A 57671-nucleotide genomic window follows, 5' to 3' on the forward strand; every position below is an offset into this window, starting at 1 on the left:
CTGGCGATCCTGACCCTCCAACGCCGGCTGCCAGGCGCGCCCCAGCCGAACCACGACCCGGTCGGGAAGCCAGTCAGCCCTGCGTGCGTAGAGATTGCGCAACACCTCCATTGCCTCGATCACCGGGTGGGCCGACTGTGCGGCGAAAGGTAGGCGAACCAGCCTGCCCAACATGGCCCGGGCTTGCCGGTGCCGTGACAGCAATTGTGCACGGATCAGGCTGGCACGGCTTCGCTGAGTCTGGCCAGTCGCCGCATCGGCCAGGGTCTCTAGCTGTTGGCAGAGTGCTTCCCGTGTCAGCGTTGAGTCGGCAACGAGCGCTTTGACGGCTGCAGCGAATTCCCGCAGCTTGACGCCAGGGTCCGGTCGGCCCGCATCGATCAGGCGTCCGGCGTCATTGACGGATTTCTGAATCCAATGCCGCAGCATGGACGACAGCTGGTCCGTGGCCGAACATAAGGCATAACGCAGGAAGCACGCGGCTTCCAGGCGGCGAGACTGCTGCGCGATTCGCTTGCTGACCGAGGCCGGGCGATTGGCGCAGCGCCGCGCATAGTGGCGCACGACTGCCTCATTGCAGGTCGCCGGCCAGCCGTTGTGGATGCCCAGTTTGTACAGCCGCTCGATCTTGTCGAACAACTCGCCCATCTGATGCGTCGAGTTGCGCAGCGGGACAGCCCAAAGCCATTGCTGGAGGCTCGCGCGGTCGCCTTCGGGCCGCGGTAGTAGCGTACCCCACGCATCCAGGGAGGCCTCACCATAGGCCTGTACCAACGCGTCAGCCAGTGCCGCCTCGGAGGCCTCCACAGCCTGGCTGATCAGCCGCTTCAGCGCCCGGTCATGCGGAATCAGAATGCGATGCTCGTACAGCCAGCGCTTCAACTCGTGTAACAGATCACTGCGGCTTGGCTGCCCCGCCAGCCGTTCCTTGAGCCAGCGCGTCACGTAACGCCGCTGATGCTCGGCCATCGGGCTGAACCCGAGGGCCTTGTAGGCCAGCATCTGGTGGTCCACTAGGGTATCGGTGCGTCCGTCATAGAGCGCCCCGAGCGTGCCCATATCCGGCGGGGTGATGCCAAGTTACGCGCCAACAAAGGCCCAGAGAAATTTAGGCACCTGCTTGTAGGCATCGAGCGTGCGGCCTGTCATGCGGACAAAGCCGATGTGAACGGCGCAGGCCAGGCGGTACAGGTGGCTGCGCCGCGCGTCGATTAGGGCCCGCTCCTTGGCGGAGAAGGTGAAGAACGTGGCAAGCTCGAACTCGCTGAGTTCGCGCGGAATCTGCCGCAAGCCGAGATACGCCAGTTGCCAGTGATCCATCGCGCTTTCTCCCAAGCGTAAGACGGACGGCAGAGATTAGCGGCAATGCGACGGGGACGCAACGCACGCGTCAAGAAAGTGCACTAGGAGGCAATTCTTCTGGCTGGAAAATAGTAGACAGCAACTAATTGATTTATATGGCTATTTCCCCGGCCATCCCTCGGAAACCCGCATGGATGCTAGGGAGCGCTATCTCGGTAAACTGCACCGGAATCAAAGAGACCCCAACAACCAGGACGAAGGCAACGACAGCAGTGACGGCAGCGATGACAGCAAAAACTGAGCGGGCGGACGCGATCCGCTGGATCCAGGCCGAGATGGCCGACTACGGGCTGACTATGGAGGAGCTGGAAGCGGCGGGGTGTTTTGATCCTCCGCCTCCTCCGCCGCCGCCGCCACCACCCGCCCCAGCGCCGGCGCCGGTGGTCTGCTACCGCAACGCCGCGGGGCAGAGTTGGGACGGGCAGGGCGACATGCCCGACTGGCTGCGGCGGGCGGTCAATGCCGGGCAGAGTGTGGAGTTTTTCCGGGTGGGATAGGCCCGCCGATGCATTCGGCCCGCTGTCCAACGGCGACGTGACCAGGGCTCACCGACACAACCAACGACGACCCATTTATGAAAGTACGCGTTTTTCCCCTGTTGTGGCTCGCCGCCATGGCGAGCGGCGGCATGCTGCCTCCCACGCCAGCACACGCCGGCGTGTTCGACGATGAGCAGGCGCGCAAAACGGTCATCAACCTGCGCGACCAGTTCAACAGCTTCCAGGCGACGGCGACCCAGCGCATTGAGCAGAACAGCCGCACCACACTCGACCTACAGAACCAGCTCGAAGGCCTACGCCAGGAGGTCGCGCGACTACGCGGCCAGAACGAAGTGCTGCAGAACACGGTGGCGACGCTGCAGAAGCAGCAGAAGGACTATTACGCCGACCTGGATGCGCGCCTGAAGAAGTTCGAGCCGCAGCACGCTTCGGTCGAAGACCACCAGGGCACATCGCAGCCGGGCGAGAAGCCCGAATACGACGCCGCGCTCAAGCATTTCCAGACGGGCGATTTCAAGAGCGCCGGGAATTCGTTCTCGTCGTTTATCAAGAAATATCCGCAGAGCCCCTACCTGCCGCTGGCGCAGTACTGGCTCGGCAACTCGCTCTACGCGCAGCGCGACTATAAGGGGTCCACCTGGGTGCTGCAGAAAATGATCCATGCCAACCCGACGCATCCCAAGGTGCCGGACGCCATGATGGCCTCTGACCAAGATAAGGCCGAATTGCTATCATAAGCCTTGGGGTTATGAAAACACTTCGCCTTATTCGGGTTAAGAATAAGCAGTTCGGGTGAACGCCTGCCCACCCAACTGCCTTGCCCGCTTGACGTCGTCGCTGTGGAGTCAGATCGACGTGGTCGAAATCGACGCATGGCGCAGGTTATCGCTCACGGCGCTCAGTTCGACGCCCTTGGCCCAGCGCGTGCGTTGCATGGGGATGCCGGCTATCTCGTCAACGATATAGGCGGCACCATATGCCCTTCCTGACTCGAGGGTATATCGGGTAATCAGGATAGCTTCGTGAGGATAGCTTCCGTGATCGTTTGATGTTTGATGCACACTTGTTGTGGAGCCATCACGCCTGTCATTACCCGACATAGTTTCGTGACCCTATAGTCCATTCAGGAAACCCAGAAGCTCGACTGCCCGCCGGTAGCGTCTTCGCTTGCGGTGAGCCACGGATGTCTTCGCGAGAGCCTGCTCCTTCATCGCAAATGTTGCTTGGAGAGAGATCTGCGTGGTTTCCACAGATTCATGCCCGAGCCACTGCGCAATCATATTAAGGGCCGCTCTCATCTGAACTACGCAAATCAGATTTTCTGGTATCCCATAGTCCGAGCCAGTTTCGTAATTCCGATGCGGGCATTGGCTTTGCGACAAAGAACCCTTGTGCAACGTCGCATCCTATTTCAGCGACATAATCCCAGTCCGCCCGATTCTCTACTCCTTCTGCAACAATGCGCAAGCCGAGACGGTGAGCAAGAGATACTGTGGACTCTACAATGGCTTGTGAAACGGCCTTGCCTTCATGGCCAGCGCCGTGTACGAAACTCCGATCCAGCTTCATTTCAGAGAAAGGGATATCTCTTAGCTTGGTCAGCGTCGAATGACCCGTGCCGAAATCGTCTATGGAAAGGTTTACCCCCATGAGTCTGAGTCTGGCGAGTATCTCCAGCGATATAACAGGACTCGCCATGATCTGGGATTCGGTAAGTTCGATGGTCAGGCAGGAAATGTCGACTCCCGACACCGCAGTTGCATGCTCCAGCTCGTCCAGAAATCCGAACGTGCCAAGGCTTTCCATTTGGACGTTGAGCGCAATGGGCAGGTCGAAATCCGCGTCCTGCCAGCATTTTGCCTGCAGCAGTACCTGGTTGAGCATGGATTTGTCTAGCAGGCGAGCATGCCCATGGATCTCGACCGCATTGATAAACTGCGACGCGGGTAATATACCGCCGTGCGGGTGTCGCCACCGTGCTAGCGCTTCGACACCAACCAACGCGCCATCGGCAAGAGCAATCTTTGGCTGGTAATAGGCAACGATCTCGGATTCGTCGATTGCAGCTTCCAGATCGGCTGCCGCAAATTGCGGCGCGGCCATCTTTGGCGGACGCCAGATCGGTCCGAGCTTTCGATCTCTCAGTGTCTTCTCCAGTGACGCTTTGGTAACCGGTTTCGGCAAACAACCGATCACTTGCAGCCCATGCAGGTTGGCAAGTTGTTCCGCAGTCTGCAGTATCCTCTGGCCCTCACCGCTAATCAGCAATACGGCACCGGTATAACCTGTCACGGAAAGGTGGCGGAGGAATTCAATGCCGTCCATTTCCGGCATCTGCAGGTCCGCGATGACCAGCCGGAATTTACGCGGCGCGTTCTGGATCAAAGCAAGGGCATCATTGGCCCGCTCAAACGCGGTAACCCTGTCGTATCCAATCTGCTCAAGCTGTCGACTCAGCAGTTTAAGGCTGAATACATCATCGTCAATCAGAACCACTTCCGCGGCAGGCGTGCTTGTCATTGTACTTTCCCTTCTTTGGCCGGCACCGTGCCAACTGGAGTTCCATGCTGCAATGCCGACAGCGAAGCCGTTACACGTAATACCTCTGTCTCGAACGATGCGAGGAGCGGCCTCAACTCGCTGTCATCTTTGCAGGCGCTCTCGATCTGTGCGCAAAGTTTGCCCAATGCCGCAGCGCCTACTGATCGTGAGGACGACTTTAGCCGATGGGCGAGGTATCCAGCATTGTCTCGGTCGCCTTCGGAGAGAGCCCGGCGCAGATCAAGGTGGATCGATTGCAGTTGCTCGGCATAGGCAGACAGCAATTCGGAAATGATCCCAGGATCGTCTCCGATCATCTTATGAAGCATAGACGCATCTAGGGCGGCTTCGACCACCTTTTTCTCATCCTGAGCCATCATTCCATGGGCCGACGCAGGTCCGAGCCAGCGTCCGAGTACGGCTTTCAAACTATCAAGGTGCAAAGGCTTGGTGAGGTAATCGTCCATGCCAGCCGCCAAGGCTCGTTGTTTCTCGCCAAGCATGGCGTCGGCGCTCAGCGCCACAATCGGAGTGACCACGCCACCTTCTTCCGCGTCCCGGATAGCACGAACCAACGCATAGCCATCCATGACCGGCATATGAATATCGGTCAGGATCATTCCGTAGTGTGACCGGCGCCACTCCGCTATCGCTTCCGTGCCGTTGTTAGCCAATGTGAATGAGTAACCGAGAAGCTCCAGTTGGGCACCTATCACTTTCTGGTTGAGGGGATCGTCCTCAACAACAAGGATCTTGCTGGATTCGTGGGGCGAAGTCCGCGGTTGCTTGGGGACTAACTCGTCGCGTTCGATGGAAGCAGGCACTAGCGGGAAGGAGAGGATCGCTGAAAATACCGAGCCGATTCCTACTTCGCTTGTTACTGCAATCTGTCCACCCATGGCACTTACTAGGCGTTTGCAGATGGCCAGCCCCAGGCCAGTACCGCCGTAGCGTCGCGTTGTCGACACCTCAGCCTGGGTAAACGGCTCGAACAGGCTAGGGATCGCATCGCTAGCGATGCCGATACCGTTATCTGCCACAGAGAACGTAATGGTTTGCGTGGCAGGTTTGTCTCCTTGGGCGCCGTTAGCGCTAACGCTGATCTGTACTGAACCCGCCAATTCGGGCCGACCGGCAGAAAATTTGATGGCATTGCCAACTAGGTTATACAGCACCTGACGCAGGCGTGTTTCATCCGCGAGTATGCAATCTGCGACGTCTGCGGAGACGATACAACGAAGATTGACATCAGCGGCGCTGGCTATCGGCAGGAGCGCTGAATATACGCCATCGACGACCTGACGCGGTGAGACCGGGCGGCGCTCAATTTCCATGTGGCCAGCCTCAATCTTAGAAAAATCCAGAATGTCATCGATGATTCGAAGCAGTGTAGCAGCCGACTGGCGGATCGTTGAAGCGATATCGGACTGGTTCTCGCTAAGCTCGCTGCGGCTTAACACTTCGATCATGCCAACCACGCCGTTCATGGGGGTACGGATTTCATGACTCATGGCGGCAAGGAATGCGCTTTTCGCTCGCGATACAGACTCCGCTTCGCCTTTGGCACGCAACAACTGGTCGCGCGCGGCGCGAATTTCGGTGACATCCCGTGCGATTGCATAGATGTTACCGTCTGGCTCCCGTACCGCATTCCAGGCAAGCCAACAATAGGTGCCGTTCTTGCAGGCATAACGGTTCTCGAAATGCTCCGCCAGCACGCCAGCGTCGCGTGAGGCAGCAATCTCTAAAGTGCTTGGCCGGTCTTCCGGATGCACGAAATCGATATAGGGACGGAGCGCAAGTTCCTCTGAAGTCCACCCCAAGACCTCAGTAAAGGCTTGATTCACGCGTATGAAATAACCGTCGGCACTAGCGATGCACTGTAAGTCTACTGACAGCTCGAAGAACCGATCCCGCTGCGTTTCGGCGAGCCGGCGGGCACTAATATCCTGCAAAAGCACTAGTGCGGAAGGCTCGCCATCCCAGTCGTATGGCACCGCGGTAACCTCGCATTCCAGTATGGAACCGTCAAGGCGCGTCCAACGCTCAGCTATAGTCGGCACTCCGATTCGTTGCTCACGCAGCAAATCAATCCGTGATTTGACTAGGGCTCGATCATTGCAATGAACTAAGTCAAGGACATTTCGATCCAGCAATGCATCAGCCGAAGGTGCCCTAAGCATGTTGACGGCCATGGGATTGGCGTAGCAAATCACGTCGTTGCGCTGTACAACGACCGCATAAGGCAAAAACTCGATTAGCTTGCGATAACGCTCCTCGCTTGCTTGGAGTGCCTTCGCCGCTGCACGCTCAACGCTAACATCGCGCATCACCAGGACAGTGCCTTGGAAATCGCCAGCATCATTGTGCAGGGGCGCTGCACTCAGCGTTATGTCTACCGGCATCATGGTTGCCGGGCTGCGCAGCAACAAGCCAGATCGGTGAACCTGCTGGCCGGTACGCAATACTTCGCGAACTGGATCCACGGAAACCTCACCATCAGTTGCACTCGTCAAACGCAATACATCGGTGACCTGCTTGCCAACCGCATCGCACCATTCCAAGCCAATGAGGCGGCTCGCCATTCCGTTAATGCGTTTAACGTTTCCTTCAGCGTCAGTGGAAATCACTGCATCACTGATCGCGTGCAATGTGATATCCAGATTCCGTTCACTCTCCTGCAGATCGGCTTGGGTCGTGATGTCGCGGAAGAGCACAATTGTTCCGCCATCGCGGCGCGAATCGACTTGGATCTCGTACACCGTGGCAGTTACTGAGACGATACGGAACACCAGCGTTTGTTTTGCCTCTCCGCGCAGCGCCTCACAAAACGCCTGCACCTTAAATTGTCGGTCACTGCTGAGGTCGTTCCGGAAAAAAATCTCGCCAATGCACGTTAGCGAAGTCCCCATCAGTTCGGGGCGGGTCGCGTGCAAAAGCTCCAGCATGTGGCTGTTGAAGCCGTCCACTTCACCTGCTTTTCCTAAACCCATTGCCGGATAAGGGATCGCCTGGAACAGCGCATCAATTCGCTCTGCCTTAGCGATCTCGCGTTCTCTCGCGGAGTTAGCGGCAAGCGTGGCCCCCAGCATGCTGTCCATTAGCGCGGCCTGTTTTGCGCGCGCATAGAAAATCAGCATCGTCATCATGATCCCTACGACGAATAGGAAGTTGCGTCGTGATCGATAACCGGTAAGGTATTCCGCTTCAGACAAGCCAACGGCCACGGCGAGTGGGTAATCTTGAAGCGAACGATAGGCGACCACCTGCGTCGTGTTGTCGACGAAGCTGGGACCGCGATAACGTCCCATGCCTGGCGATATGGAAAAGGTCCGGGCAAAGGCGCTCGTCGAAGGTATTTGCTCACCAAGATGCGCATCCGGATACGAACGACCAGCGCGAATGATGAAATCTTTCGCACCGAACACCAACACCTCTCCGCGCTCACCCACTCTGAGTCGATCGAACAACTGCATTAGATGGGCAGGATCCAGGGAAACCACTGCCACACCGACAAAGCCTTCATCGCCGTCTATTCGCCTTGATAGCTGAATAGACGGCTTGCCGCTTGCCCGGCCAACGAGGGGTTCGCTGATATAGAGACCAGATACCGGAGCATCGATGTGCACTCGGAAATGCGGCCTGTCACTGAGATCGACTGGCTTGAAACCCGACATGGTTGACGCTCGTAGGACACCATGCCGATCGATGACGGCGACTTGTAAGAACAAGCCTAGCTGAACCGCCTTTGCCTGAACGTAGGGAACTAGGGGGATTCCGGGCCCCGATTTCTGTACTTCTCGTGAAACCATCCAAGCCAACTGATCGGCTTGCCGCAGTACTCGAGTCGTGTGCTCTGCAAGTAGATCGCATAAGGCACCAGCGCGCCCCTCGGCTGCACGCTGCTCAGCCCTCCGATCCCACATCATGGCCGACGCCAGAGCGACCCACAAGGCAAGTATAAGTGCTGCCCCTTGTGCGAGGCCCTTAAAGTGCTTTTTATCTAACAAGTTTCACTATCCCGCACCCACCCGACTGAGCTATGGTGCTTTCTCGGCTCATCTTTTCATGAATTTTCATGAAGCAGTTAAATTATAGTGAACTTGTACGGTGTTCTCACAGCCCCTTGGTGATGAAAACACGCCACGTTATTCTTGGTTGGAATAAGCAGTTCAGGCCGTGAACGCCTGCCCAAACTGCCTTGCCCGCTTGACGTCGTCGCTGTGGAGATAGATCGACGTGGTCGAAATCGACGCATGGCGCAGGTTATCGCGCACGGCGCTGAGCTCAACGCCCTTGGCCAGCGCGTGCGTGGCATGGGTATGCCGCATCCAATGCGGCGTGGCACGGCGGAGCTTCTCGGTCAGCGGTGGGTGGTCGCTGGCCAAGCTGTCTGCGGCCAACCGGAAAAATCGGCGCATGACCTCCCAAAGCCGTAGCGCCGTGATGCCGGTCTCGCTTCCGTCCACGCTACCGACCAGTGGCGTGGCCGGCTCCCAGCGGGCGCGGCTGATCGGTAAGCCGCGCTCCTGCAGATAGCGATCGAGCGCGACGCGCGCCAGCGGCGTCAGGGTAACCTTGGCTGGCTTGCCGCCCTTGCCAACGACATGCAGCCAGTGATCGCCGGCGGCATCCACCTCGACATTGCGCAACATCGCCTGGGTCAGTTCGCTGATCCGCAGTCCTGTGGCATAGCCGAAGTCCAGCAGGAAGCGCAACCGTTGCGCCGCCGTTGCTTCCCATCCGTACAACCATTCGAGCCCGCTCGCGATGGTCCGCACCAGCAGCCATTCCCCTTCGGTGAAGGCGTGGGTCGTGGCCACCGCCTTTGCGTGCTGGCTGCCTCGCACTTTGATGCCGGCAAAGGGATTGGCCATGACATAGCGCTGCTCGACGAGCCAGCGGAACATGGCGCTGAGCACGGCGAGCGCCTGCGCCACCGAACGGGCCGACAGATTACCCGCAAACGGCCGCCAGTCCGGCGCCGTGCGCGGCCGCGGCGGCCCGACCCAGCGTTCACGTGGCGACGGCTTGCGCAGGAAGGCGCGGTAGTCCGTCGCATCCTTGGTGGTCAGCGAGGACAGTGCCTTGCCTCGCGCGACAATGGCCCACAGGATCAGCCGTTCCGCCTCCTTGCGGTAGGCGCGCTGGGTAGCCGGGGTTTCGTGCAGGGCGAGCCAGGCCTGGATGGCATCGTAATCGTTGTCCGCGCCCAGGATGCAACTGGCCACGGGCGCGCGGAATGCCCCGGCGGAACCATCAACGTCGTGGGGCACGCGCAGCACCTCCCACGGCGCGACCTCCGAGCGCTGCCCGGCAACGATCAGGGCACGGGCCCGCTCGGTGAGCGCCGGGTGCGCGGCAAAGAAGGCCTCGATGCGCCGGGCACTGGCGGGCCCGAGCCCCGGGATCGCGGTCCACCATTGCCGCCGGCGCGGGATGCGCACGGTGAGATCGGCCAGCGTACCTATTTCTGCGGCGCGCAGCACGCGTACCGCGCGTGGCGGCAGCCATCGCGCAATGTCGTCGCTAATTTGCGGCATGGGAAGGGGCAGCGTGCGCAGCTGCTCGACCGCCTGCGCCGCGGCCCTGGCATGGCGCCGGCGTCGATCGGCCGGGCCTTCGAACAGCGCGGCCAGATCGGGACGCAGGCGTTGCTGGGCGTACTGCGTGAGTTGCCGCCGGATCGGCCCGATGAGGCTGCGGGCCGACTGGCCTGCAGCGAGGTGATCACCGAGACGATCGGCAAGAAAGTGGGCGGCGGCCTGCCGCGATGATGCGCCTTCGTACCAGGCGCGCAGCGCGGCCAGCGCCGCGGTATCCGGGAAGCCGCCGGGAGTGGGCGGGTGTCGGGGCATTTCGACCGAAGCGAGTTTCGTACCGAAATGATAGTACAAGGATAATAACCCTTATCTCTGTATCAACGACGAAAACCATTCTCATAGACTTGCGCCGATACACCGGTTGGTCAGAGGGCCTGCAAGACCTTGCTGACGAAGTCGGTCTGCGGAGAAATCCCGGTAGCCAACCGACGGATCTGATCCCGAACGGCTTCGGGATCGACGCCGGCATGGCCGGCGGCCTGCAGGGTCGCTCGGCTGGCATCGAGCACATCAATTCCCGTGATTTCGTAGCCGTAGCCCTGCGAGATCCAGTGCAACGCCGCCATCCCAGCGGCCATGGCGAACGCTGGCTGCTTTTGCGCAAAATCCCTGGCCGCGCGCGTCAGCGTGCGTGGATCGGTCGGACTGGTGTTGGCCAGCTCGATGGCAAGTTCGAAGAAGCCAGCATCCTTGGCCGCGGCAAACCACTTGCCCGGCGCTTCGGGCGACTGGGCGATCAGATCACGCAGGATTGTTTCTTGCCCCTTGTTCGGATACTTCCTGGCGATCGCGCGGAAGGTCGCCAGGTAGGTTGTGCCCCGGTTGGCTTCGTGCGCATAGCGCTGGTAGGCATCATCAGCAAGACCCGATGACAGCAGAATCTCTTCACAGGCCTGCGCTATCAGCCCATCCGGGCTGTTGAGACCGCGTGAGGCTTCCGCGTAGGCGATGGCTTCGGCTTTCCTACCCATCGCAATTAGCGCCTTCACGGCCCACTGCCGGTCATGCCACCACTTGAAGGGGGCGCTGTCCACCAGCGCGATCAACTGCGCATGCCGACCTGCTGCATACAGCGAAGCCAGGCAGATCGGGGTTCCCGCGAAATAGCCGCCGGCGCGCTCGCCCCAGATATGCTCCACCAGAGGCAGAAACCGGTCCGCCCACGTGTTCGCGATCTCTGGGGTCACGCAAAGCCGGTCCCAGTCTTCGCCCAATGCCTCGATATAGGGAACGCCTTGATCCTGGATCGCTTCCCAGAGACGCTCGAGCCAATGCTCACGGTTTTTGGTATCGACTGGCGCGTCGGCAATGATCGGTACCAGTACCTCAATCGCCCGGTTCACTGCGGTGCCGAGCGCACCGGAAGAACTATCGACGTGTTCCAGCGCGGGCGAAACCTTCTCCAGGAACTTGACGGCCCCTTCGGCCGCGAGCACCGCATCGGTACGGGCGACCTGCTTGATTTCAGCGAGCGCTTCCTTGATGCGCTGGATGGGTGCATCCGAGCGCCAGCCGAACGCATGGCGGCGGAAACGCTGGGCAAACTGCCACTTGTAACTGGCTTGCTTCATATTGAATCGTCGTAATCGTCGTCCGTTTTGGATCGCAAATCCTGCAGGGGACGCAGCGCGACGATCATCCGGTCGAGCATCATCACCCAGTCTTCCAGTTCCTCGATGACACAATCGGCTTGTTCCACCAGTGTCAGATCGTCGGTCGAATACGACAGGCTCGCGCCATTGATCACGGCATGCGCCATGCCATGCAAGCGCAGCAGATCGTCGCGCAGCCCATCCGGTCCGCAGCGAGCTCGAAGCGCGTCGAATTGATCCACCGCTTGTTGGATGACCAGGGTATCGTAGCGCTGCTGCAACGACTGCAACGCGTCGGCATCGACGGCGCCGTAGGGGGTCTCGATATCAGGCATGGCGTTTGGGCCTCCGGATAGAATGGGCTGGCCCCGCGAACAGGCTGTCGCGAATCCAGCTCTCGATACGTTCGAAGTCAAGCTCGTATTTGCCAAAGCGCTTCAGGTTGCTGGTGAGATAGGGGCTCAGGAAGGCGATATCGGCCGGATTGACCGGGATGCCTTCCTTCACCATCGCCCGCAATGCCTGCATCATGTCGACCGTGTTCTGCAGGATCGCGGCCGAGGCCATCAGGTCGTTGTAGCGCAGGCGCTTCTGTTGTTCGTCCGGATCGTTAACCGGCAGCACGTCACCGCCAAACGAGAACCACTTGGCAAAACCATTGTAGGACTCGACCTTGTTGGTGGTGGCGGTAATCTCCTGACGAAGTTCACCGCTGCCGATCCACTCGAGCAGGAAGATGGTGCGTATGACCTTGCCCAGTTCCTCTGCAGCCAAAGACAGCCGATTCTTCGGGCTGGCCGCACCGAACCGGCGCAGCAGCAAGGGCGACGACAGTGCGCCAGTCTGGATCGACAGCGTCAGTTGCATCAGGTCCTGCCAATGCCGCTCGATGAGATCCCAGTCGACCGTTTCGGTGAACAGGGCGTCGATGTGCTGGTATTTCGTCTCGGCATCCGCCCGGTACAGCTTGAGATCCTGCCAGTTTCGGATGCGCGGCATCAACTTGATGCCCAGCAGGTGTGTGAAGGCGAAGACCGCCGCCGACTGGCCCTGGGTGTCGGCATGAACGGTATCTGCCTCGACGCTCAGGCCTGCCTTGAGAAGGCCCTCGATGACGTAGATCGCCTCCCAGATGCCTGGCGGGATGAAATGCCGAAAAACCGCAATGTAGTTGTCGGCCACATGCCGGTATGCCACCGCGCCCATCTTGCGGTACCGGAAGTGGTAACCGGCCAGCAGATTGTTGTCGTAGAAATCGTACTGGGTGCCGTCGGCCGCCACTGTCTTGCCGTCGCCCCAATGCTTGGGCAGATCCAATCGCAAATAAAGCTCGATCAGCTCGCGCTGCGCGGTTTCCAGCCGCTCCAGGCTCAGGTGCCGCCGGTTGACGAACGACATCATGTGCGGCGTGATCTTGTCGCCCATGTGACGGGCCGCCTGGGTGGGCCCCAGATTACAGCCCATCGCGAAGATGGTCAGCAGGTACCGCTCGGCAGCATTACGGATCTTGGGATCACTGCCGCTGAGCGGGCCGAAGTGCCGGGTGAATTGCGTCCAGTGCTCGATATTGGCCAGCACATCCAGCAGGTTCCGGACCGGCATGCGTTTCATCAGCGCTTTTTGCAGGGCGACCGCGCTTTCTGGGACGGCTGTAGCCGCAGTACGACGCACTACCAACTCGCCCGCCCTGTTGATGATCACATGCTCGGACTTCTCGGGGAAGCGTTCGTCCAGTTGGCGGGCCGTGTCCGTCAGCCACTGACGCAGTTGGGCCACGAAGCCGGCGCCGCTGTCGGGCATGCTGAACTTCTCGCAGTAGCTTGGCAGACGCTGTTCACACTCGCGCCAGGGCAGCAGGTGAGCCCGGTAGTCGGCGAAGGCGTCCGATCCAGCTACACAAAGATCGCCGCTGCGCAGTTCCTTGGCCATATAGGACAGCACGCAGAGCTCCAGATAGCGCCGGTTGGTCGGGGCACCCAGATCGGTCGGGCGGCGCACCAGCTTGCGCCAGCGTTCCGAGGCAAAGCTGATGTCAACGTCGACGGCAATCCATTCCCGGTGCAGCGACTCGTTCTCGAACGCCGCGTCCAATGCCGTCAGCAAGGTTTGGGATTGCGTGGTCGATCCCCATGCCAGGGCTCGCGCCAGGCGCAACAGCACCGATCGATGCGCCTTGAAATGACGCCACAGCAACGGTAGGTAGTTCTTGCCGCTGTAGGCCCGCACCTCGGCGCAGCTCTCGCGCAAGGGCTCGAGACTGCCTGTCGGCGCCAGATACTTACGTACCTGTGCGCCCAGCGCAGTGTCGTCCCCGTGATCGTCAACGATGTTGACAACCCCGTCGAGCAGGTCCACGAGGCTTTCCATCTGTTCACGCTGCCGCGCCTGGATGAGCGCAAGCTCTTCCTTGGCCCGCTTGTGGATAGCACCTACCCGGCGGATGAACATCTCGGCCAGATCGTCGCGGGCACGCACACGCATTTGGTGCAGCAGCGCCACGATCAGGGTATAGCGACGCTCGGGCAGCATCTCCTTCAGATTGGCCGCGTCCAGACTCATCGATTGCGATGACAGGGAGCGCAGCTTTGTGGCTGGCACGCCTTCCAGTGCACGACCGTAGTCCCCAAAGCCTTCGAGCCAGGTGAGATGTTCGATCAACAAGGAGATGTGCTTGCGCGACGGCCGCAACGCGTAGCGCTTGATGGTGTTGTACGCGGTCTGGCGCTGATTGAATTCCCGTTTGAGGAGGCGGTCCAGTTGGGCCTTGTCGTCGTCCGTCAGGCGTCGCGCGACGCGCCGGAATAGCGCTGTTTGCGTGCGCGCATGGACTTGTTCCGCAATCGCGTCCAGCGTCGAGAACGCCGGTAATTCGACCTGCTGCTGGATCAGGCTGTCGATGGTGGCATTGATAATGTCCACCGACTGGTCCATGGTCTCGGCCGCTTCCCGTGCCGCACGCACGGCGACTTCGTTGGCATCGGTGCCATAGTAGGACTGGATGCCGAGAAACTCCCGAATCGCAGCGTAGTGGCGAAACAACGCGACCGACCGGGCCCTGTCGTAGCCAAACTCGACCTCCGCACCGATGTCTACGCAGGCTCGGACGTGATCAATGACAGCGACAGGAATGGAATCGAGGTTGGGGAAGTGGTGCATCTGCTGAAAAACCTTCAGCAGGACCAGCAGGCCCAAGCGAGAGGACTGCCCCCGCGCGTTTCGTCGCCCCCACTCCAGTTCTTCGATATCAGGCGTATAGCAGGCCTGCAATTCCCCCGTCGAAAAGACCTTGGGAAAGCGCGGATAGGCGGTACGTTCGTAAGCGCGAAATTAACCGCACCTAGCTTTTCCGGCTGAGAGTGGGCAGGCTTGCGTCCGCAACCACTATTTGCGGACGCAAGCATGATGGACAACGAATGTGAAGTTCCGTCGCTGAGAGTGACCCGTGTTCGCTCCAACGGGAAGCGAGACTTTGACCCCAGGGATAAGCGCCAACTGGTCGAGGCGTGTCTGCGGCCAGGGGTATCGGTAGCTGGGATGGCGCTCAAGGTCGGCATCAATACGAACCAGTTGCGCAAGTGGATTCGGCTGCACCAAGCGGCAACAGAAGCCGCGGCGGCCGACAGTGCGGAGCTTGCATTGCCAGCGTTCGTACCGGTCGTCGAGGCTAGCGGCGGAACACGCGTCCCGGCATCGCCGGTGGCACTGCAATGTCTGCCGGCCCAGGCGCCCGCTTCCACCCAACCATCGGTACGTCCGTCGCTGAAACCTGCACTACTGACGGCGCGGCTGCCCAACGGCGTGACGGTCGAACTTGAATGCGGCGGACAGGACGTTGCGCTGGTGAAGGCGATGATCGAAGCGTTGGGAGCGCGTTGATGTTCCGGCTTGATGCTGACCTGCAGGTCTACCTGCACCGCAATGCGGTGGACTTCCGCCTCGGGATCAACGGGTTGATTGCGCTGGTCGAGCAGTCGATGCAGCTTGATCCGTTTGCCCGCGCCGTCTACGCCTTCCATAACCGTCGGCGCAACCGCATCAAGCTGTTGCTGTGGGACCGCAACGGGTTCTGGTTGCTGCTCAAGCGCCTGGAGGAAGACCGCTTCGTGTGGCCACGGCGTCAGCAGGCGGTGATCGAGCTGACAACCGAGCAGTTGCACTGGCTGCTGGACGGCATCGACGTGGACGCGGTGAAGCGCCACCCGTCACGCAAATATCAGCACACGGCTTGATGGTCGTTCGGGGTGACGTATACCCGATTGCGCCATGGCTGCACTATCGTGTTCAGCATGAACGAACACGACCTCTCCCAATTGCCGCCGGCCGCCCAGGCCTATATCCGCGAACTCGAAGCGAGGGCCGCTGCCAACGCTCAGCACATCGCCGAGCTGAACGAGCGCATCAAGCTCCTTGAAGAACAGTTCCGCCTCGCGCAGTCCAAACGCTTCGCACCAAGCAGCGAGAAGCTCAAGGACCGAGTGTTCGACGAAGCGGAGCAAATGGCCACTGCGGAGCCGGCCGACGACGATGAGGATGACGCGCTCGCGCCGCCGGACACGGGGTTGCCGGAGCCTGACAAGCCTGCAGGCCGCAAACGTGGTCGCAAGCCGCTGCCAGCGGACATGCCGCGCCAGCGAATCGAGTACGACCTGACCGAGGACCAGAAGGTCTGCCCATGTTGCCAAGGTTCGATGCACCGCATGGGCGAGGAAGTCAGCGAGCAGTTGCACATCGAAGCAAAGGTCTCCGTTCTGCAGCACGTCCGCTTCAAATACGCGTGTCGGCACTGCGAGCGCAATGCCGAACGCACGCCGGTGGTGACTGCGCCGATGCCGGCGCAACCACTGCCGGGCAGCAACGCCAGCCCAGCGATGCTGGCGACGGTGACCACCGCCAAGTACGTGGACGGCACGCCGCTGTACCGCATGGAAGACGCGCTGGGTCGCGCCGGCATTGCAGTTGGCCGCGGCACACTGGCCAACTGGATCATCCGGCCCGCGCAACTGCACTACAGCCGGCTGTACGAGGCGCTGCGCCGCACGCTGCTGTCGCAGCCACTGATCCATGGCGACGAGACGACGGTGCAGGTGCTCAAGGAGGAAGGCAAGGCCGCGCAGAGTAAATCGTACATGTGGGTGTATCGCAGCGCGGAGGACTGCGAGCATCCGGTGGTGCTGTTCGACTACCAGCCGGGGCGCGGACAGGAGTATCCACAGGCGTTTCTCGCAGGCTACGAGGGCATGCTGATGACCGATGGCTACAGCGCCTGGCGCACGCTCGAAGGCGTTACCCACTTTGGCTGTGTTGCGCACGCGAGGAGGATGTTCGTTGATGCGCAAAAGGGGCAGAAAAAGCCCAGCGCTCGAGTACTAAAGGCGCTCGAGTACTTCCAGGCCCTGTATCAGGTCGAGACGCTTGCCAAGGCAGAGCTACCCGAAGGCGAAACGCGCGTCGACTACACGTACCGGCTGCGTCAACAGCACAGCGTGCCGCTGCTGGAAGCCCTCAAGGCATGGCTGGACCAGCAGGCACCGCAGGTACTGCCGGAAAGCCTGCTGGGCAAGGCCATCGCCTACGCGCGCAACCAGTGGGAATACCTGAGCCGATATGTTATCGATGGGCGTGCGCCCATCGATAACAATCCGGTCGAACGTGACATCCGTCCATTCTGCACAGGGCGAAAGGCATGGCTCTTTGCAGACACTGTCGCGGGGGCGAAGGCGAGCGCCATGATCTACAGCCTGATGCTTACGTGCCGCGCCTGTGACGTCGAGCCGTATGCTTATCTGCTCCACGTGCTCACAGATCTGCCACAGCGCGCGCCGGACGCTGACATCAGCGACCTGTTGCCGTTCAACTTCGCCCGGCGGCAAACCGCGCCGCCGCACCCTGCCTGAGCGGCGGGTCGATCGTTGCCCCCAAGTCGGGGACTCCATCACACGGAGAGAGGCCCCTCGTTACCCGGTAACAGCGAGGCGCTAGCGGGGGACGTTGAAATAGAGATCCCACTGCTCCGAATCCAGATTGAGCCTGCGCACGATCGCGTCGTCCGCTCGCGCGATCAGCCGCTCCAACATCTGACGCTTCGTTACCGTGTAACGGTGCGCCAGCCGTGCAAGAGCAAGGTCGGCTTCCGTACTGACCCACATGTCCAGCCGCCGCTCTCCGTTGCCGTCCTTGCCCGCCGTCGCGCGCCTTGCCCGATAGGCGGCCTGCCGCTGTGCTGTCGTCTGCGCCATCCTGCACTCCTCATGATCGTTACCCGGTAACACTCCGGTGCGGCAACGTTACCGGGTAACAACTGGAATCATCAAGGTGTGCTGGATTTAGCGCTTACGTACGTTCTACGGTGGCCATGCCGGACTGAGATCTCCAATGGGCCGGCCAGTGTAGCGGAAGAGTCGCTCGACAGAGGGCTCTGTTCCTTATAACAATCAGAACTATAGATGCGCATCCATATAACTGAAAGGCTTATGATAGGAAATCGGCCTTATCTTGGTCAGACCCCGACTACGGGCTGACCATGGAGGAGCTGGCAGCGGCGGGGTGCTTCGATCCGCCTTCTCCGCCCCCGCCCCCGCCACCACCCGCACCCGCGCCAGCACCTGTGGTTTGCTACCGCAATGCCGCCGGGCAGAGCTGGGACGGGCAGGGCGACATGCCCGACTGGCTGCGGCGGGCGGTCAATGCGGGGCAGTCGGTGGAGTTTTTCCGCATCGGATAAAAGCGCTTCCAGCACCATGCTGGGTATCGGAGCGCTGAAGATTTAGCAAAAACAGAGGGTTGCCGAGAGATGTGGGGATCTTTTTCGAATTCCGGGCAGCTCCTCGGCCCCACCCATTGGTTCCTGTCCCAATCTTGAAAATTGGCCAGTCGTCGTCACTTGGCCTAGAGAAAGCTTCGTTCACGTGATGTATCGATCACAAAAAGAGGGCGAACAATGAAGACAAACCTCAAGCAGATTTTTGGCAACTGGGACTTGGGCTATGCTCTGGACAAGCACACGCTCCGAAGCACCTACATTGGAGACAATGAGTACGGTCACCCGCAGTTCAACACGGAACGCTCCGAACCGGGCGAAGCACTGTTTCAACTGAAATACCGCTCCGACTGGGATCAGGCAAAGGTCATCGCGCACGCCATCGCGGCCAATGTCTACTCAAAGTTTGCAAAGGTTGGCCTCATCGTTCCCATGCCGGCTTCTAAGGCGCGTCAACGGCAGCCGGTTACCGAGATTGCAAGGGAGTTGGCGGCCATCGTTAAACTCAATTGCTTTGAGGATATCTTGCGGAAGGCGACAACGGGTCGGGCTTTGAAAGATATCGGCTCGAAAGACGAGCGCGCGAAGGTGCTTGCCGGGGCGATCACGTTGAACGATGAAATTAGGGGAGACGGTCAGTGGAACGTCTTGCTTGTCGATGACCTCTACGATACGGGCGCCTCGCTGGAGGCGGCGACGACAGTGCTGAGGACGTACAAGAAGATAGGCAGGATTTACGTTGCGGCGGTTTCCTGGTGAGGGTTCCTATGAAGATTTTTATTGCCGGATCGATCAGTATTAAGCACCTGGACGTGAAGGTCAAAGAGCGGATCGACAACATCATCGAGCAAAAGTACACGGTCATCGTAGGCGACGCTGATGGCGCGGACAGCTCCATCCAGTCGTATCTACACCAGAAGGGTGCCAGCGATGCCGTGGTTTACTGTAGCGGCGACCAGGCGCGCAACAACATCGGCCATTGGCGGGTCGAGCACGTCCAGGTAAAAAGTGCGGCGCCGGGCTCGCGCGCATTCTTTACTGCGAAAGACTTGGCAATGGCGAAGGAAGCCGACTATGGACTAATGATTTGGGATGCGAAAAGCACGGGCACCCTGAGCAACGTTATTGAGCTGCTGCGCCGGAAAAAGAAGTCCGTGGTTTTCGTCAACAAGGCGAAGCGGTTCCAGACTGTGGGCGACGTGGCTCAGCTTGAGGGATTGCTAGGCTTCATGTCGGAGACCGCCCTCCAGAAGGCTGACCTCAAGATCCATCTGCACGAGAAAATCAGCGAGCTACGCCACGAGCAGGCGGATATGTTTGCCTGATCTACTGGGTCCGACCCCACGCCATGAGGACGCTTCGGCGGCCCTTTTTATAGCTCGCCCCGAAATGCAACGCTAACTGCGGCCGAGGGTCAGCCCCGCCGAGACCGGCACTATGTGAGGACCTGCGGCGCTCGGATCAGTTGGTTGAAGCCCGACAATCGCTCGCGGAAAGCCAGAACGTACTTGCCCGCCGATCGCCTTGTCATGATGATCGAGGCACGCGCAGATAGGGGCAAGGAACTGCCCCTCCGTTGGTTGCGATGCAGGGGTTCCACCGGCCATCCTGGCACGCGAATCAAGTACTGTACTAATTCACGCGTACCTCAAGTCGGTATCCGCCTTGCGGGCCGCGCACAGCAATTCGGCGTTTGATGCCATCATCGCCGCGCTTCATGGCTCGCTCCGCCGGCTCTTCGAGGCGGCGCCGGACGGGGCCCCACACCAAACCGTGCACCGCCGCTTTAATCGATTCGATGCTGCTTTCAAGCAACTCGAAACGAGCTGTTCAGATTGACGGCTTCACTCAGGAATGCGTTGAAGTCTTGGACTAGCGTCATACGTGTGTTCAACCATCCAGAGGTTTCGCCACTGCGGGGCGGAGTTCCTCCAAGAACTGCTCGGCGCCGGCGTTCATCTGTTGTTCCAGTCGACTGCGCAGGCGATTATAGATCCAATCGAAAACCAAAGGGCTTGAAACCCGATGGCTGTAGATTGCATCCTGGAGCGCGCGGGATTGCGTGCTGAGTTGCTGTTCCGAGGCGCCGGCCCGCGACGATGAAAAAAGTTTCTTGACCTCCTCGTTCAGCCTGTCCAGCAGTTCGCAGGCCGCGGCGTGCCGGTTGCGTTCACGCAATCCCCAGATGATGACTGGCGTCATCGGCGCAAGCGTAGACAGGACGAACGACGTCAATGTCCGATCAATCCAAAGTGAAATCGATCCGACGACAACGATGAGCACCGTGGCCCCTGCCAGCAACAGTCGGCGATAGCGTTTTCGCAGGGTGTTGTCGTACCAGATGTTCGTCCGCTGGCACACCAGGCGGGCCAAGTGGACAGGCAAGCCAGCAACGGCTGATGGATACCAGTTTCGCAGGCGCTGCTCATCCCGGCTGCCTAGTTGCGGGAAGTCATCCTCGAAGATCTGTTCTGGGTCCAGATGCGCTCCCACGAGAAAGCTGTTCCAGTTCATCTGCAGTACTGTGCAGTCAAACTCTTCCTGCAGCTTTGCAGCAGTCTTGAGTTGGATCCGCAGCCACGAGTCAAAACACACCACCTCTAGATAGCTGAAAGTCAGTGCAAACAGCGCAACGTACGGCTTGGCCCCCTCGCAGAATGCCGACGCGAGCAGTGCTGCGAGTGGCAGTCCGAGTGAGACGATAAGCCCGATTGCCTGGTACGTTTTGGCGCGACGGTAGATGAGGGTTCGCGCATGCAGAAATTTCAGCATGCGGGGCTCGACCTGTTTGCTGCAAATGTCATTCATTGGTGTTTGCCTTTCTTGCTCGCTTACCCCAGCGGCGCTTATCCGGTGCAGGATGATCGCCGCCACCATTCCAGGTGCCCGTTGCAAGCCAGTCCTCGAAGTACCACAACCACTGTGCCGTCCAGGCAAGGTACGTTTCAGACAGCCGCATCTGGGGTGACCACTCTCGTTTCTTGGGACGCCACAGGCACAGGTGAATGCCCGGCCCCTTCCCGGGATAGAAGTGGGGTATCTTTGCTTCGCCCGCCAGTGCGACCAGGTCCGGCTTCAGCACGTACATTTCCGGTGCGGTTGCGCCCGGCCTCATGCGCAACTCGCACTCATAGGTCCGGCCGAATTCGCTAGGTGCCAAATGGAACCTGTAATGCAACGCACGCCCCGACAGGAACGTCACATTTGCGCCCTCGAGTTGGAGGCTACGGAGCTCCAGTGCCCGTTCGGCCAGCGATGGAATCGAAACCGCCGGATGTGCGCGCATGATGCTAGCCCCCGAAGAACGTGTGCGGGCGGGCTGCAACGCTGACGGGCATGGCTGCTGGCGACGCGAGCAAGATCGTTCGGCCGACCTGACGGCTACGCTCCTGGCGCCCCATCTCCATTCGCTGGACAGCGTTGAAGCCGCGGGATCCGAAAGCGATCTGAACGGCCTTGAGCAGCACGTCCATTCCTTGATGGTTTTCAATCGCGTCAAGGATGCGCGTGAGATCCTCCAACAAGCGGTGGTGCCAGGCGACGAATGCAGCTTGCCGCGGGGGATGGTTCATGCTTGCCGCGAGGTTGTCGGCCGGCGCCGAGGGGTTGGGCAAGCGCCACTCCTCGGACCCATCTGGCAGTCTGATGCGATCGAAGTGCGACGGCATGCGCTCAACGATGTCGAGAAGCAGTTCCAGCGGGCTGACGTGCGGTTGGGGAGCCTCGATGGCGTAGGCCATGGCCGCCAGAGTCGTCAGAAAGACCGATGTCGGTGCCAGGTCCTGGTCCTGCACGCTCCCAAAGGCGACATTGCGGTGAAGCTTCAGAAGCTGGACCAGCCGGCACAACAGTCTGTCGAAAATTTCCTGTGCATCGGGCAGGGGCGCGACGTCGGCGCGCCTTGCCGAGTCCATGGCCTTCGCGACGATCTCTGCAGCCGGAAAGTTCGGAGAAATTGCCGCTGCAAGGTCAAAGTGCTTTGCGTATCCGCGCGGATTCGTCGAGTTGAAGAGGCGCAGTTCCCGGTCGGGAATCAGCCCGTGCGTCTCTCCGAACAGACCCGACAGCAGCGGGGCGTCGATGACAGGAGCAATGTCAGCGCACATCCCTTCTGCGTATTCGAGGGTGGCGCAGCGTTCCCAGCGACGCAATTTCAATCCGTGCGCATCTGCATACCGCGAGAGGGCGCTGTGCAGGTGATCGAGCAGAAGCGCTGGTCCGCGATCACCTTGGTACTTGTGACGAGCGCTCGGCGCAAGGCGTGCGATCAGATCGATATCGAAGCCTTCGCGGGAGCCGTCCCGTGGGCGCACGATCGTGCCGAGACGGCGTGAGCCATGCGAGTGGATCTGGACCAGCAGCCCGCGGAACTCAGGACATTCCGAAAGGAAGTCTCCCGTGCTGTTATAGGAACGCTCAAGCGCCGCCAACTGAGTTGGAGTGGGCTCGTGCGCCTGCGCAATCGCATCGACCAGGTGAAAGAAGCGCGCCGACGATCGTGTGGAGGCCCGACGCTGCGGGCGGAACGTTACAGGTTCGCGGATCACTGGAGCTCCTCAAGAAGTCAACGTTTCAAATTCACCTGTTCGCCTGTTGGTCTTACCGCTTATGCTTGGTAGGGTCGACGAGCTTATAGCCTTGGCCAGGCCGCGGGGTCGGCGGCAGGGGCTTGCCCTTGACACCGGTCACTTCGTTGCCTGTCCCCGAGTTCTTGTATTGGCCTGACTTGGGGGCCGGAGTACCAGGCTTTAGCATCTTGCTCATAGGTTTCCTCTATCGAAACTACATCTTGTTAAGGGAATGCCCCAGTTCGCTTGACAGCAACGTCGGGCCCTGTCCGTTCAAAACGAGGTTGCGCCAGAAGTTCGGAGCAGCCACAATAAAAAGTGTGAACTTCCGAACTTCTGAAGTCAATGACTTTTTTTATCGATTTTCCGAACGAACATGCCAACACTAGGTGAAAAGGTCCGGACGCTGCGCAAGAAGGCCGGCTTGACACTGGAACAGTTTGCCGACCAAATAGGTGCTTCAAAGTCCTCAGTCTGGGAGCTAGAGAACAAGGAAAAGGCGCGACCGTCCGCCGACAGAATCAACGAGGTGGCGCGCGTGCTGGGCGTCACACCCGAATTTCTGATGAATGACGACGTCGCGGAGCCTTCAGTTTCGGTAGCGGATGAAGCTTTTTTTAGGAAGTATCAGTCACTTCCGTCTACTACGAAGCAACAGTTGCAAGACATACTGGACGTGCTTGACCGAAAGGACGGCAATTGACGGAGCTCCTATCACCGAAGCGCGAGGCAATCAAACTCTCGCAACTCTGGCGTCTGGCACATGGGCCGACGTTTCCGATAGATGCTGGTTCATTGGCGATGGAATGGTCCCAGAATGTCGTTCCAGATGCGCCAATCGGAGAGTTGCAGGCGAAAGAGCTCGACGGCTTTGAGGGCGGTCTTTTCTGGCTGAAGCAGCGGAAGATCTGGGCGCTCTTGTACCACCCGAATCCTGGAACGCCGGGCCGTTCCAATTTCACCATCGCGCACGAATTTGGACATTACGTCCTGCACCGCAAGGTCCAGGAGGCCTTTCAGTGCTCACAGAGCGCCACGCTCGGGATATCCGGGGCCAAAATTGAGCGCGAAGCCGATCAGTTTGCTTCTTATCTGCTGATGCCCATCGACGATTTCAGTGCGCAGGTGGCAGGGCGTCGCATGACGTTGGATGTCTTGGGGGAGTGCGCTGCGCGATACGGCGTGTCACTTACCGCTGCGACGCTCAAATGGCTGGAATTCTCTGACCAAAGTGCCATCGCCATCATGGGACGTGAAGGCATGCTTCATTGGTGGCGGGCGAGCGACAGCGCGAAGAAGTACGCTTTCGCAAATCTGCATGAAGGCATGGAGCTTCCTGTAGATAGCTTGGCCGTCCGTTCTGACCTCGTCCTGTCTGCATCCAACTTCCGCGATGGTGTCGAGCATGGCACTGGAGTTTGGCCGTTCCCTATGCCCGTGCGAGAAATGGCGGTGATCTCGGACCGGTACGACATGTCCATCTCTCTTCTGATCTTGGATGATGCGGGTATCGAGCATGGTGATGCGCCAGATGACGACATGGTTACGACGCCTCCGACGTTCTGAATCGCAGCGTGTGGTAAGAAGGAGAATGCCGCTCCTGGCGGCGCTGGCTGATGTCCGGTTGATTGTCGTCGCATTTGCGAATGGGAGGGACGGAGGGGGTCGCTTGAATGCGAAAATTTCAACACTGCTCTCAGCCGCATCCATCCCGACGGACAGATGGCGCGATGCCGCGGTGGCGTACGACGCGCTGGCAGGAAAGCACGCACGCTGCTGGAGCGCATGGGGCGCGCTGGCGCCAGTGAATCGGCGTGCATGCCCTTGAACGTTGCGAAGGCCGCGCTACCGGGCAACGTGGCTCGGGGGAACCCTACTTTTCGGTGGGCGGCTGGCATGTCTCGGCTGGGGATTGGCCGTGCAGTCCAGAGGTACAATTCCGCTGTCCGATTGGAATTACCGTTTCCATAAGCCCAAAAGAAATGAAGAAGAAATTCAAGTGGACAAACGCGTCGGTGCTTAACTTTGCGGAAGGCGCCGATCCTGTTGCCGTCATGGAATCTCGCGCCCGAGAACTTGTCCTGGGCGCCATCGACGAAGGCTGGAGCGGGCCACCGTTTGACCCACTGGAGCTTGCCCGTTGGTTGGACATTCCCACTGAGGCGCGCGGAGACATTCCCGACGCGCGAACGGTTCCCCACGGCGAGGGATTGCTCCGACTTGAGTACAACCCCATGCGTCCGCGCGGCCGCCTGCGATTTTCTATCGCCCATGAGATAGCCCATTCGCTCTTCGCAGACTGCGCCGATGAAATTCGGCATCGGGATGGGGTGTCAGCTACCGCAGCGGACAACTGGCAACTCGAGGTGCTGTGCAATATCGGCGCGGCTGAACTGCTCATGCCGCTCGGTAGTTTCTCCGAACTCGCTGGCGAAGAGCTTTCCATCCAATCGGTAGCGGAGCTACGACGCAGGTTCGATGTGTCAGTCGAAGCCTGCCTAATCCGCCTGACAAAGCTGGCGCGGCAGCCTTGCGCCGCATTCTGTGCGTCGTTGCATGAGGATGGACAATATCGTCTGGACTACGTGATACCCGCACCTGGCTGGGCGAGTCCGGCATTCCCGGGACAAGCGGTCTCGCCGGACAGCGTCATCCTGGAGGCAAACGCTATCGGGTACACCGCGATCGGACGGGAACTTTGGGGCGGAAAGCACCCCATGAGAGTCGAGTGCATCGGCTTGGCCCCCTATCCCGGAGCGGTCGTTCCGCGCGTGGTAGGGCTGCTTATTTCCGAGACCGCCGAGGACTACCACGCTCCTGAGATCACGGATCTGACTGGCGACGCGCTGTCGCCGCGGGGAAAGGGGCCAAAGATAGTCGCGCATATCGTTCCAGACGTTGGCGCGCCTTGGGGTGGTAAGGGCTTTGCTGCACAGGTTCGCCGTCGCTTTCCAGCGGTCTGGCAACAGTACAAAGCAGAGTTGACCGTCAAGGGGCGGCCGCCCAAGTTGGGCGAAACATTTGTCGCGGACCTCGGGGACGACGTGACGATCGTCCATATGGTTGCCCAGAAGGGGATTGGACCCTCCGTGCAGCAAAGACTTCGTTATGCAGCACTCGCCAAATGCTTGGGAACCGTTGGCGGTCTGGCTAAGGATCTCGGCGCCTCCGTTCACATGCCTCGGATAGGGACCGGACATGGTGGCGCGAGCTGGCCGCTCGTAAAAGAGCTCGTCACCGAACAGCTCGTAGAGGAAGGGGTGGCAGTGACAGTCTATTCGCTGCCGCGTGCAGGCTGATTTTATAAAAACTCAGAAGAGGCCTCATGAAGGCAAAGGCAATTGTTCTCTCGGGTCGGGCTTATTCAGGAAAATCAACGTTAGCCAAACTGCTTGCCGAACGGCGGCGGGACTGTCTTCTGGTCAGGTCGAAGGCCGTCATCGAGGTAAGCCTGTCGTCAGTGCCCCGGGATGCAGCTGGGCTCGCCAAGGCAGCTCGCCGGCTCGAAGCGGACACAAAAGGGGGGTGGCTCACGACGTCGCTGAACGAGAAACTGCTCAGTTCGGCGGGCGACCTGGGCCTCGTCGTCATTGACGCCGTCGAGAGTGCCGAACAGGTCTTGTATCTGCGCAGAAGCGGCTGGAGCGTGACGCATGTCCACCTGCAGGCAAGCGAATCAGAGCTGGAAAAGCGAAGCCTGAAGAATCAGGCCGGCCGAGGAAGGCTCCAAACCTCAAAAGCCGTGACGCGGCCTAAAGCGATTGATGCCCTTGCGGACATTGCCGACGTCGTGGTGGATACGGATCGCTGTAGCGCGGATGACGTATTTGCGAGAGTCATTGCACGCATGGAAGTTCGCCCGGTTACGGCCGTGCCGCTCGTCGACGTGATGATTGGCGGGCAGTATGGGAGCGAAGGCAAGGGCAACATCGCACACTATCTAGCGCCGGAGTACGACGTACTGGTTCGGGTCGGTGGTCCTAATGCCGGACACAAAGTGTTCCGATCGGGTGAACATCCCTATACGTTTCATCAGCTTCCCTCTGGCGCATTGGCCAATCGTGATGCAACCCTGGTTATCGGCGCGGGTGCCGTGATCAGCCTCGAGCGGCTGCTCAAGGAAATTGCCGAGCTTTCCATCAACCACGACAAATTGATCATTGACCCGCAAGCGATGATCATTAACAACGAAGTCGACATCGCGTGGGAAGTGGCCCACCTGAAGAATGCGATCGGCTCGACGGCGCAAGGTGTCGGCTCTGCCACTGCGCGGAAGATCCTCTATCGACGGTCGGACTCTAACGTGGTGTTGGCAAAGGATGTGCCGGCGCTCAAACACTACATTCGAGATTCGGTCGAGTATTTCGCAGAATGCCTGTCGGTGGGCCGGCGCATCATGCTCGAAGGGACACAGGGGACGTCCCTCAGCCTGCACCACGGCTCCTACCCGCACGTTACCTCGCGTGTGACCACCGCCGCAGGCAGTCTCGCTGAGGCGGGACTCTCAGCTCGCCACGTTCGGCGCGTGATCATGGTGTGCCGGACGTATCCCATCCGTGTGGGTGACACCGACACTGGAAACACGTCGGGCCCGATGAGCCAGCAAATCACGATTGAGCAGATTTCGGAGCGATCCGGTATCCCGCTTGAAGAACTGAAGATAACCGAAACCACCTCGACAACGCATCGGCCGCGTCGGATTGCCGAGTTCGACTGGGCGCAGTTTCGCCGTTCGCTGATTCTGAACGCCCCCACCGACATCGCGCTGACCTTCGCCGACTACTTTGGTGTCGATAATCGCAAGGCGTATCGATACGAACAACTGACCACCGATACGCTGCGCTTCATCGAAGAAGCGGAAAAAGTGGGTGGCGTGCCCGTATCGATGATTTCTACTGCCTTCAATGACCGCAATATTATCGACAGGCGGATGTGGTAAGTCTGCCGACGGAGAATACAAACAATGAACGTGTCGGACCTAGTGGCGCGGTACCCGTACCTCTTCCATATGGCGGAGAGGGACACTTGGTCAAGCATCAAAGCGAAGGGGCTGCTCAGCACGACAGCCGCGCTCGATCTATATCAGGTGAATGGCGGCGCGCGGCAGACGCTGGAGCGCGGACACCGGCCACAGAAGGTGACAGTGGGACCCGCGGGCGACGCCATTGTACTGCGCGATCAGATACCAATGGCGCCGGACAGGTTGGAAGTGGCCTTGATCGACGGGACGACCCCTGGCGAATGGTACGAACTTCTCAACGGCAAGGTGTTCATGTGGGCAGAAGAAGCTCGCCTGCATCGCCTGCTCAAGGCCAGATACTATCGCCACCTCGAACATGACGTGCTGACGATCGACGCGGCGAAGCTCATGAAGGTCCATGCTGAGCGCGTCTGGCTCTGTCCGATGAATTCCGGTAACACGTTTCCGGTTCCCCATCGTAGGGGGCGAGATATTTTTCAGCGCATCGACAAGTATCCAACCCGCGCCACGAGTGGACGCCCGCAAAAGGAAGTTGTGGAAGTCGTGGTCGACTACAGTATTCCCGACATTGCAGACTTTGTGGTAGAGGTACGCCGCATGCAAGGGGACCAGGTGCTGCACGATATCGCGCTGTGAGGGCACAAGGTGCGGAGAAACGGCGCTGCCTTGGAGCGTGGCGGCGCGAGTCTCAGCTAGGCCTTCCGCACAGTCTGTAGAAGGCCCCAGAGCGATAGGCGCCGTAAGAGACCTCAAGGAATCCTCGTAAGTGCACCAAGCCCTTTTCCGCAATATAGCGTTTGTACCTTAATCGTCACGGTGCGCCAGAATGAAAAACCTCATTTTGTTAAGTGGGCCTGTCGCAGTGGGGAAGACAACCCTGAAAGACGCCCTCGTATCTAGCTGTGACGTAGGGTTTGACTACCTGCGCAGTGGCGCCTACCTCTTGAAGCGGGCCCAGGCAGAGAACCGGCCGACCGATCGTCGGGGTTTGCAGGACTTGGGCGACAGTCTGGATGAGGCGACCGACTATCGGTGGATCGTCGATGAGGTGGCATTGCCTGTGATGGCGTCGAGCGAGGCAATGTTCTGGCTGGTCGACGCCGTACGAAAAGAAAGGCAGGTTGAGCATTTCCGCAGTCTGCGGCAGGCCAAAATTCTTCACGTCCATCTCACCGCGCCGGAAAGTGTGATTCGGGAGCGATACAGGCGTCGGGCGGCGGTGGGCGGGCACGCGTTAGCCGAGTACGCTGCGCTGATTAATCATCCCAACGAGATTGAGTCACGATCGCTAATCTCCATTGCCGACCTGGTGCTCGACACTTCCCAAGCGGACACGGATAGCTATGTAGAACGCATCTTCACCGCACTGGCTCGTGCTTGATCAGCATCCTGCCCGGCAAAGTGGGCGTGGGCTGCTGAAACCCAGCGGAAACGGCCAGCCGGCGCATTCTAGGGTTGCCAAACTCTATCCCGGGTTGCAGGGTCAGGCTGTCCCGTAACGTCTAGGCACCGGCTCAAGCGTCGCCGCCGTGTTGCAGCCAACGACTGCACCTTTCAACGGCAACAGTTGGGAAGCGGCCGCGCGCTGATTCGTGTCGCGCGCCACGGCAAGCTGATGGCGGTCGATCAGGACAAAACCGGCGGCGTCCATGGAAGCGCTAATCCTCGCTACCCAGAGTGGCTCGATTTCGTCCCGTGAGGATTTCCTCCAAGACCTCCTCGACAACGGCGAAGTGCAAATTTAGACAAGAGGCGACAATGTATATTTCTGAAATCTACGCGAGCGGCTACCGGTGCTTCGACCGGACCTCCCCATTACAGTTGAGGCTCTCGCCCGGCCTGAATATTCTCGTTGGACCGAACGACGCAGGTAAGAGCGCGATTATAGACGCCGCCCGCTATGTTCTCTGGACGCGCGGCGACGACTACATCCGCCCGGACGAACACGACTTTCATGTCGGCGCGGACGGCACGCGCGGATGCGACTTCATTGTTCGATGCACTTTCGACGATCTTAGTGCTGACGAAGAGGCTCGGTTTCTAGAATGGTGCACTAACGAAAAGGGTAAGTTGCGGCTACATGTATGCATGCGTGGTACTCGGCGGATTTCGCCGGGCGGCGGTACCATCGTCGCTAGTCAACACCGTGCCGGCGCTGAGGGCGAAGGCCTGCCACTTGATGGCGAGCTGCGAGAGTATCTCAAGGCGACCTATCTCAAACCTTTGCGTGATGCCGAGCGGGAGATGCGCGCGGGTCGACGTTCGCGCCTGTCGCGCATCCTTGGCGCGATGCCGACGATGGGGCCTCAGGGTAAGCCAGCAGCATTAGGAGATAATGCCACGCTCCACGACACGCTAATGGCGGCTGATGAGGCCGTGCGAAACAACGTTGCAGTCGGCGGTGTCGCCAATAGCGTCAACACGGATTTTCTCGACAAACTGTCGTTCGTGGATGATCGTCTCGTCGCGACGCTGGACCTCGGCGCAGGTGGGTCGTTTGATCAGATTCTCGAGCGGTTCGAACTCTATCTGAATGCCAAGGTGGGCATTGAACGAGTCCAGCGCGGGCTGGGCTACAACAACCTGCTGTTCATGGCGGCCGAGCTGTTACTGCTCCAGTCGCATCCCGATCAGGTGCCCTTTCTGCTGATCGAGGAGCCAGAAGCGCACCTGCATCCCCAGCACCAGACGCTCTTCATGGAGGTGCTTGCGGCCCGCGCCGCTAAGCCGGACCCGGAGAAAGGCGAGACCCATCAGCAGGTCCAGGTTCTGCTCACCACCCATAGCTCGCAGCTTGCGGCCGGTGCCGAGCTTGAGACCATGACAATGATTGTCGGTCACCGTGCCTTTCCGCTGGGTATGGCCCATACCCGGCTCGAACCCGACGACTATGAGTTCCTTCGTCGGTTTCTCGACGCTACAAAAGCCAACCTGTTCTTCGCCCGCGCGCTGATTGTTGTCGAGGGCGATGGCGAGCACCTGTTGTTGCCCGCGATCGCCGAGAAGCTTGGCCGTCCGCTCAGTCGCCATGGTGTATCGATCGTCAATGTCGGCCACCGCGGTCTGTTCCGGTACAGCCGGATCCTGCAACGTAAGACCGGGAGCGCGGTCGCGGTGCCCGTGGCGCTGATCCCCGACAGGGACATCCCGCCCCTTGAGGCGAAGGGCCTTGTCGGCGACCGCAAGACTGAGAATGAGCTGACGCAGGACGAGGTCGCCTCGCGGCTGAAGACGCTGCGGCGTGATGTTGGGGATCCCGTCGACGCGTTTATTGCCGACAGCTGGACGCTCGAGTTCGATCTCGCGCTCCAGCCCGAGCTCGCAGAGAGCGTTCACCAGGCGGTCCAACTCGCCAAGACCAGCAGTCGCAGGCCTGAATGGCTAGCAAAGATTGTGAAGACGGCCAGCGAAACCTATGCGGGCTGGACAGAGGCTGGGCTCTCTGCGACCGAGATCGCCGTCAAGATTTACCAGCCAGTCCATGACAAGGAGGCTTCCAAAGCAGAGGTCGCAGAGCAACTTGCCGCAATACTGCGAAAACGCACCGATACGCCGGAGGAGATGCGGGATCGGCTCCCGCCCTATCTGGTGCGCGCGATCGACTACGTGACGGGCGGCTACATCCCCGGGGCGCCGGAGATCGCACCTGAGCCGGACACGGAAGAACAGGAGATCGGGGACGCCGCGATGGAAGGCGCGGCGGCGGGGGAGGCGGAGCGCCATGTTTGAGATTCTGCCGCTCACGCCCGAACTGCTTGCCGAGCTTGGCGACGAGCTGGGTGGCTGCGATTTCACGGATCCGAACCAGGCGGACTTCCTGGCGAAGGTCACCCCATGCGACGTCCAGGCAGCTCCCGGCAACGGCAAGACGACGCTGCTGGCGGCAAAGCTTGCGCTGCTCTCGCGTAGCTGGTCGACTCGCAGGCGGGGTGTATGCGTTATCTCGCATACCAATGCGGCACGGACGGAGGTAGAGGATTTGATCGCCCGTCACCCGACCGCTGCGCGACTCATGGCCTATCCTCATTTCACCGGCACGGTTACAGCGTTCATCAACCAGTACCTCGCCTTTCCGTATCTTCGAGGTTTGGGCTGGAGTATGCGCCAGATCGACGACGATGCCTTCGCGGCTGAGGCGTTGCGGCGTTATCCGGGTTGGGGTGTCCTCGACAACCTCGCTAAGAACCAGAAGCTCAAACTGAAACGCAGACTCGAGGAGTGGATTGCGCTTCTCGATCTAGACACAGCCTTCACGGACACTGACGCGGAGCCCGAGGCGTTGACTGTGCGCTGCCGTAAAGGGCAATGGGGCGCCCACACCGATTGTGGAAAGGCGCTCGAAGCCCTCAAGGCCTCGATGGTCAAGAGCGGTCTCTATCGCTACGCCGACATGACTGCGCTCGCGTGGCGCGCGCTTCGGGAAAACCCGAGTCTTGCCGAGCGACTTCGCGACCGCTTTCCCCTCGTCATTCTTGATGAGGCGCAGGACACGCATGGGGACCAGCTCCGATTGCTGGAGCATGTGTTCAAGCAGGATGGCGCAGCGTTTCAACGTCTTGGGGATCGCAACCAAACACTCTACGAGGATAATGGAGCAGAGCCCGCTTATTGGGCACCAGACCCAGATTGCATCCCACTCGATGCCAGCCGCCGATTCGGCGGGGAGATCGCGGCGTTCGCAAGCCGGCTGACCGCACGTCAGGCGCAGACCATTGTGGGTCTGGGCGCGAGACCTGCATCGCGGGTGATGTTTCTGTTCGACGAAGCCACGATCGGGAGCGTGCTTGGAGCCTTTGCCAAAGAAGCGCGCGAACTCTGGGGTGACAGTAGTAGTGCACGAGATGTCTGGGCGGTAGCCTCGCGTCACAATTTTCCCGGCAAAAAGGGCGCGTGGCAGCCGAAGAGCCTTGTCGATTACCATCCCGCATATCGCAGCGAGAGTGGGGCTCGCGCGAAAGCCCATCTCCTGTGCCGGCAACTGCGGAAGGCTGCAGTGCACCACGCCGCTGCCCGACCGCCCTCAGAGGTCAGCGAGCTGCTCGCCGTCGGGATTTCTGGGTTGGCGCGCGTACATGGTTGGAAAGCAGCCAATGATCGTCCGATTACTGCACATAATGTCTGGACTGCTCTAGCGCATCGCGACCTTGCATTGCCTCGCGCCGTACGTCGGCTGCTGCGGGACAGCGTGCTTTCCGGCGATGCGGTCTGGAATGAGGTAGCATGGCAGACGTTCGTGAAGGAGTTGCTGCTGCTCTTCAGTCCGCATCCTCAGGACGCTAAGGGTGAGATCTCGGATTTTTGCGGTTTCGTCGCTGAACAAAAGGTCAATCTTGCTGACCCCGAGCGCCGCTCCACGAAAGAGGTGCAGTTCGACGATCTTACATTGCGGTTAGGGTCGATTCACTCGGTCAAGGGCAAGAGCGTAGACGGAATTCTCGTCGTTGAGAGTGAGGTATGGAAAGGAAGTCGGGCAGACGAACAGTGCATCGACTTGAGCACGGTTCTTCCACGCGCATTCGGTGTTTCCGACGAGCCGTTTACGGGAGTTGAGCTCACCGCCGCTACAAATGTCTTTGTGGGCGTGACTAGACCTCGTGAGTTGCTTGGACTGGCGCTGCGTAAATCTGAAGCAGCGAAGCTCATTGAGTCCGCTAGAGACCAGGGGTGGAAGCTCGTTGACTTAGAAGCTGTTGCGAAATTACCCATAGGGTCTGTTAACTTTTTCGAGCCGGTGTTAACTTCCTGTCTTGTTTTGCCTGACAGGAAGCGATGCCCAGTGAACTGATAGACGACGAACTGTGGTCACTCATCGAACCGTTGCTGCCGGCGCGAGCGCCACGCAACCGCCGATATGCAGGGCGCAAGCCGACGCCGGACCGAGCGGTGCTAACTGGCATCGTGTTCGTTCTGCGCTCTGGCATCGCCTGGAACCTACTGCCGCAAGAGATGGGCTGTGGCTCGGGCACCGCCTGCTGGCGGCGGCTGGTTGCATGGCAGGAGGCTGGTGTCTGGCAACGCATCCACGAGACACTATTGGCCGAACTGCGCCGTCGCGGCCAACTCGACATGGCGCGCGCCATTGTCGACAGTTCCTCGGTTCGCGCCATGCTGGCGGGAAAAAAACTGGCCCGAACCCAACGGACCGGCGCAAGCTCGGCAGCAAGCATCACCTCATCGTCGACGCCCAAGGCATCCCGCTCGCGGTCATCCTGAGCGGCGCGAACTGCAACGACATCACGCAACTCGATGCGCTGGTCGAGGCGATTCCTCCCATTCGCGGAAAGCACGGCCGCCCTCTGCGCAAGCCGAAGATTGTCCAAGGCGACCGGGGCTACAGTTCCGAGCCACACCGACAGCGCTTGCGCAAGCGCGGCATCACGCCCGTGCTTGCCAAGATCGGCTCGCCTCACGGCAGTGGACTCGGCAAAACGCGCTGGGTCGTGGAGCGCTCGATTGCTTGGCTCCACTCCTTCAGGCGCTTGAAAATTCGATACGAACGATATGCCCATGTCCACGAAGCCTTCCTGTCACTTGCCTGTTCATTGATTTGCTGGAGCAGGCTAAAGCCCTGCATGAACTAATTTCGCAACAGCTTCTTAGTCGCTGGAGTCGAGTAATTGCTCAGTCGCACGGCATGGGCGCGTTTGTAGCCAGTTCAGGGAGGGTCCGTAAAAGCCTCGTGGCCTGAAACGCTCAAACAATGCCGTAGCGCCCATTAATGATAGGACTCCATATCCTCCGCGCAAATTAGGCGCAATGGACATGACGCCCGATCTAGTGTTGCGTCCCAGAAATAACTTTACATAGGCGCTCGACTTTGGCGAGGATTGAATCGGCAGTGGCGGTCCAGACGAAGGGGCGCTTGTGTACGTTGTAGTGCTCGACGTAGCGCTGTATTTGCAGGACCAATTGGCGCACGCTGTCAAACGATCCACGGCGGATAGCCTGCTGCGTGATTAACCCGAACCAGCGCTCGACCTGATTGAGCCAGCTCGAATATGTCGGCGTGAAGTGCATGTGATAGCGCGGGCGTTTCGCCAGCCATGCCTTGACCTTGGGATGCTTGTGAGTCGCGTAGTTGTCCACGATCAGGTGCACATCCAGTGCTGCCGGAACGGCCTTATCGATGTGGTTGAGAAACGAGATGAACTCCTGGTGCCGGTGTCGCGGCTTGCACTGCGCAATGATTTCGCCAGTGGCGGCGTTCAACGCAGCGAACAGCGTTGTAGTGCCGTGACGAATGTAATCATGCGTGACGCCCTCTACGTATCCCAAGCCCATGGGTAGTACGGGCTGTGTGCGCTCGAGCGCCTGGCACTGGCTCTTCTCGTCCACGCACAAGACCAATGCGTTCGTAGGGGGGCTGAGATACAGACCGACTATGTCGCGTATTTTCTCAATGAAGTATGGATCGCTCGACAGCTTGAAGCTCTTGGCCCGATGCGGCTGCACACCAAACAGAAGAGAAGTATCTCGCTACAGAGCTCTTGGAGATGCCCGTATCCTCGGCCGCGGTGCGCACGCTCCAATGTGTAGAACCACGCGGCTTCTCATGTAGGACCTTGCTCAGCAACTCGGCCACCGCTTCATCGTCATGGGTACGGGGTCGCCCCGACTTGGCCTGATCGTGCAAGCCGGCCAGTCCATGTGCCACAAATCGCTTCTTCCAGAAAGTCACCGCAGGTGGTGTCACCCGACACTGCGCTGCAATCTCTAAATTGGGATGACCGTCAGCCGCCATCAATATGATCTTCGCTCGGCGCACGAGCGAGTGAGGCAGCGATCGTGAACGGCTCATTGAGGCGAGTTGCTCTCGTTCACCGGCTGACACTTCCACCTTGATTCCCGGTCGTCCCATGGTCACTCCTCTCAAAGGCAGTGACCATCGGACCCCTTATTTTTAATAAAGTTTCTTGTGGGACAGAACACTAGCTCTCTTCTCTGTCCGGATTATGGGGGCTACGTTATTGGGGCAAGGGCGGATGTCTGTCCGCACCGCTACCAGCTCAAGTCGGCCGTCGGCGCGCTGGCCCTCAGTCCCGGATTCCCAATCAATACTTTCACGATGGTGAAAATATTGGGTTGTGACGATGGATCCCGCGGACATTCAACGGTCGTCTCTTGCCGAGGACCCAGTAAGTCAGCGCCTGCCGTGCGCTCGCGGAAGATTGGTCGGCTACATCGAAGGCGCCGCTTCCATCCACTCTTGGTTGAAGCCTCTTTTTAGCTCGACAAGCAACCGGTACGCCCGCTGTAAATCGGGGTGGGAGGAAGCGGAAAGCCTGCCGGCATACTGATCGATCTGGTTCAGGAAGAGGTCGCCCCGCTTCGCCTTGATCGTCTCATCCCGCAACCAGTTCTCGGTGGGCAAAACCAGGCGCGAAAGGCGGGGCAGACGGTCAGCGATGGCCAGTCCCGCGGGATCGAAATCCGTGAATGCCATCACGGGCTCCTTCCGCTTTGCGATGATTTGGGCAGCATCCGCCGAATTGAATGTCGTGTCGCCCCGGTAGATCGCCAGAGTGGCTTTCCACCGGTAATCAATCCACCGGTACCGACTGAGGTATCGGAAAGTCTCGAGGTTTTCCACCACGAGGATCTGTTCGCATTCCACCCGTAAAGCGTCCTCGGGACGCAGGACCAGGTAAGCGCCATCGGGCACCTCGGTTGGGATACCATCGAGTGGACATCTTCCGAAAGCCGTTCGCACCGCGACAGACGCCGCATGCGGCCTTGCTCCAAACGACTTCTCGGACAGGCCGACGTATTGTGCAGTGTCTGCGCGCCGCAGTTCGCCGTCCCCGCGTTCGATGGGAAGACCGCGGTTCTCCAATAGCTTCGCAGCTAACAACCAATCATTCTCGCCATAGGCAATGGAACGACCGGCGAGGCGCCCAACGCTGTATTCTCTGGCAAAGTAGGCGGCCATCTCGGAGCGACGGGAGGCGGGGCGATCGGCGACGAGGCGCTGGAGAAAGGTGACCTGCATGGCATCAAAAATCATGCGACACCTTGGGCGATGACATCGTTGGAGATCTCGTTTGCAAATCGGTCAGTGCCGCCCGCGTCTGAGACGAAGGTAAGTGGAACGCCTTCCTCCTCCAATTGAATGGACGCGTACAACAGCCAGTCCTCAACGGGAAGGCCGACGGCCTCAAGCTGTTGCTCCGTCCAGCGGCGCAACGAGATCGCTCCCGACGTGCTTCGGAGTTCGCCAACCAGCGCTTCCAGCATGACGTCATGCGGTTCAAGCGAAGGAGGCTCTGGAGTGACATCTTCTTCGATGATGGCAAGCGGGGCGGGGCGCTCTTCGACCGGAAGTGGAACTGGACGCGGTGGCAGCCGGCGCAGAGCGTGCAGCAGGGCGGCACGTCCGGCTTCGCTTGTGTCGCGAACGTCAATGTGCGCCTTCACGGCAATGGGCTCAGACCGGAACAGCTCGGGTGGCGCGCCGTCGAGCGATATCTCAAAGCCAGACGAGTTTTTGTTCTGGCGAAGCCAATGCGATACGCGGCTGAGCTTACGGACACGTTGCTCCAGAACCCTGGCTCGGAACAGCGAACGATTGATGGTGGCCTGAACGTCCTTGATCTGGGAAGTCCACATCAGGAGACGGCTTGTCAGGCGCTTACGAACGACGCTTCTGACTTCCATCATGCCTGCGTTGAGAGCTTCGGTTTCGATCTCGGTGAACAGATTGCTCACCTGCGCCATCTCATTCAACGACTCACTGATTTCGTTGATGTAATACTTGTTCTGGCGCAGCTTCGCTTGGAAGCTGGTGACATCGCCATACTGCGTCGAAACGAGCGCGTGGAGCAGCGACAGGTTGCGCTCGATCGAGTAGGAAATGTCGATGACCGTGTCGATGAACTGTTCCAACAGGGAGTTCCGGTCGTCGGCGTCACCACCATCCTCCCGCATACGCATTTCGCGCCAGATCGTCCGCGCTTGATGGATGCTGCCGGAAAGTCGCGTAAGCGTCTGATAGGCCCGGTAACTGACGAGATAGTCAGCGATGAATTCCCGCAGACGCGGATTCAATCGGTAGACGCCTTCTTCCTGAGGCTTCAGTGCCTTCAGGTTGGCCAGGTTGTCGATCCGATTGTTGCGCTGACGATCGCCGAGCTCGACAGCGGCCTCAAACGCCTCAGCCACTAGGTCATCGTTCTGGTGGAGCGCCCGGAGCAGCTTGGCGATCTGGTCGTTGGACTCACGCATTGCTGACCCCATCGATGGTCTGCTGCTCGTCGCCGATCTCGTCATCGATACGTTCGGCCTGAATCGCCTCGTTCTCCGAGATGAATTCGATGATTTGGTAGAGGTACTCGATCTTCCCCGTGATCTTGTAGATGTCCGCCTGGGGATTGAAGAGCGTCACATAGCCGTCCTCGCGCAGTTGCTCGAGAACGCGCCGGAAGTTCTCACGGATGGATTGGCGGGGGTTGAAGCCCTTGATGACGCCGCTGAGATTGTTAAGTTGATTCTCGAGCGACGCGCTCTCGATAATCAATTCCTCCATCGTGGCGAGGCGAATCACATCGCCCGGGCTCAGGGCGATCTCTGTAGAGTTGGTATGACGGATGAGATCCAGCAACAGCACCGCCGGGCCATAGACATCCCGGAAGCGCCGCAGCTCCTCCTTGATCTTGGTGACGGCGAGCGTGGTGACGTCGCGCGGAGCCATGTAGTAGGCACCATCGTCAGGGTTGGTGCGCGCCAGGCGGCACCCCAGATCGTTGAGGTTTGCCTCAACGCGTGCTCGGATGTCGGGATCAGAGAGATAGTTGTACTCGGACTCGTGCGCGACGGAGCAGACGAACTCGCCCGCGAGAATGGTCTTCAGGACGACTTCGATCACAGCACCTCTCCAGACACGTTGGCGAGGACATCTTCTTCAATGGCCGCCGGTAGCTTGGGCGGAGCGAACATACGGATGACCCCCATGTCCTCGAGGCGGTACCGCTGGGCGAACTTGCGGTAGTGCCGTGGGTTCAGGTCAGGGGAGGCGGTGATGACGTCAATGCGGTTGTCGCGCAGCATGTCCATCAGTGCAATGAAGTTCGGGCCGTCGAATTTGCCCACCTCATCGGTCACCCAGGTGACGTAGACCTGGTCACTGCCGCGAATCATGTTGAGCATGCCAATCAGCAGGGTAATAAGGATGATCGACGTGAGGCCGTTCGACGATACATTTTGGAGCTCCGATTCACGTTGGAACGACTTTTCCACGCCGTTCTCCATGACCTTTCCGCGGATGCGGATGTGGGAGGCAAGATCGACCTCAAGGCGGCCACCAGTGGCGATCGTGTTGGCAAACTCTTGCAGCACGATTTCCGCCCCGACATCAGGGACCTCGCGGCGCTGCCCTGCGCGGCCGAGCGTGAAGTGCGTCTCCTTGGCGAACTGGCTGACCTTCTTGAGCCGTTCCATGAAGCCCAGATCGCTGAAGTCAGTGACCATCTCAATTTCGAGGTCCTTGATGCGCTCAAAGGGCTGTACCGACCGCAGGCCCTTGCCGAGTTCGCGGTTAAACCGCTTGATCTCAGTCTCGAAGCTTTGGATTGCCCCGTGGAAGCGTTCGATCGTGTCTAGAATGACCCGCAGGGTGTTGTTCAGATTGCTAACGATCTCGCCAGGGATGTTCCTGTGACACTTCACAAGCGCATGCGCCTTGTCAATGCGTTCAGTCGCTTCCGAAACCGACTTTTCGACGAATTCCTTCACGTTATTCTCGCCAGCGGTCAGGCGGTTGTAGACCGTTTGATGCAGCTCACCAATTCGACGGTTGGTGGCGGCGAGTTTGCTGCGTGCGCTGTCGACATTGTTGATCAACTGCGACGAAGGCATGTTCGCGTCGAACGAAACGTCCATGCGCATCGGCGCAGGCAACTCATCGGCAAGCGCCTGAAGCTTGCGGCATTGCTCGGCGAGGTCGGTAATCTGCTTCTCAAGGGTTGCTTGCTGGACCCGGTGGATTTCTGCCGCACGCATGGCCTGGGCTTCATGCTCCTTGAGAGCGCCGGAGGCCGCTGAAAGTGCAGACTCGGCGGCTTGCAACTCGCCTTCAAGCCTGATGAGCTCGGCGGGGCCGTTCGCTTTGAGCCAGTCGCGCCATTGATCGACGAGCGTGGCGTTGTCCTCGATTTGTCGAAGTTCGCTGTCAATTTTCCGTCGACGGGTGTCCCACGCATCGATCTTTGCGGGATCGAGATCTTTTTCGCGCAGGCGTTGCCTGCGTTGGGCGTCGAGGTCGCGCAGATGGACCTGAGCTTGTTCCTTGATGGCAAGTCGCTTGTCCTCGAATTCAGTGGCTTCTTTCTTGGCGGCGATATCGGCATCCCAAAGCTGCTTGCCGAAGCGCGTCTCAATTTTGCTCAGTTCTTCCTTGGCAGCCTTGGACTGAGCGGCGCGACCCGCTTCCAAGTCCGAGAGTTCCTTGGAAAGCCGCTTGACGTCTGCGGTGAAGCGTTCGCGCTCCTCCTTCTTTGCCTCTTCCAGCGCAAGCTTTGCGCGGTCAAGGCTCTGCGACTTCGTGGTCCGGTTTTTTTCAACGAGGGAAACCTGACTTTGGGCGAGAAGGAGTTGGTTGTGTGCACTCGTTACCTGGGCGGAGGTGGTATCGCGCTTGCCTTTCAGTTCGTCGAAGTGTCGTTGGGTGGCGTCCAGCCGCTGTTGGGTAGCCAGGAGCTCGGCACGGGTGTCCTCCTCATTTGCCCACGAGGGGACGGCGATCTTGTCGAGGTCGACAGACCAACCAAACGCAGTGAGGGCGTCTTTGGTGCCGTCGAAGTTCGGACTGAGGTCTGTCCGCGTCAGATGTGTGGGCGAGATGAGCTTGGCGAGGTTTTCCCAATCCTCACGGGGATGCTGGCGGAATGCCGCGTGGACAGTGCCGTCCTCGGGTTCCAGGCTTCCCGCAAGGCTTGCGATCTGATCCTTGATGCCGGCGACTTGGCCCTGGGCGGCATCAACCTCACGATCGATATCGTCGAAGGCGCGGCAAGCGGCTGTGTGTTCGCGGCTGCGCTCGACCTCGGTCCTGCGCGCCTGGCTGACTTCGTCATTTAGGGCGTCAACTTCGTCCCGCAGGGTAGAAACGACCCCACACAGATCGACCGGCCCTTCTATGCGTTCCGAAAGGGTCCGAGCGCGTGTCAAAGCGACCTCGCTGGCCCGGATGGCCGCCTCAGCCTTAGACGCTTGTTCCGTATGGCGCCCGCGCGCCGACCCAATCGCCGCCTTCATTTGCGTGTTCAGGCTGTCAATCTGGATGTTGCGACGCTCGACCGCTTGCTTCCACTCGGTGTCGATGGCCTCAAGGGATGAGTCGCGCGCGATCGTCACTTGTTCCTTGGCCGCATTGATCTCGGCGTCGATCGAGGCAGTCTCAGCGGCATAGATGTTCCGCTGGTGCATGATGTTGGCGCGCTCTGCTTTCAGCAGTGGGGCATTCTCCTGCTGTTGGAACCAATGCTCGACCTTGCCGTCATCGAAACGCTTCTTCATGGACTCCTGATCGCGGAACTCCTGCTCTGCTTTGCGGCGATTGGTCTGGGTCGTTTCGAGGGACGAGGAAAGGCGTTCGTGCGCTAACTGCTTTTCTGCCTCTGTCCGTCGACGCTGCTCGTCCGCCTCGTCCCGGCGGGCTGTCGCGTCTCGCAGCATGTCGGACTTGTGATTGTGTAAGGCGCTCACTTCACAGGAGAGCAGGCGGATGTCGTTCTCTTCGCCGTAGTACCGATCGATGCAACGCTCGAGTTCCTCGACAGACGGCGTGAGCTTGTGCGATTCCTCGCAAGCCCGGCGGTTTTTGATCCAATCAGTGATGTCAGACTTCGTCTGTTTCAGCAGCAGTTTGTTGCGATCTGTCGCGCTGGCGCTACCGATCTCTTCGTTCACCATGCCCACCGCTACCTGAATCAGATCACTGAAGCTGACATGTTCCTTCACCACGGCGGCCACGAGCCGATCAAGGTTCGGCATCGCTTTTGGAGTGAAGGAATATTCGCGAGCGAGCAGGCGGAGCTTTTGAGAATCCTTGGTATTGCCACGCAGATTCAGGATTATCGACCGGTACTCGGAGGTCGTCAGCTTCGGCGTGAAATTGACACCGAGGTTTGCGGCCGCGGCGATGGAGCCGGCGTCGTCCATGAAGTTGCCAGCGCCATCCACAAAGAGATCACGGTTAAACGCGCTTTCATATAGGCGGTATTCGAGTGCATCCGGGTTGTCCCGCCTGGCACGAAGTACAGCCAGACGCAGGTCGATGGACTCCGACGGACCGCGCTGATACTCGAAGACGACCGCGCTTTCAGGAGTCGGGAAGACGAAGCGCGGCATGGACTTCTGACCATGGCCGGCTTGAATGATCTGACTGGGAAGGTGGCCGTAAAACAACGGGTTCAGACGCAGCGTCGTGGTCTTGCCTACGCCGTTCGGCCCGACAACAGCAGCGCCATCCCGGGGATCGACGTCCACGATTCGACGCGAGGGCTTATTCTTGTTGGTCCCGGCATTCACCAGGTACATCCGTCTGACGCGATACACGAGAGGATCGTCCTTGTTCTAGTTAGCGCGGTGCGCGCGCGATTTAGCTAGCCGGCCACCCAACACGGCTAGCTTTAGCCCTTATCGCTACTAACATTCTCAGGGCTAAACAACCCTGGCATGCGCGAACGTTTAGTGTGCCAGAGCCGCGACTGCAAGCGAGATCCCAAGGCGTAGTGCGCAGACCTGAGCTGTCAGCTGAGGATCTGTGTTGCAATCTTGCAAGACGGGCGCGTCTTCCCCTTGTGTCTTGGGAAAATTTGCGACTAAACTCTATCCCGTCAGTCTCCTTATGGGAGCTGATGTGGTGCCAGCACGAGCTACTTGGCTGGTCCCCGTATATGCCCCCTAAGGGCGAGCGGGTTTCGATGTTTCCGAAATCTTCCTGAACAGGACCGCTCATGCCCTTGACTCTCGCGCGTCTGCGCGCTCACGCCTTCCGTCGCCAATCCGGTCTTTGCTTCTATTGCCACTGTCCAATGTGGCAGCGATCCATGGAGGCGTTCGCTGCGACCTTCGATCTCTCCAGTCGCCAGGCTCGACACCTTCAATGCACTGCCGAACATCTGCAGGCCCGGGTTGAGGGCGGCGGCGACTCCCAAAGCAAAATCGTAGCCGCCTGTCGGTACTGCAACACCAAGCGACACCAGCGCAAGGCCGCGCGGGACGCAGTCCATCACAAGCAGCATATTGAGCGACTCATGAGTCGGAGGCGTTGGCACGCCGCCTGGGTGTTTGAAAAACTGTTGCGTTCGGGCGGACCGGTGCCCGCCGCCACCGGCCCCCGTATCAGACATTGAGGGCCATCAATCAGCAAATGCAATTACACAGGGCAATGTAAGGTGCAGCGCAGACGCGCGGGTCCGGACTTCGATTGTCGAACCGTCGCGGTCGTCCACCGCTCTCCGAACGACAGGAACTTGGTGCCGGCTACTGCCATTGCGCTTCTCCAAACTCGCAAGCAGCTGTAAGTGCCCCGGCGGTGGTGTAACGCTGGCGTTGCCGGGACCCGGAGATAAGGTACGATAACGTTGCCTTACAGGACGGCAGTGCTGCCGTCTTCCTCAGCATCTCAGTCGGCCGTCGGCATAGGGGGCATAGGGGCAGCAACGGGAACAATGTCGAAACGGGCTTCTTCGATCCGTCGCATTCATCGCCGTGCCTACCCTGCCCCCAATCACCATGGAGTCCGGCCAGGTGAGCGGCTCGACACTGGACCCCAAGCACGATCAAGATAGGGCAGTTGCTCGCCGGGAATCCATCGTGCTCGGGATCGAGCATCACGATCGCGAGCCATTTCATCCGGCATGGCGCCGGCAGCGCGGTCCTCGCCAGAACCCCAAAATTTTCGGTTAGAATGCGAGGCTTGGAACGATGTCCGAGCAATGGACCTAAGCGAAGGCAAACGCCAAACGCCCGTGTTGTTGAAAGGCCTAAAAGCCCGACGTCAGGCAATATCGTTTCTCCCCAGCCGACGTGGTGAAATTGGTAGACACGCTATCTTGAGGGGGTAGTGGCGAAAGCTGTGCGAGTTCGAGTCTCGCCGTCGGCACCAAAAAACTTAGAAGCAGGATGCAGACGGTTGCGGTTCTGGATTTTGAAACGACGGGATTGTCGCCAAGTCGCGGTGACCGAGCAACGGAAATTGCTGTCATCTTGCTGCGTGACGGTGAGATCGTCGACCGTTATCAAAGCTTGATGAACGCGGGAAGGCGTATCCCCTCGCAGGTTGTAAGCCTGACCGGGATCACCAATGACATGGTCGCAGATGCACCTGCTGCGTCGAAGGTCATGAGTGAAGCGGCCCGGTTTGTCGGCAGATATCCAGTGGTAGCCCACAATGCTGGTTTTGATCGAAGGTTTTGGCAAGCCGAGCTTGGGCTACTGGACATCGAAGCCAATCAGCACTTCGCGTGTACGATGCTCACTTCCAGGCGTATCTACCCTCACGCTCAAAATCACAGGTTATCGACACTCGTCAATATGCTGCAATTGCCTGTGACCGGGCGTGCGCACCGAGCGATGGCCGACGCTGAGATGACCGCTCATCTGTGGCATCGCCTGCAACACGATATCGCTCGGACGTACGGAGTGAGGCAGGTCGACTACGCCCTCATCGCCCGTGTACAGGCCACGAGCAGCGCCAAGGTCCCGACGCTCCTGCGCTCGCTAGGTGAGGCCTAGACGCCAATCATCATCCACCGGTTACCAAGCGGCCTCCATACAGAAGATCCACTATGGCAAAAGCCTGAGGCAGTCCTGGCTTCTGTTCTATCGGTCGTTGTCCAACATTGACTCCCGGCCCATTTTCATTGAATTCAGCTGGCATTACATCGATGTTTTTCCATTGTATTGTGGCCTATGCTGATATGGTGAAAACAATTTTGCGTGTAAGCTCAAGTAGCTTTAGACTATCTTCTCTCATCCCTCGACTAGAAAGGAAACTCGCATGGCATCCTATAAGGAACTCATGTCCCAGAAGCAGGCCCTCGAAGCCCAACTGGAAGAGGTACGCGCTAATGAAGTAGCGGGCGTCATCGAGAAGATTCAGACCCTAATGGCGGAGTATGGCTTGACGGTCGAAGACATTTCCAAGCGCCGTCGCGGCCGTCCAGCGGGGAGCGCTGCAAGCAAGCCAAAGTCGGAGCTGCCCCCTAAGTACCGCGACCCCAAGACTGGGAAGACATGGTCCGGCCGTGGTCGCCAACCGGCCTGGCTCGGCAAGAACCCAAAGAGATTCCTGATTGCAGAAGAAGCCTAAACGTCGGCTTCTGCACCCAGAATAGAAGTCACCCCTGCCCGCAATGCAGGGGTTTCTTTTTTTTGAGCGCAGCGCATGTCCTTTGAAGAGATTCACGCCGAGATCATGCCTGCCTCGTGTTCCAGGAATTCCGTCGGGCACGCGGCGATTGGTTCGTGAAAGGGCAGCCCGTGCGTCCGCAAGACATCCGCGCTACTACGCTACCGACCATAGAAGGCAACCACGACGCCATTTCCGGCGACGGGCAGACCAAGGCAGCGCACGATCTGTGCCAAGGCATTGCGGCACGCGACAAGCAGCACGTGACAGGGCGCCGATGCGGACACTACGATCTTTTCGCTGGCCCCCGGTGGCGCTCCCAGATATACCCTGGCATCCGCGCCCTAACTGTGCAAGATACCTAACTAGCCGCGGTGCACGCGCCCATCATTCAAACACCACAGTTGGCATTACCTGCCAAGCGGCAGTCGTAAGTATTCGATGTCGGCCTTCCACGATGACGTTGCTCACCACTGGGCCTAGCAATACCGCTTCTCCAACGAGGCAATGGTGACCCGCGGCATTCGGCGTTAGCTATCCTTCGCGACACAACGTGATAGGGGCCTCTCGATTACAACTCTTTTCGAGTCACGGAGGTGGACACGATTCGTTCCCGGTGCCAAGAACAAAGATCGCACCGCCTGCTGCACGCGCCGTGTTACGGAATGCGGCGCAGGGCTTCAAGCATAGAAGCCCCTTGACTCGTCAAGCGAGGGTGGGCATTACCGCTACCATGGCCATGCTCCATCGTCACCAGTTTGTGGACCAGCAATCCGTCCAGTTGTTCTGGTTCGAGATCGTCTATGTCTTGCGCATCGCCAAGCAGTAGCAGCGCGGCGATTTCATGCGGACTGAGCATGTCAGGCTCCTTTGTCGGGGGGCGAAAAAAGGAACTACGACTGCTGGTCCGTGGATGGAGTTCCACGGAGGATTGTCGGAACGACACTGAGTGAACTCGGGGCGAGGACGCGCTGAGTATGCGCACACCGAGCACTTACCGTAAACCGTCTTGTCGGCGGAATCAAGCTCCACGTGTGCTGCGATGCAGCGGAGCGAAGCTGAGACACATCGGATCGTTGGTTAATTCCTCAGGCGTTCGCGACACCATGGCGAGCCGGATCACTGCAGGTCGCGACAAAGGTTATACTCCGCGCTCCAACGAATAACGGATAATTAACATGGTCACAGCAACCAAAGCAACGACGCCGACGAGCGCGGCTTCCAAGAGGAAGCCGGTCGCAAAGAAGCTGACGGTACCGACGAAGAAGGCGAGCGTGCTCGCACGTGAAGCCCAAGCAGCGAAGAAGCGCTTGCTGAAACTGCGGGCCGACACGAAGAAGGCCATTGAAGCAGCAAAGCGTGAGGTCGCGAAGGCAGCGGAGGCCGCAAGGTCCGCAGCGCGTTTTGAGAAACAAGCCGAAAAGGACAAGCTCGCGGCGAAAAAGGCTAAGGCTGCAGGCGCCAAGAAGGCTTCAGGCAAAGCTGCCGCCACGAAGGTCGCCCCGAAAAAGGCAGCGGCCGGTCGCAAAGCCGCCGCGACTGTTGCACCGAAGAAGGCTGCAGTGAATTCCGTGACGAAGAAACGAGCCCCGGCGAAGAAAGTGGCGCGGACCGTCGCGATACCCGAAGCTTCGGCGTAATCTTTCGCCTACGGCTGGTAGTGGCCCTCGACAACCGGTCGATTGAAGCACGATGGGCGCAAAGGCGCCCAATTTTGAGCACCCCTGACAAGCCCCATCGAGCTCTGGCCAATTCTTCGCCTTCTTGCCGTTCGGGCTCTAGCCCATGCGCTTCGTTAGGGCAGCTGACTCATAATCCGTTGGTGCCGTGTTCGACTCACGGGAGCCCCACCATTCAACCCCAGATGCGCAGCAGCGTACTTGGTCTCCCAATGGGATCTCAGACCGCCGAGCGTACCCGTTTCTGCGTACGGGGGGCTCGTGCCCGAGCCTGGCAAGCATGGAATTCGCGGCCGGACCGCGCCTGATCCGGCCGGTTCGTCGCCGGCCCGGGGCGTGAACCGCGCCAGTAGCGCCGCCCCGGCGAGAAACTCGGTAACATTGTTGCTAGGTTTCTTCGATCAATCATTGGCGATGCGCGTTGGCAGACCCATTCCCGCACCTGTACGGCCGGTCTGCGACGACTGCGGCAACATCGCCCAGCTTGCCCAGACAGGTGACTCCGCATATCCCTACCTTGAGGATCATGGTCCCGTCTGGATCTGTGTGCCATGCCAGGCCTGGATCGGCGTCCGTCCTCGCAGCCGTCAGCACACACCGCTCGGTCGACTTGCGAATGCAGAACTGCGCGATGCGAAGAAGCGCTTGCATGATGCGCTGGCGCCCCTGGTGGCCGCAAAGATGCGTCGGGACGGCGTGAACCCATTCGAGGCTCGCGGCAAGGCAATCAAGTGGTTGGCGAGCGAGCTTAATTTCACCTTGCCGACACCAAGTATTCACGCACTGACCCATGAACAGTGCGAACAGGCGATCCGTTACGTAGCTGACTTTCAGGCGGCACGCCAACGATCCAGTGACCATGCGCCGGATACGGCTCGCAAGAAGGACGCGTCAGGAGAAGACTGATGTGCTACTCCGCCCAGATCCAGGCCAGCTATCGCAGGTACGCGCGAGAGTTCGGAGCGCACATCAGCCTCGAGCGCTTTGTGGATCTTTTCTGGGAAAAGCGACGCGATGGCGGCTGGTCGAAGTTGCCCAAGGCCATGCGCGCTGCATTCGAGGCGCCGACCAACGAGACTGAGCGTGCCATTGCGGACCTGATCGCCGCGGCGGAGCGAGAGCAGGCCGGCCTCTTTGAGGCAGAGCTGTTCCGGCAGAAGACGCGCCTGACGACTGCCGAGCGCACGCTGGCCACCAAGCCGACGAAGAAGGCGGAGAACGACCAACGCATCGCCACGGACAAGGTCGCAAGGGCGCAGCGCAACCTGGCGGACTTGCAGCGCACCGAATTACTGCCTCGCGATTCGCGGATATTTCCGGGTTACTACGCGCCCGTGCTCGTCGTTGAGGACGGCCAGCTCACCGTCATTCCGATGCGCTATCAGTGCCGCCTGCCTGGCTGGACTGCGGCGATGGAAAGACAGAAGCCGGGCACCTACAATGCGCGCCGCGACAGCCTCAAGAAGGCCTGGCGCCAGCTATATGGCTACAAGCACGGCATCGTGATCGTCAATGCCTTCTACGAAAACGTGGCTCGGCACCGGATGGAGCATCGCGAGCTCGCGCCGGACGAGGTCGAAGAGAACGTGGTGCTGGAGTTCCGTCCGGAGCCGCAGCAGGACATGCTGGTGGCTTGCCTGTGGTCCTTGACAAAGGGGGAGGAGGGCGAAGCTGACCTTTACTCGTTCGCCGCAATCACCGACGAGCCGCCGCCAGAAGTGAGCGTTGCCGGTCACGACCGTTGCATCGTGCCGATCCGCCGCGAGAACGTCGACGCGTGGTTGCACCCGGATCCCAAGAACCTGCCGGCACTCGATGCCATTCTCGAAGACCGCAGCAGACCCTATTACGAGCATCGACTGGCGGCCTGACTACGTGGATTTGGGAGTTGTGTAGGAAAACGCCGCCTACGCCACCGGGAAGCACCCGGCTATGCTGGTCCCATGGCGCACGATTCCCTGGCCCGATACCGCGACAAACGTGACTTCCGCATCACGACGGAGCCAGCCGCGCGCACGCGGGCCCGTCGCGCTAAGACCAAACCGCTGCGATTCGTCATCCAGAAGCACTGGGCAAGGCGCCTGCACTATGACTTCCGCCTTGAACTGGATTGGGGTACTGCTGAGTTGGGCGGTGCCCAAGGGGCCCAGCTTTGATCCCGCTGAGAAGCGTATTGCGATCCACGTTGAAGATCATCCGATCGAGTATGCCGATTTCGAAGGCACCATTCCGCCCAAGCAATACGGCGCCGGTTCCGTCATAGTCTGGGACAACGGCACGTGGGAACCAGTCGGTGATGCACAGAGCGGCATGGAGAAGGGCAAGCTTGAGTTCACGCTGCATGGACAAAAGCTTGCTGGCCGGTGGGAACTGGTGCGGATCTCGAAACCGGGCGATGCAGACGACCAGTGGATGCTTTTCAAGAAGCGGGACAAGTGGGCGAGGCCGCATGCCGAGTTCGATGTCATAGCGGCGTTTCCCGATAGCGTGTTGGCACACCCGCTTGGCGACCTCGAAGCGCGTGAAGACGGCCAACCCACAACGAAGCCGAGCGAGCCTGACCTTTCGGCAGCCGTGACAGCACCGCTGCCGATGCGCCTGGCACCGCAGCTCGCCACGCCGACGGCCAAGCTACCGACAGGAGAAGGGTGGATCATCGAGACGAAGTTTGATGGCTACCGGCTTCTGGCCCGGATCGTCGACGCCAGAGTGCACCTGATTACGCGCAACGGCCACGACTGGACCCGCAAGCTGGCCAGCCTCGCGAAGGAAGTCGAGAAGCTGAATATTTCCGAAGGCTGGCTCGATGGCGAAATCGTGGTGCTGCGCGACGGTCTTCCTGACTTCAACGCCCTGCAGAACGCGATCGACGGCCGCCACAACGACTCGATCATTTACTTTGTCTTCGATGTTCCGTACTGGGAAGGGCGGGACCTTCGCCGCGTGCCCTTGCGCGAGCGCCGGGCCCATCTGGCGCGCCTGATCGATGATTACTCGGACCGAGTTCGTTTCAGCGAGAGCTTTGACGCGCCGGCAGCACAGGTTTTCTAGGCCGCGGCCGAGCTCGGGTTAGAGGGCCTACTGCTAAAACGGGCCGACTCCGTCTACAGCTCATCCCGTAGTGCCGACTGGCTCAAGGCAAAGTGCAGACTGCGCCAGGAATTCGTGATCTGCGGCTTCGCGGATCGGCAGGGCGTGCCCGGCGAAATCGGAAGCCTGTTGTTGGGCGTAAATGAGGACGGCCAGCTTCGCTATGCCGGCAGCGTCGGTACAGGCTGGGACAGCAAAACCGCGGCAGCAATACGGGCCCGGCTCGCCAAGCTCACCACTGACGCCGCGCCATTTCCCCCGGCCTCCATGGGCGGCAGCAGGTGGGGCCCTGCCAGAACCGGTGCGCCGCGCTGGGTCAAGCCATGCCTTGTGGCCGAGGTTGAGTTTGCCGAATGGACGCCGTCGAATCAGGTACGCCAGGCATCGTTCAAGGCGTTGCGTAGTGAAACGCCAGCGAGCGAGGTCCACAAGGAAGCCGTTCGGGTCGAGGCCGGTGCAACGCTCGCTGCCCTGAAGATAACCCACCCTGAGCGGGTGATTGACCCTACCACGGGTATCACCAAACTCGACCTGGTGCGGTACTACGAAAGCGTGGCGGACTGGATGCTTCCGCATCTCGCGGTGCGGCCCGTGGCGCTTCTCCGCGCGCCGGATGGCATCGGTGGCGAAGCCTTCTTTCAGAAGCATGCCGAAACCACGAAGCTGCCTGGGTGGACCGAGCATCCGGCATCCCTATGGCCGGGGCATGGCCGCTTGCTGACCGTTGACTCGGCAGATGCGCTCATCGGGGCCGCGCAACTGAACGTGGTCGAATTTCACACGTGGAATTCGACGACCGTCGATCTTACTCACCCGGATCGCATCATCTTCGACCTGGATCCCGGCGAAGGCGTGTCCTGGCAGCATGTCCAGGAAGCGGCGTTACTGGTGCAGACTCTCCTAGGCGAACTCGGCCTGGCGGCCTGGCTCAAGACCAGCGGCGGGAAAGGCCTGCACGTCGTCGTGCCGGTGGCACCCGAGTTTGACTACGATGTGGTGAAGGCCTTCTCACGCGCGGCAGTGCAGCACCTGGCCAAGACCCTTCCTCAGCGGTTCGTGGCCAAGTCAGGGCCAAGTAATCGCAAGGGCAAAGTGTTTGTGGACTATTTGCGTAATGGCATCGCGCAGACCACGGCTGCGGCATTCTCGGCCCGAGCACGGCCCGGCATGGGCGTGTCGATGCCGGTAGCGTGGGATCAACTGCCGCAACTCAAGAGTGCCTACCAATGGACGGTGCGAAATGCCCGGGAGTACCTGAGTTTCCGGACGAATGACCCATGGTGTGATTTCTGGTCAACGACGCAAAGCCTGCGAGGTCCCATGGAACACTTGAGCTGATAGCGTCATGGGTACTCGCTCGTGGAGAGTTGATTTTTCCGCTTACTCAACGCGGGTCGCGCATCACCACAAAGCCCGGATCGCAGTGGTCGTGGCCCGCCGCGATAGCTTCCTCCTCTGTTTCGAATACTCCGGCATCGGTTAGGTTCGGTGTGTAGCCAACGTCCCCGCCTTGAGGAAACAGGTAGTCATTCCCAGTGCGAACGATCCATCCCTTCCGCGTGCTATCCGACATCCTCATCCTTGCGTAGTTGTTTCAAATAGGGTGTCAGCCTCAGGCGCTCTCTTGTGAGAGAGTGCGGCAAGCCAGCCACGATTCAATGGTGGTAATCATCGTTTGATCAAGCACCATCTGCTCTCGGACGCACTGGGCTTTTACGCTATCGGCTAACTTCATACCGAGAGATGCAGTGTCATTGGGGCCGTCTTCAAACGAGTGACCGCAAAAGAGAAGACCACGAAGGACGTGGTTAATGTCCGAGCGACTGATTGGCGTCCCCGATGCCTTGCATCGGTCGCGCACGCGCTTTGTGGTCTCGATGAGATGGAATGGATGAGCGAGAACGTCTGCCTGCACGTTCCCCAGCAGCAGCCGGTACCGCTGCGGGGAAAGCAGCGGCATCCCCGTCACCTCATGCACCTGCTTTGCAGCTGAGTGAAGGTGCTGAGCGTCGCCCCACAGGTCCAGCGGTCGTTGCATGGGAGCGGTGCTCGCCCCGTTGGAGACAATTCCGCCTGAGGTAGACCAGTCGAATACAGCGGGGCGCACATCGATAGACTCAGCAAACTTGCGGAACGTGCCGCGGCCATTCCAATCCACAGCGAGTTGGGGGTACTTCTGGATAATCAGGTTCGCCAGCGTGGCGCATTGGATCGGTTGTTTAGCCCCGCCCACCTCGAGTTTCACAAAGTCGGTGACCGCCCTTGCCAGGCCATCGGAGTCGCCACCGCCTTGCCGGCGCACTGGCGTTGATGCGGCATGGCGCTTCGGGTCGTGCACGGTCCCGCCTCCGTCCCAGCTAACCTGCAGGGGAGCCAAACCTCGAGAGTCTAGCAGCGCCTTGAAACTGCCGAAGCCCGCCCAAGATGAGGCGTCCATGCCGTCCACATCGGACAGCACCAATGCCGCGAGGCGCGAGAGAGCCACCGGACCAGGAGCCTCCGCCACAACCTGATGCATCAGCTTGAACGCGGCGTCGGCGAGCTCTCCACGAGATGCGCCTGGCTCGCCGGCCGGCGCCGGAGCTTCGACATCGTCGTCAAATCCCAACGCGTTGCGAATGAAATCGTCGGGGTTGATGAGCAGATCGGCGGATGCCCGGTACGCTGCCGAAGGAAAGCCGATGGCAAGAACTGTCGTGCGGCGGTCCCAGCGACGCAGCTTTCGGAGAACGGGGGTGAAGTCGGCGTCCGCAGAGAAGACAATGAACTCCTCGTATCCGGCTTCATGCTGGAGGAGATCAACAATGTCTAGCACCATATGAATATCGGTGCTGGTCTTCCCATCACTGGTAAGGGCGGGGCAATCCACGATCTCGAATCCGGCCAGATTGAACGGTGGCCGAAAACGTTGGTAGGCCTGGGGATTGAGGTAACAGCGGCGAACGAGCACGCGTCGTCTTGCGCCAACGGGTGCGTGATCGGGCGAACTCAGCGTGCCAATGAGCCATTCCATCCACTGGGTGGGATGGCGAGCGAAGCGGTCTGCATACGCAGGGTCGAGCCGCCTCAAGCCCGAATAGACGTTATCGAAATCGACGAACAGTGCGCTCTTCATTGTTCCTTGCAGCGATCTGGGTTGACACGTCCTGTCAACCGGTGAGCAACTCGAGCTCCGATTGTATTACGAGCCAGTCAGCCGGGGGGCACGCCATGCACAGCCGGCGTAAATGCTAGTCCTCGGATTCCGCACGATGCGGACGGAGTTAGCAGAAATTACGGCTCGCCGTATCAAGGCGGCCAAGCATCGCAGAGAGATCCACGACGCGCTGCGCGATCAGATGGCGAACTTCGCCTTCGCATTGCCACTGTCCGTAGACGCCGGCCATCCTCGCGCCGAGGACCTCTTTGCGAAAGCGTTCGAAGACGCCAGGCCACACGATCACGTTCACAACGCCAGTCTCGTCCTCCAATGTCATGAAGATGACGCCATTCGAGGTGCTCGGGCGCTGCCGCACCGTCACAATGCCGGCCGCGCGGGCGGTCTGCCGTGGCTGGTATTGCGCCAGCTCCGACGCTGGCACGAAGCGCCGAGAGGCCAGCATCGGGCGTAGCAAGGCAAGCGGGTGGCGACGAAGCGTCAGGCCCATCGCCCTGTAGTCCCCAACGATCTCTTCACCCTCCGTCGCCGGCGCGAGTTCCGCCGGCTCTTCGACCAGTTCAGCGGCCCGCAGTATGTCCTTGTCGGGTACCGCTGCAGCGGCCAACCAAAGGGCCTGCCGGCGCCCGCCGGTCATCGATGCCAGGGCATTGCCTGCGGCGAGCGCTTGCAGGTCGTTCCGATCGAGCTCCGCACGCCGAGCCAGTTCCGCAGTGCTGGCGAACGGCCGAATCGCGCGGGCCTCCTCGATGCGGTGTGCGGTCTCACGCCGCATCCCGCGCAGCAGGGACAGGCCGAGTCGCACTGCAGGCCGCGCGCCGTCACCGAGCGAATGTTCGAGAGCGGAATCCCAGCCGCTCACCGATACGTCGGCGGGCAGTACGATGACGCCGTGGCGCTTCGTATCCTGCACCAGCTGAGAGGGCGTGTAGAAGCCCATGGGCTGGCTGTTCAGCATCGCGCATAGGAAGGCCTCGGGCTCATGGCATTTCAGCCAGGCGCTGGCGTAGACGAGCAGGGCGAAGCTGGCCGCGTGGCTCTCTGGGAATCCGTACTCGCCGAACCCCTGGATCTGGCGAAAGATGCTCTCGGCAAACTCGCGGTCGTAGCCGCGATCGAGCATGCCCGAGACGATCCGATCGTAGTATTTGTCGATACCTCCCTTGCGCTTCCATGCGGCCATGGCGCGCCGCAACTGGTCGGCTTCGCCGGCCGAGAAGCCGGCGGCCAGCATGGCCACCTGCATCACCTGCTCCTGGAAGATCGGCACGCCCAGCGTGCGCGATAGTGCCTTCTCCATCGCGGCACTGGGGTAGGTGACTGGCTCGAAGCCTTGGCGCCGGCGCAAGTAGGGATGCACCATGCCGCCCTGGACGGGTCCGGGGCGGACAATGGCGACCTCGATGACCAGATCGTAGAACGTGCGAGGCTTCAAGCGTGGCAGCATTGACATCTGGGCGCGCGATTCGATCTGGAACACACCCACGGTATCGGCCTGGCAGATCATGGCGTAGGTCGCCGGGTCTTCCGCGGGAATGTCCTGCAGCTCGAAGGCTTCGCCGCGCTGGTCGGCGACGAGGTCCAGTGCGCGTCGCACGGCGGAAAGCATGCCGAGCGCCAACACGTCCACCTTGAGAAGGCCCAAGGCGTCCAGATCATCCTTGTCCCACTGGATCACGCTGCGGTCCACCATCGCGGCATTCTCGATAGGCACGAGTCGTGACAGCTTATCGCGCGCGAGCACGAAGCCGCCCGTGTGCTGGGACAGATGGCGGGGAAAGCCGAGCAACGCAACGGCCATGTTTGCCCATCGTTGGGACAGCTCGGCGTCGGCGTCCACACCGCTTTCCGCAAATCGCTTGAGCAGGTCCGCCTTGCCATCGAACCAGTGGTGCGACTTGGCCACGAGGTCCACGATAGCCGGATCCACGCCCAGCGCTTTGCCGGTATCGCGCAAGGCGCTGCGCGGGCGGTAAGTCGTCACCGCGGCCGCAAGCGCTGCCCGATCTCGCCCATATTTGCGGTACAGGTACTGGATGACCTCTTCGCGTCGCTGGTGCTCGAAGTCGACGTCAATGTCCGGTGGCTCGCCGCGCTCCTTGGAAATGAAGCGCTCGAAGAGAAGGTTGCCCCGTGCCGGGTCGACCTCCGTAATGCCCAGGCAGTAGCAGACCGCGGAATTGGCCGCCGAGCCGCGGCCCTGGCACAGGATACCGTTGGAGCGTGCGAAGCGGACAATGTCATAGACGGTCAGGAAGTACCGCTCATAGTCCATGTCCCTGACGAGCGCGAGTTCGTGCTCGAGCTGCTGTTGCACGACAAGAGGAATGCCGGCGGGGAAACGGCGGTGCCCCCCGGCGTATGTCTCTGCGCGCAGATAGTCCGCGGGTGTGGTGCCGTCCGGAACCACTTCGTCGGGGTATTCGTACCGCAACTCGTCCAGAGAAAACTGGCAGAGGTTGGCGATGTGGATGGATTCGGTGAGATAGCGGTGCGGGTAGATGTTCGACAGACGCAGGCGCGAACGCAGGTGCTGCTCGGCATTGGGTGCCAGGTCGTAGCCGCACTCTGGAACAGGACGGCCCACGCGGATCGCCGTCAGCACGTCGTGCATTGGCTTGCGCGAGCGCACGTGCATGGTGACACAGCCGGTGGCCACGAGCCGCAGATGGTGGCGCGCCGCGGCCGCCTCGACCGTCCCGCGGTGGATATCGTCCATCGGGCGGTACAGCAGGTTCAGGCCCATCCAGGCCCGACCGGCGAAGGTAGTGCTCACCCATGTCGCTTGCATGTCGAGCTTGTCCGCCGGCACGCCGTAATCCGGCGTGAAGACGATCAGGCAGTCGGGCAACCCCTTGAGGTGCTGGTGGGGCGCCTCCGGTGCCGCGAGGTCGCGTGGCGTCAGAACATAGGAGCCTTTGGCGGCGCGCATGCGAGCCAGCGTGATCAGTTCGCATAGGTTGCCATAGCCTTCCCGGTTTCTGACCAGTGCCAGAAAGGACAGGGCAGGGGAGCCATCGGCATTCTGCAAGCGGAACGAAGCCCCGACGACCAGGCGCATGCCTGCCTTCTTCGCCTCGGTGTGCGCGCGCACGATTCCCGCCAGCGAGCATTCGTCCGTGATCGCGAGCGCGTGGTAGCCCAACTGCGCCGCGCGCTCGGCCAGCTCTTCAGGACGGGATGCGCCCGTGAGAAACGAAAAGTTGGACAGACAATGCAGTTCGGCATACTCGGGCAGGCCTGCTGCGAGGATCTCACTCATGGTGGCTACCCAAAGAGGCCGTGCAGGTACCACCGCGATTCGTCCCCTTCGCGGCTACCCATACGTTCCTGGAAGATCCAGTAGCAGGTGTGGTCCTTGCCTTCCGCCACGAAATAGTCGCGCGTGACCAGTTGCCCATCCCACCAGCCGGCTTCGATGCGCTCGGGTGGCGAGACGATGTGCAGCGGCGAGCCGTAGAACGGCCGATGATCCCGCTCGATGAGCGGAACCGGCTTGCCCAGGAGCCAGGTCGGCCGAGGCAGGGCTGCCGGCAGGGACACGCGTGCTGGCTTCTCCGTAGCCGGCTGCCAGTCGTTGGCCACTTCGGGGCGGTAGTCTGCCCGCAAGCAGGGCTGGCGAACCTTGTCGGCGCCGAGGCGAGCGCTGAGCAGCTCGAGCAGCCGGGCGTGATCGGCGGGCGTCCCGCCAGGTTCCGGGAAGAGGGAATCCGTAGGCGGCGCCACGGGCTCCGTGTCGATCGCAGACACGGCCACGGCGATCATTGGCGCTTCAACGGCAACGAGGGCGAGCCGCTCCTTGAGGATGCGGACCAGGTGTTCCTCATGCCAGTTGGGCTCCGCGAGCGCGATCTCGATGGCCGTCGGCGCGATTGCCGCGCGGCCGCGCTCATGGCGCAATTCGACCCGAAACCGCTTGATGGCGAGGTGCCGGGCAGTTAGCCAGCCGACCATCTGCACCAGCAGGCCGCGGACATACGCCAGTGTCTGTTCGGCATTTTCGATGCGGTCAGGCAGGTCCACCGCCGCATCGAATGCTGGCGGCGCCTCGGCCCACTCGAAAATTTCCGGCGCTTCCCCGTAGGCGCGATCCAGCGCATCCAGGAAGTCGGCGCCACAGCGACGCTGCAGACCGGCACGAGGCAGGCGGCGCAGATCCTCCAGCGTGCGGCATCCGAGCCCATCGAACCAGTCGGCAAACTTGCGCGCCGCGGGTAGGGTAAGTATCGGCAGGCCGGCCAGCCGGCTTTGCAACGACGCCATGGTCAAAGCAGTACCACCACCCGAGCGCGCGATCAGCCACGCTCCTTGCGCCGTCGGGGCGCTGCCGACCATCGCGCTGAAGCCCATCGCCGCGACGGTCTCGATGATCCGTCGGCGGAGCTTACGCGGCCCACCGAAGAGCCGCAGCGTAGTGCTGACATCGATCAGGATTGCAGCCTCTTCCGCTGCGGCCACATTCGGCGAGAACTGCAGCGTCGCCATGGTGAT

40 protein-coding genes, 2 tRNA genes and 6 pseudogenes (2 of these 48 cut by a window edge) are annotated in these 57671 nt (G+C 60.2%); 27 read left to right on the forward strand and 21 right to left on the reverse strand.

Annotated elements, in window-relative coordinates:
• Positions 1–1320, reverse strand: a pseudogene (locus tag LDO29_RS20580) (Tn3 family transposase); it reaches 1620 nt to the left of the window's first position.
• A gap of 266 nt (positions 1321–1586) precedes the next feature.
• On the opposite strand from LDO29_RS20580, the gene LDO29_RS20585 reads away from it, so the two are divergent.
• Together LDO29_RS20585 and LDO29_RS20590 are read left to right on the forward strand one after the other, a co-directional pair.
• Positions 1587–1859, forward strand: coding sequence for an H-NS histone family protein (locus LDO29_RS20585; RefSeq protein ID WP_224081599.1), 273 nt, complete (start codon positions 1587–1589; stop codon positions 1857–1859).
• 77 nt (positions 1860–1936) lie between these two features.
• The gene (locus LDO29_RS20590) at positions 1937–2599 is read left to right on the forward strand and encodes a YbgF trimerization domain-containing protein (RefSeq protein WP_224081600.1); all 663 of its coding nucleotides are present in this window, start codon (positions 1937–1939) and stop codon (positions 2597–2599) included.
• A 544-nt stretch (positions 2600–3143) separates the two neighbouring features.
• Here LDO29_RS20590 and LDO29_RS20595 read toward each other — a convergent pair.
• The 6 genes and pseudogenes from LDO29_RS20595 to LDO29_RS20620 all read right to left on the reverse strand — a co-directional run.
• Positions 3144–4382 (reverse strand): EAL domain-containing response regulator, encoded by a 1239-nt coding sequence (locus LDO29_RS20595; RefSeq protein WP_224081601.1) that lies wholly within the window; start codon positions 4380–4382, stop codon positions 3144–3146.
• Positions 4379–8080 (reverse strand): PAS domain S-box protein, encoded by a 3702-nt coding sequence (locus LDO29_RS20600; RefSeq protein WP_224081602.1) that lies wholly within the window; start codon positions 8078–8080, stop codon positions 4379–4381. Before LDO29_RS20600 ends, LDO29_RS20595 begins: the two co-directional genes overlap by 4 nt.
• Positions 8081–8575: 495 nt before the next feature.
• On the reverse strand, positions 8576–10261 hold the full coding sequence (locus LDO29_RS20605; RefSeq protein WP_224081603.1) for a site-specific integrase: 1686 nt from the start codon (positions 10259–10261) through the stop codon (positions 8576–8578).
• Between the two features lie 110 nt (positions 10262–10371).
• Positions 10372–11577 carry a hypothetical protein gene (locus LDO29_RS20610; RefSeq protein ID WP_224081604.1) on the reverse strand — a complete coding sequence of 402 codons (1206 nt, stop codon included), beginning with the start codon at positions 11575–11577 and terminating at the stop codon, positions 10372–10374.
• The gene (gene tnpC, locus LDO29_RS20615) at positions 11574–11933 is read right to left on the reverse strand and encodes a Tn3 family transposase post-transcriptional regulator TnpC (protein WP_224081605.1); all 360 of its coding nucleotides are present in this window, start codon (positions 11931–11933) and stop codon (positions 11574–11576) included. Before tnpC (LDO29_RS20615) ends, LDO29_RS20610 begins: the two co-directional genes overlap by 4 nt.
• Positions 11926–14919, reverse strand: a pseudogene (locus tag LDO29_RS20620) (Tn3 family transposase); the annotation flags it as partial. The pseudogene LDO29_RS20620 and the gene tnpC (LDO29_RS20615), both read right to left, overlap by 8 nt.
• Before the next feature lie 78 nt (positions 14920–14997).
• Here LDO29_RS20620 and tnpA point away from each other — a divergent pair.
• From tnpA to tnpC (LDO29_RS20635), 3 genes are read left to right on the forward strand one after another with little or no spacing between them, the layout of a single operon-like run.
• A complete protein-coding gene (gene tnpA / locus LDO29_RS20625) occupies positions 14998–15474 on the forward strand; it encodes an IS66-like element accessory protein TnpA (protein ID WP_063239266.1) in 477 nt (158 codons plus the stop codon).
• Complete coding sequence (gene tnpB / locus LDO29_RS20630; protein WP_063239265.1) at positions 15474–15827, forward strand: IS66 family insertion sequence element accessory protein TnpB; 354 nt, start codon at positions 15474–15476, stop codon at positions 15825–15827. Before tnpA ends, tnpB begins: the two co-directional genes overlap by 1 nt.
• Positions 15828–15884: 57 nt before the next feature.
• Complete coding sequence (tnpC, locus tag LDO29_RS20635; RefSeq protein WP_224081607.1) at positions 15885–17492, forward strand: IS66 family transposase; 1608 nt, start codon at positions 15885–15887, stop codon at positions 17490–17492.
• 81 nt (positions 17493–17573) lie between these two features.
• Here tnpC (LDO29_RS20635) and LDO29_RS20640 read toward each other — a convergent pair whose 3' ends face one another.
• Complete coding sequence (locus tag LDO29_RS20640; RefSeq protein WP_063239262.1) at positions 17574–17834, reverse strand: hypothetical protein; 261 nt, start codon at positions 17832–17834, stop codon at positions 17574–17576.
• Positions 17835–18100: 266 nt separating this feature from the next.
• Here LDO29_RS20640 and LDO29_RS20645 point away from each other — a divergent pair.
• The 3 genes and pseudogenes from LDO29_RS20645 to LDO29_RS20655 all read left to right on the forward strand — a co-directional run.
• Positions 18101–18319: pseudogene (locus LDO29_RS20645) on the forward strand (H-NS family nucleoid-associated regulatory protein); the annotation flags it as partial.
• A gap of 216 nt (positions 18320–18535) precedes the next feature.
• Positions 18536–19114, forward strand: coding sequence for a ComF family protein (locus tag LDO29_RS20650; protein WP_224081608.1), 579 nt, complete (start codon positions 18536–18538; stop codon positions 19112–19114).
• Positions 19115–19122: 8 nt separating this feature from the next.
• Positions 19123–19680: a hypothetical protein gene (locus LDO29_RS20655; RefSeq protein ID WP_224081609.1), complete on the forward strand. Its 558-nt coding sequence runs from the start codon at positions 19123–19125 to the stop codon at positions 19678–19680.
• A 565-nt stretch (positions 19681–20245) separates the two neighbouring features.
• Here the strand turns inward: LDO29_RS20655 and LDO29_RS20660 are convergent.
• Genes LDO29_RS20660 through LDO29_RS20670 form a run of 3 tightly spaced genes read right to left on the reverse strand, consistent with a single transcriptional unit; the run spans position 20246 to position 22902 of the window.
• Positions 20246–21127, reverse strand: a complete 882-nt coding sequence (locus LDO29_RS20660) for an S-4TM family putative pore-forming effector (protein ID WP_253074137.1) — start codon at positions 21125–21127, stop codon at positions 20246–20248.
• 28 nt (positions 21128–21155) lie between these two features.
• Positions 21156–21641 carry a hypothetical protein gene (locus tag LDO29_RS20665; protein ID WP_224081611.1) on the reverse strand — a complete coding sequence of 162 codons (486 nt, stop codon included), beginning with the start codon at positions 21639–21641 and terminating at the stop codon, positions 21156–21158.
• 4 nt (positions 21642–21645) lie between these two features.
• Positions 21646–22902: a nucleotidyltransferase domain-containing protein gene (locus LDO29_RS20670; protein WP_224081612.1), complete on the reverse strand. Its 1257-nt coding sequence runs from the start codon at positions 22900–22902 to the stop codon at positions 21646–21648.
• A gap of 397 nt (positions 22903–23299) precedes the next feature.
• Here LDO29_RS20670 and LDO29_RS20675 point away from each other — a divergent pair, with 397 nt between their 5' ends.
• The 6 genes from LDO29_RS20675 (at position 23300) to LDO29_RS20700 (ending at position 29285) form a co-directional block, all read left to right on the forward strand.
• Complete coding sequence (locus LDO29_RS20675; RefSeq protein ID WP_224081613.1) at positions 23300–23626, forward strand: helix-turn-helix domain-containing protein; 327 nt, start codon at positions 23300–23302, stop codon at positions 23624–23626.
• A complete protein-coding gene (locus tag LDO29_RS20680) occupies positions 23623–24489 on the forward strand; it encodes an ImmA/IrrE family metallo-endopeptidase (RefSeq protein WP_224081614.1) in 867 nt (288 codons plus the stop codon). The genes LDO29_RS20675 and LDO29_RS20680 overlap by 4 nt, the downstream gene beginning before the upstream one ends.
• 416 nt (positions 24490–24905) lie before the next feature.
• Entirely contained in the window at positions 24906–26222 is a 1317-nt protein-coding gene (locus LDO29_RS20685) for an ImmA/IrrE family metallo-endopeptidase (RefSeq protein ID WP_224081615.1), read from the forward strand.
• A gap of 26 nt (positions 26223–26248) precedes the next feature.
• Positions 26249–27862: an adenylosuccinate synthetase gene (locus LDO29_RS20690; RefSeq protein ID WP_224081616.1), complete on the forward strand. Its 1614-nt coding sequence runs from the start codon at positions 26249–26251 to the stop codon at positions 27860–27862.
• Positions 27863–27886: 24 nt separating this feature from the next.
• Complete coding sequence (locus LDO29_RS20695; protein WP_224081617.1) at positions 27887–28540, forward strand: DUF7002 family protein; 654 nt, start codon at positions 27887–27889, stop codon at positions 28538–28540.
• 190 nt (positions 28541–28730) lie between these two features.
• Positions 28731–29285 (forward strand): AAA family ATPase, encoded by a 555-nt coding sequence (locus tag LDO29_RS20700; protein ID WP_224081618.1) that lies wholly within the window; start codon positions 28731–28733, stop codon positions 29283–29285.
• Positions 29286–29387: 102 nt separating this feature from the next.
• On the opposite strand, the gene LDO29_RS20705 is transcribed toward LDO29_RS20700, so the two are convergent.
• Positions 29388–29555 carry a hypothetical protein gene (locus tag LDO29_RS20705; RefSeq protein WP_224081619.1) on the reverse strand — a complete coding sequence of 56 codons (168 nt, stop codon included), beginning with the start codon at positions 29553–29555 and terminating at the stop codon, positions 29388–29390.
• A gap of 107 nt (positions 29556–29662) precedes the next feature.
• Between LDO29_RS20705 and LDO29_RS20710 the strand changes: the two genes are divergently transcribed.
• The 3 genes from LDO29_RS20710 to LDO29_RS20720 all read left to right on the forward strand — a co-directional run bounded on the left by LDO29_RS20710 (position 29663) and on the right by LDO29_RS20720 (position 34485).
• Positions 29663–31633, forward strand: coding sequence for an ATP-dependent nuclease (locus LDO29_RS20710; protein WP_224081620.1), 1971 nt, complete (start codon positions 29663–29665; stop codon positions 31631–31633).
• Complete coding sequence (locus tag LDO29_RS20715) at positions 31626–33689, forward strand: UvrD-helicase domain-containing protein (protein ID WP_224081621.1); 2064 nt, start codon at positions 31626–31628, stop codon at positions 33687–33689. The genes LDO29_RS20710 and LDO29_RS20715 overlap by 8 nt, the downstream gene beginning before the upstream one ends.
• A protein-coding gene (locus tag LDO29_RS20720) for an IS5 family transposase (RefSeq protein WP_224081622.1) occupies positions 33674–34485 on the forward strand; the annotation gives its coding sequence in 2 pieces (ribosomal slippage) (positions 33674–34013 and positions 34013–34485; 813 coding nt in all). Before LDO29_RS20715 ends, LDO29_RS20720 begins: the two co-directional genes overlap by 16 nt.
• Before the next feature lie 193 nt (positions 34486–34678).
• Here the strand turns inward: LDO29_RS20720 and LDO29_RS20725 are convergent.
• The 5 genes and pseudogenes from LDO29_RS20725 to LDO29_RS20745 form a co-directional block, all read right to left on the reverse strand.
• Positions 34679–35762: pseudogene (locus LDO29_RS20725) on the reverse strand (IS630 family transposase).
• A gap of 318 nt (positions 35763–36080) precedes the next feature.
• A complete protein-coding gene (locus LDO29_RS20730) occupies positions 36081–36908 on the reverse strand; it encodes a DUF7281 domain-containing protein (protein ID WP_224081623.1) in 828 nt (275 codons plus the stop codon).
• Positions 36905–38125, reverse strand: a complete 1221-nt coding sequence (locus tag LDO29_RS20735; RefSeq protein WP_224081624.1) for a hypothetical protein — start codon at positions 38123–38125, stop codon at positions 36905–36907. Before LDO29_RS20735 ends, LDO29_RS20730 begins: the two co-directional genes overlap by 4 nt.
• Positions 38118–38765, reverse strand: coding sequence for a condensin complex protein MksE (locus LDO29_RS20740; RefSeq protein ID WP_224081625.1), 648 nt, complete (start codon positions 38763–38765; stop codon positions 38118–38120). The genes LDO29_RS20735 and LDO29_RS20740 overlap by 8 nt, the downstream gene beginning before the upstream one ends.
• Positions 38762–42385: an ATP-binding protein gene (locus LDO29_RS20745; RefSeq protein ID WP_253074138.1), complete on the reverse strand. Its 3624-nt coding sequence runs from the start codon at positions 42383–42385 to the stop codon at positions 38762–38764. The genes LDO29_RS20740 and LDO29_RS20745 overlap by 4 nt, the downstream gene beginning before the upstream one ends.
• 563 nt (positions 42386–42948) lie before the next feature.
• On the opposite strand from LDO29_RS20745, the gene LDO29_RS20750 reads away from it, so the two are divergent.
• From LDO29_RS20750 to LDO29_RS20770, 5 genes and pseudogenes are all read left to right on the forward strand, one after another.
• On the forward strand, positions 42949–43254 hold the full coding sequence (locus tag LDO29_RS20750) for an HNH endonuclease (RefSeq protein WP_224081627.1): 306 nt from the start codon (positions 42949–42951) through the stop codon (positions 43252–43254).
• Positions 43255–43924: 670 nt separating this feature from the next.
• Positions 43925–44009, forward strand: a tRNA-Leu gene (locus LDO29_RS20755).
• A gap of 17 nt (positions 44010–44026) precedes the next feature.
• Positions 44027–44638, forward strand: coding sequence for a 3'-5' exonuclease (locus LDO29_RS20760; RefSeq protein WP_224081628.1), 612 nt, complete (start codon positions 44027–44029; stop codon positions 44636–44638).
• Positions 44639–44903: 265 nt separating this feature from the next.
• The gene (locus tag LDO29_RS20765; protein ID WP_224081629.1) at positions 44904–45215 is read left to right on the forward strand and encodes an H-NS histone family protein; all 312 of its coding nucleotides are present in this window, start codon (positions 44904–44906) and stop codon (positions 45213–45215) included.
• 113 nt (positions 45216–45328) lie between these two features.
• Positions 45329–45619, forward strand: a pseudogene (locus tag LDO29_RS20770) (polyhydroxyalkanoate depolymerase); the annotation flags it as partial.
• 293 nt (positions 45620–45912) lie between these two features.
• On the opposite strand, the gene LDO29_RS20775 reads toward LDO29_RS20770, so the two are convergent.
• A complete protein-coding gene (locus LDO29_RS20775; RefSeq protein WP_224081630.1) occupies positions 45913–46113 on the reverse strand; it encodes a hypothetical protein in 201 nt (66 codons plus the stop codon).
• A 319-nt stretch (positions 46114–46432) separates the two neighbouring features.
• Here LDO29_RS20775 and LDO29_RS20780 point away from each other — a divergent pair, with 319 nt between their 5' ends.
• The 5 genes and pseudogenes from LDO29_RS20780 (at position 46433) to ligD (ending at position 51361) form a co-directional block, all read left to right on the forward strand.
• Positions 46433–46894: a fumarate hydratase gene (locus LDO29_RS20780; protein WP_224081631.1), complete on the forward strand. Its 462-nt coding sequence runs from the start codon at positions 46433–46435 to the stop codon at positions 46892–46894.
• A gap of 132 nt (positions 46895–47026) precedes the next feature.
• Positions 47027–47107: transfer RNA gene (locus LDO29_RS20785), tRNA-Ile, on the forward strand.
• Positions 47108–47347: 240 nt separating this feature from the next.
• Positions 47348–47839 (forward strand): zinc-finger-containing protein, encoded by a 492-nt coding sequence (locus LDO29_RS20790; protein ID WP_224081644.1) that lies wholly within the window; start codon positions 47348–47350, stop codon positions 47837–47839.
• Positions 47839–48804: an SOS response-associated peptidase family protein gene (locus LDO29_RS20795; RefSeq protein ID WP_224081632.1), complete on the forward strand. Its 966-nt coding sequence runs from the start codon at positions 47839–47841 to the stop codon at positions 48802–48804. Before LDO29_RS20790 ends, LDO29_RS20795 begins: the two co-directional genes overlap by 1 nt.
• Before the next feature lie 72 nt (positions 48805–48876).
• Positions 48877–51361, forward strand: a pseudogene (gene ligD / locus LDO29_RS20800) (DNA ligase D).
• 274 nt (positions 51362–51635) lie between these two features.
• On the opposite strand, the gene LDO29_RS20805 reads toward ligD, so the two are convergent.
• From LDO29_RS20805 to LDO29_RS20815, 3 genes are all read right to left on the reverse strand, one after another.
• Entirely contained in the window at positions 51636–53138 is a 1503-nt protein-coding gene (locus LDO29_RS20805; RefSeq protein WP_224081633.1) for an NYN domain-containing protein, read from the reverse strand.
• 148 nt (positions 53139–53286) lie between these two features.
• Positions 53287–56442: an error-prone DNA polymerase gene (locus LDO29_RS20810; protein WP_224081634.1), complete on the reverse strand. Its 3156-nt coding sequence runs from the start codon at positions 56440–56442 to the stop codon at positions 53287–53289.
• Between the two features lie 5 nt (positions 56443–56447).
• On the reverse strand, positions 56448–57671 hold the 3' portion of the coding sequence (locus LDO29_RS20815) for a Y-family DNA polymerase (RefSeq protein ID WP_224081635.1). 243 nt of this gene lie beyond the right edge of the window; only the last 1224 of its 1467 coding nucleotides appear in the window; its start codon lies off the right edge, out of view — the gene reads right to left on this strand; it ends in the stop codon at positions 56448–56450.

Origin of the sequence: Cupriavidus laharis (genome assembly GCF_914271435.1) — a bacterium.
Lineage (GTDB): Bacteria > Pseudomonadota > Gammaproteobacteria > Burkholderiales > Burkholderiaceae > Cupriavidus > Cupriavidus laharis.

Excerpts from the sequence above, each read along its gene's own strand:
- LDO29_RS20600 (WP_224081602.1), bottom strand. The coding sequence starts at position 8,080 with ATGTCGGGTTTCAAGCCAGTCGATCTCAGTGACAGGCCGCATTTCCGA.
- LDO29_RS20700 (WP_224081618.1), top strand. The coding sequence starts at position 28,731 with ATGAAAAACCTCATTTTGTTAAGTGGGCCTGTCGCAGTGGGGAAGACA.
- tnpA (WP_063239266.1), top strand. The coding sequence starts at position 14,998 with ATGATGGACAACGAATGTGAAGTTCCGTCGCTGAGAGTGACCCGTGTT.
- LDO29_RS20810 (WP_224081634.1), bottom strand. The coding sequence starts at position 56,442 with ATGAGTGAGATCCTCGCAGCAGGCCTGCCCGAGTATGCCGAACTGCAT.
- LDO29_RS20585 (WP_224081599.1), top strand. The coding sequence starts at position 1,587 with ATGACAGCAAAAACTGAGCGGGCGGACGCGATCCGCTGGATCCAGGCC.
- LDO29_RS20640 (WP_063239262.1), bottom strand. The coding sequence starts at position 17,834 with ATGGCGCAGACGACAGCACAGCGGCAGGCCGCCTATCGGGCAAGGCGC.
- LDO29_RS20715 (WP_224081621.1), top strand. The coding sequence starts at position 31,626 with ATGTTTGAGATTCTGCCGCTCACGCCCGAACTGCTTGCCGAGCTTGGC.
- LDO29_RS20805 (WP_224081633.1), bottom strand. The coding sequence starts at position 53,138 with ATGAAGAGCGCACTGTTCGTCGATTTCGATAACGTCTATTCGGGCTTG.
- LDO29_RS20705 (WP_224081619.1), bottom strand. The coding sequence starts at position 29,555 with ATGGACGCCGCCGGTTTTGTCCTGATCGACCGCCATCAGCTTGCCGTG.
- LDO29_RS20780 (WP_224081631.1), top strand. The coding sequence starts at position 46,433 with ATGGTCACAGCAACCAAAGCAACGACGCCGACGAGCGCGGCTTCCAAG.
- LDO29_RS20665 (WP_224081611.1), bottom strand. The coding sequence starts at position 21,641 with ATGCGCGCACATCCGGCGGTTTCGATTCCATCGCTGGCCGAACGGGCA.
- LDO29_RS20735 (WP_224081624.1), bottom strand. The coding sequence starts at position 38,125 with ATGCGTGAGTCCAACGACCAGATCGCCAAGCTGCTCCGGGCGCTCCAC.
- LDO29_RS20690 (WP_224081616.1), top strand. The coding sequence starts at position 26,249 with ATGAAGGCAAAGGCAATTGTTCTCTCGGGTCGGGCTTATTCAGGAAAA.
- LDO29_RS20750 (WP_224081627.1), top strand. The coding sequence starts at position 42,949 with ATGGAGGCGTTCGCTGCGACCTTCGATCTCTCCAGTCGCCAGGCTCGA.
- LDO29_RS20685 (WP_224081615.1), top strand. The coding sequence starts at position 24,906 with ATGAAGAAGAAATTCAAGTGGACAAACGCGTCGGTGCTTAACTTTGCG.
- LDO29_RS20710 (WP_224081620.1), top strand. The coding sequence starts at position 29,663 with ATGTATATTTCTGAAATCTACGCGAGCGGCTACCGGTGCTTCGACCGG.
- LDO29_RS20590 (WP_224081600.1), top strand. The coding sequence starts at position 1,937 with ATGAAAGTACGCGTTTTTCCCCTGTTGTGGCTCGCCGCCATGGCGAGC.
- tnpC (WP_224081605.1), bottom strand. The coding sequence starts at position 11,933 with ATGCCTGATATCGAGACCCCCTACGGCGCCGTCGATGCCGACGCGTTG.
- LDO29_RS20610 (WP_224081604.1), bottom strand. The coding sequence starts at position 11,577 with ATGAAGCAAGCCAGTTACAAGTGGCAGTTTGCCCAGCGTTTCCGCCGC.
- LDO29_RS20650 (WP_224081608.1), top strand. The coding sequence starts at position 18,536 with ATGAAGACAAACCTCAAGCAGATTTTTGGCAACTGGGACTTGGGCTAT.
- LDO29_RS20765 (WP_224081629.1), top strand. The coding sequence starts at position 44,904 with ATGGCATCCTATAAGGAACTCATGTCCCAGAAGCAGGCCCTCGAAGCC.
- LDO29_RS20760 (WP_224081628.1), top strand. The coding sequence starts at position 44,027 with ATGCAGACGGTTGCGGTTCTGGATTTTGAAACGACGGGATTGTCGCCA.
- LDO29_RS20605 (WP_224081603.1), bottom strand. The coding sequence starts at position 10,261 with ATGCCCCGACACCCGCCCACTCCCGGCGGCTTCCCGGATACCGCGGCG.
- LDO29_RS20795 (WP_224081632.1), top strand. The coding sequence starts at position 47,839 with ATGTGCTACTCCGCCCAGATCCAGGCCAGCTATCGCAGGTACGCGCGA.
- LDO29_RS20695 (WP_224081617.1), top strand. The coding sequence starts at position 27,887 with ATGAACGTGTCGGACCTAGTGGCGCGGTACCCGTACCTCTTCCATATG.
- LDO29_RS20660 (WP_253074137.1), bottom strand. The coding sequence starts at position 21,127 with ATGCTGAAATTTCTGCATGCGCGAACCCTCATCTACCGTCGCGCCAAA.
- LDO29_RS20675 (WP_224081613.1), top strand. The coding sequence starts at position 23,300 with ATGCCAACACTAGGTGAAAAGGTCCGGACGCTGCGCAAGAAGGCCGGC.
- LDO29_RS20775 (WP_224081630.1), bottom strand. The coding sequence starts at position 46,113 with ATGCTCAGTCCGCATGAAATCGCCGCGCTGCTACTGCTTGGCGATGCG.
- LDO29_RS20730 (WP_224081623.1), bottom strand. The coding sequence starts at position 36,908 with ATGATTTTTGATGCCATGCAGGTCACCTTTCTCCAGCGCCTCGTCGCC.
- tnpC (WP_224081607.1), top strand. The coding sequence starts at position 15,885 with ATGAACGAACACGACCTCTCCCAATTGCCGCCGGCCGCCCAGGCCTAT.
- LDO29_RS20790 (WP_224081644.1), top strand. The coding sequence starts at position 47,348 with ATGCGCGTTGGCAGACCCATTCCCGCACCTGTACGGCCGGTCTGCGAC.
- LDO29_RS20655 (WP_224081609.1), top strand. The coding sequence starts at position 19,123 with ATGAAGATTTTTATTGCCGGATCGATCAGTATTAAGCACCTGGACGTG.
- tnpB (WP_063239265.1), top strand. The coding sequence starts at position 15,474 with ATGTTCCGGCTTGATGCTGACCTGCAGGTCTACCTGCACCGCAATGCG.
- LDO29_RS20595 (WP_224081601.1), bottom strand. The coding sequence starts at position 4,382 with ATGACAAGCACGCCTGCCGCGGAAGTGGTTCTGATTGACGATGATGTA.